Origin of the sequence: Pseudobacillus sp. 179-B 2D1 NHS (genome assembly GCF_045370945.1) — a bacterium.
Taxonomy (GTDB): domain Bacteria; phylum Bacillota; class Bacilli; order Bacillales; family Domibacillaceae; genus Pseudobacillus.
In genome coordinates, this window is record NZ_JBIQDP010000002.1 from 115,344 (window position 1) to 172,688 (window position 57,345).

The following is a 57,345-nucleotide window of genomic DNA, read 5'->3' on the forward strand; positions in this document are numbered from 1 at the left end:
GCAAGCCCCTTACTCTCTCTGCAGGAGTAGCCCTCTTTCCGGACGATGCGGTTGTCCCTAATGAACTGATCCATTTAGCTGATCAATGCCTCTATGAAGCCAAGCAAGCCGGAAGAAATAAAGTCATCGCTTCACATGGTAAACGTTAACTGTCACAAAAGAAGCAACGCTGGTCTATATTGTTTCATCCTTCATTATCCGGGTATACACAAAGCAACGATTTATTTAGGAGGTGCTTGTATGCCACACACAGGAGAAACACCCGGAAAAGGTGAGTATAAATGCGAAAAATGCGGACAGGTCCTGACGCTCGACGAGGATAAAGACCGCCTTCCTCCTTGTCCGGAATGCCATGACACCGAATTTGAAGCAGTGTAATCGGTAAAGCCTCACTCCTTATTTTTTAGCGGGTGAGGCTTTATCTTTGTCAAGCTGTCCTTTTACTTTTCTTATGCTGCCGTTCTCTTCCCGTCCTCAACCTCTCCTCGTTTCTTAAAGCCTGGTCATATTCAGGAAGACTGAGCCATTTCTGCTGCTTCTTTGAGCTGGTCAAGTGCTTTCTGTAAATCTTCCCAAATGTCTTGCTTCGCTTCCAAACCAACAGACAGGCGGATGAGCTGGTCAGAAATCCCCATTTCCCTTCTCGTTTGTTCCGGGATACCCGAATGTGTCATAGTTGCTGGATGCTGAATCAATGTTTCTGCGTCACCTAGACTTACTGCGATTTTAATAAATGACAGATGATTAAGTAACTGCTGAGCCTGTTGTTTGCTGCCGTTAATTTCAAAGGAAATTAACCCTCCGCCCTTTCTCATCTGTTTTTGCATAATGTGATAGTCTCCGCCTGCTTGATCACCTGGATAAAATACTTTTTTCACGATAGGATGTTCTTTTAACTGTTCGACAATATACTCCGCATTCTCACAGTGACGATCCATGCGAACCGGAAGCGTTTTCATTCCTCGCAATAACAACCAGGCATCGAAAGGTGAAATCACTCCTCCTACGTCTTTCAATGTCGTTCTGGCAATCGTTTGGATCAACTCTTTTTTTCCGGCTGCAAGCCCAGCAATGACATCTCCATGCCCACCAATATATTTTGTGGCACTATGCAGAACAATGTCACACCCCGCTTGTAAAGGCTGCTGCAGATACGGAGAGGAAAAGGTATTATCGACCACTACCGGAATGCCATACTTTTTGGCAACCTTTGAAACGAGCTCTAGGTCAATTAATTTCATGGTTGGGTTAATGGGGGTTTCTACGTAAATACAAGCCGTTTCTTCACGAATCAGCTGCTCCATTTGTTCTTCCGTTTCCATCCCGCAAAAGTCATGAGTGATTTGATATTTTTCCTTCATCAACTCAAGAAAACCGAATGTACATCCATAAACGCCCTGTGAGCATAAGATGTGATCGCCACTCTTAGTCAAAGCCATTAGTACAGCAGATACTGCTGCCATTCCCGAACCAAAGGCAAGCCCTGCTTCCGCTTCTTCAAGTTCTGCTATTCTTTCCTCCAAAGCCCTTACTGTGGGATTGCCAAGTCTGGAATAAATAAATCCCTCTTCTTCTCCCGCAAAGCGCTGCTCCCCCTGTTCGGCGCTGTCAAATGTAAAAGTAGAGGTTTGAAAAATAGGGGGAGTGAGACTGCCTAAATGTTCTTTCGCATCATAGCCTGCATGGATGATCGCTGTTTCCATATTTTTAAACTTTTCTGCCATCTTATTACGCTCCCTTAATTAATCATACGTTTCTATCATCTCTTTCTCTTCCATTTTATAATAAAATGAGAATTTTGACAGTGTTTTCCACTTAGTAAAAATGACAACTAGTCAATTTAACAGAAAAAGCAGCACTGTATAAGTGCTGCGTCTAATTTTTCGGAACTCTTCGTTTGCTCCATTTCTTCACTAAACAGGCTACCAAGGCCCTGTCATTATTTAAACAGTTCTATGATTCATCGCTTTTACTTTTTCTCGTACTTCAGCAATATTTTTCATTTTATTATCCCAACAAGCTTGGCTTAAATCGACAGGATATTCTTCAGGGTTAAGGGATCGTTTATGCTCTTTCCATAACAATTGGAGATTTTCTCTGGCGAACTCCCGTATTTCTTGGACATCCGGCTGAACGTAAACTAATTGGCCCTTTTGAAAAATGCATTCATGTAGTTCCCGAGCTTCAAAATTAGTAACAAATTTACTGATAAATGTATGCACCGGATGAAACATTTTTAAATGGTCTTCCTCTGATGGATTTTCATACTCCATAGCTAAATAATCGCCTTCTGACTTGCCGTTTTGCTTATTGATAATTCGATACAGGCGTTTTAAGCCAGGCGTCGTTACCTTTTCAGGATTGCCTGAAATCTTAATTGTGTCCTCCATTACGCCTTCCTCGTTTTCGATGGATACCAGCTTATATACAGCCCCTAAAGCTGCTTGATCAAACGCAGTAATTAGTTTTGTACCGACTCCCCAGCTGTCAATTTTTGCGCCTTGTGCTTTTAAATTCATGATCGTATACTCATCTAAATCATTTGAGGCAATAATTTTTGTATCGTAAAACCCAGCATCATCCAGCATCTTTCTCGCTTTTTTAGACAAATAAGCTAAATCCCCGCTATCCAGTCGAATGCCGGCAAAATTAATTTGGTCCCCCAGTTCTTGCGCTACCTTAATTGCCGTCGGAACCCCTGATCTAAGCGTGTCATAAGTATCAACTAGAAAAACACAGTCTTTATGACGCTCTGCATATTTATGAAAAGCTGTATATTCATCTTTATATGTCTGAACGAGTGAATGCGCGTGCGTACCGGAAACAGGAATGCCGAATAGCTTGCCAGCTCTTACGTTACTAGTTCCGTCGAATCCACCAATGTAAGCCGCTCTCGTTCCCCAAATAGCAGCGTCTAGTTCATGAGCTCTCCGGCTTCCAAATTCCATCGCTAATTCCTCGCCAACCACTTGTTTAATACGGGAAGCTTTCGTGGCGATTAACGTTTGATAGTTAACAATATTCAATAAAGCCGTTTCGATAATTTGCGCTTCTGCGAGTGGAGCTTCCAATCTTAAGATCGGCTCGTTGCCAAAAACCATCTCTCCTTCACGCATCGCTTTTAATGTGCCCGTAAAAGTCATTTCTTTTAAGTAGGCAAGAAAGTCTTCTGCATACCCCAACTCATCCCGCAAGTAGGCAATGTCACTTTCCGAAAAGCTAAAGTTCTTCAAATACTCTATAATTCTTTCCAAACCTGCAAAAATGGCATATCCATTACCAAAAGGAAGCTTTCTAAAGTATAATTCAAACACGGCTTTTTTATTGTGAATGCCATCATGCCAATAGGTTTCTACCATATTAATTTGATACAAATCTGTATGCAAGGCCATGCTGTCATCTTCAAAATGTTTGTTCATGTCTGCTCGTTCCCTCCACAATTAAATCACTTTTGCCGCTAAACAATCTTGAAAATGACGCAATGCCCATTCGTGGCCCGTCTGATTGAAGCTTGCAACTGCATTTTGGTGAACAACAATAGAATAACCTTTATTGTAGGCATCAACTGCTGTATGCAACACACAAATATCTGTACATACACCTACTAAGTGAATCTCAGTAATTCCTCGTTCCCGGAGTTTAATATCCAAGTCGGTTCCTGCAAAAGCCGAATAGCGGGTTTTGTCCATATAATAAAGCTGTTCCGTATTCTTATTTTCCTGATAGACAGCTTCCAGTCGTCCATATAGCTCTCGCCCTTCTGTTCCTTCGATGTTGTGGGGCGGAAACAGTTTCGTTTCTGGATGATAGGGGTCATCCTTTTTATGTACATCAATTGCCAGCACAACAAAATCTTCATTTGCCAAAAATTGTTCTGTCAGCGAGACAATTGCCTCTTCAATATCCATCCCCGGCTGGCCAACTGGCAGTGCTCCGTTCACAAAATCAATCGTATAATCCACATTGATTAGTGCTTTTTTGCCCATCCTTCCTCATTCCTCCTTATGTGATGTTTTTCACTTATAAATGCTCTTAATTGGATTATATTCATTAAAACGATAAAGTGTAGTTTTAAATTTAGAATTTCTCTGTGTCGTTTTTGGACTGCCATCTTCGTTCAGCACTTTCTCGATAAATGGAAACTTGGGTGCTTTTCGCCAAAAAAATGGTTCTGATTTAACTACTTCTTCGACGAGATCTCCCGATACACATAGAATGATGTGCCGAAGCTCAGATAAGGTAAATTCCGCTGGAAGAAATTCTTTCGCCAATGTCGTTTGCAACATCTCTAATTGAATTTTCTCCAAGGCGTCTTTAATAATGAGTTTATGGTCAAAAGCAAGCGGTAAATTAAGCGCTTCTTGGACATTAAATAACTGGACGTCCATCGCATCATCACCGGCTTTTCTCCCCTCTAACAAATATTCCGGAACGGCAGCATAATAAGCATTAGAAATCATCCAACCCCTCGGATCACGACCTTCCTTGTCATACACGGCATAATGTTTCAAATAGATGCCGTTCAGACCTGTTTCTTCTTCCAGTTCTCGCATCGCTGCGTCAAGGGCTGTTTCATTCGGCGCTACGAAGCCTCCAGGCAGCGCCCACTTTCCGCCTTCAATATTAGGCCGTCCTTCACTATTTTGCAAAGCTCTCTTAATAAGGAGAAGATGAAGGGAACCGGAAAATTCTGCTTTCTCATCTTGTTTAATCGTAAAAATAACAATATCGCTCGTATAACCATCTGGAGTACGATACTGTCTACTATCATACTCCTTTAGCGCCTCTCTGTGGGAGATAAATTTGTCCACTTTCTTTTTTCACCTCAATAATTACTTTCAATTTATTAATGATTAACCAATCGTTAATCAAAATATACACGAAATACGCAGCTAATACAACATTTCTTATAAAAAGACAAAAAAAATGAGGCTCTTATGCCCCTGATACTGCCTGTAATTTATGCTCCTTTTTTAACCCTTGGCCGTTGGCTAATAGCTTTTAATATTGACATCTTATCTTGAGCGGTTAACATTCTCCAACTTTTTACTTTGATTTTCATGTTGAATCCCACCTTTATATGATGTTGAAATATTTTATAATCCATTATTCATGTGATGGCTGTTTGCTCCTCTTATTCTATAATTACCGTTTTTCAGTAAAAATAAAACAAAATTCGTTCCTCAAAAAATGACTAAAATCCGCAAAAAATTTATTTTTCAAAAAAATAGGTTTATTAAGAAACAGGACGGGTAAATAAAAACCACAAGGCGGAACTACCGAAAGAAGGGACTGGTAAACATGCGTTTACAAGCGACTTCACAGGATGAATTGCACAGCCTTGGCGGAAAATTTGCTTTGCTGACGAAAGGCACACTCGTCAGGAACCGATATATTTAGGTTCCACCGGTAAGCGTTCAATCAGTAAGTGTAGTTTTTTGCAAAAGTGCAAGTGGAATGCAGGTTAATGGGAATCCACCGAAGAGAATAGTAAACGATTGTTTACAAATACCTTCACCGGATGAACAAACTGCATCGGTAAATGTAAGTTGATCTGGCGATGAGTCTTCTCGTCGGGATGAACAAATTTTAAAGACTGTTCAACGGATAAAATTTTCCGCGTGCAACTCCCTGTCACAGGGACGAGAAAAGCATGCTCCGAATGGAGTGTGCTTTTTTCGTTTTGTTAAAGCTGTCAGGTCGAGCGAACAATTGCTTTATTCTATCGTCTATTTTTCCTGCTTGGCCTTCTTTATGAGGCGGCTGTTTATCATACTCTGTCTTGCTGATGCATAAGATAAGTAAAATTTAAAAATAGGAGGAGTTGTTATGCCCTCTATTATTAATATTTACAGCTTAAAAATTAATAACGTTTCCAACAACGGATCAATCAATATTGGAGATGCTCTTCATAACGCCCACACAGCCAATACAAAATCCCAAGGATCCAATGCATCCTTTGGTGATATTTCTCCTACAGAATCCACTATGGAAAATGTGTTTATCGATCCCGATGTAAACGATATGGGAGATATCGCAAACCCAGCTAACGTCAATTCCTCTCAAATGTAATAGATTTGGTTTATTGATTTTTCGAAGCGCGAAGTCTGTCGAGAATAAGAGAACGAGTAGCAACAAAAAGGGAGTGTTTGTCATATTTCGGTGTAAGTATTCTGTATTTTCTTTTCTGTTCCTCTTTTATTCCCTTCTCATATAGTGATTAGTAGACTCACAAAGGAGGAAAATTGATGCCCTTTGTAATCAATATTTTTAACATTAAAACAAACGGAGTGACACAGAACGGAAACATTGATGTCGGCGGTACTGTTCATAACAGCCACACAGCGAATACTAAATTTGTTGGCGGTAATATTTCACTAGGTGATTTTTCACCTTCTTCTTCCTGTATGGGCAATGGAGTGCTCGATAGCGACCTAAGCGATCAAGACCAAATTGCTAATCCATCTATGCCAGTGGCTAATCAGTTTTAACCAAAAGAAAGGAGCGCTGTTATGTTTCCTTTTCAATCCCCCTTTCCTGCAATGAATGAATGGCAAAAATGGCTCAATCATTTAAATGAGAAAGACGTTGAAAAGTATGTGCAAAACGTTTTATCATCTTCTTTACCGTCATCATGGCAAACGAATGAAAAAATGCAGGACTTTAGAAAAGATGAGGATAACTATTCGTATCGCTCTTCTTCAAGTGCAGAAGCACCTTCACTTCGGGAGGCTGTTTTTGAAACTCATGAGGCGGTCTATGTGAAGATCTCTATTCCTGATCCTTCTATTTTTGATCATTTAAAAATTTTCCATACATCTAATCAGACAATTCTGGAGGGCTTGCCTGCACCCCATAACAAAAAAGTAATTATCCTCCCAGCTATCGTAAAGAAAAAAGGTGCAGCCGCTAATTACAAAGACGGGATTTTACAAATTATGCTTCCTAAAGAAGTTGACTTTCAATATACAGAGATAGATGTCCGTCATTTGGATTGACCAATCCTACTGATCATTTACTATTCCTCAATAAGAAACAAGGAGGAAGGATACTTTGGACTTCGAAAAATTTAAACAATGGATGGAGTTTGCCCAGAATTATCAAACCGGAGAGTTTTGGAATTCTGTCTTGGATCCCTCTAAGGCAGAAATAATGAGTAGAGAACCTGTTGACCCTACGCAAAAATTTCCGCCTGTCGATATGTTTATTGATGAATCGAGGGTCATATTAGTCATTGAACTGCCGGGCTTCACACAAGAAGAAGTACGTCTGCTCGTTTCAGGGAACACTTTAACCATTGAAGGAACCTCCTCCCCTGCCTTTGATATGAAGCCGGCTATAACCGAACGTTACCAGGGTGAGTTTAAGAGAACCCTTCAGCTCCCCGAACCAGTTGAAGGCAAAAATATTTCTGCCAGATTTCACAACGGCCTGCTGTTTTTAAGCTACTTTCGTACTCGGATCAAACAAGAAAGAATTTTTATCGAATAGCTCTTTTTAACAATTGCTCCTTTATGAGATAATTTACTACAAAAAAAGCGTGGGGATTTTATGTGACAAATATATCTGATGAACTCTTAAATATGATCCAAAAACTTGATCAGAAAATACAACATGTCACAAGCCAAGTGCAAAAAATCAAACAGCGCACAAACGACCCTATTATCATATCCCACTCTCTACCTAATAGCTGGGAAAAGCTTATTGCTGCAAAGGTGAAAGAGAAACAGTTGGAGAATAACCTTTTATTAACCGAGCAGCTAAAACAGACACAACAGCGATTGGTTGAACTAGAAAACATAACAATCCCCCACCTGCAAAGTAAAATACAGGCGTTGGAAGATCAATTATCCCTCTTTCAAAAATATTATTCATCAATGTCCGCTGTACAGCCTATTGTTTTTCAGGAATTTTCTATTGATCGAGTTTTTTTGGATAAGTATGAACAAACAAACAACTTAGGTCAGTTAGGCATTAGAGAGTTAAATGGAAAGCTACATATTGGCGCTGTTTATCCTCCTCATTTCGAGACTGAAAAAAATGCTGAAGATAGCGAACAGGCGAAAACAACGAAAGAGGAGGACCGGTCTGAGGGATAACTTGACCGCTTTGCTAAGCTATTAGGCAAACAAAAAAATTGTCCCTCTACCTAAAGAACAGTCTCGTCAATTGGCTTTAGGAAAAATACTGTTTTATTTACATGAAAAAGGGTAATTTAATGAGGACGAGAGTACACTTTAATTGCCGATTAGGCGGTTTAGCATTGATTATTAATAGGTAAGGAGCTTACACTTATGTCCCTCACACCCGAGCAGCGCGTTGAATTACACGGCTTTAACAACTTAACAAAAACACTAAGCTTTAATATGTATGATATTTGCTATACGACTACCCAGGAAGAACGGGATGCTTACATTGAATATATCGATGAGCAATATAACGCGGAACGCTTGACAAATATTTTAAAAACAGTAGCTAATATGATTGGGGCTCATGTTCTCAATATTGCCAAACAGGATTATGTCCCGCAAGGAGCGAGCGTCACTTTACTTGTTTCTGAAGGACCAGTCGTTGAAGTGCCGGCTGAATCCCTGGATGAATCCCCCGGCCCGCTGCCCGATTCGGTTGCAATGCATCTTGATAAAAGCCATATTACTGTTCACACTTATCCTGAGTTTCATCCATATGAAGGGATTAGCACGTTCCGTGCAGATATTGATGTGTCCACCTGTGGAGAAATCTCACCGCTTAAAGCGCTCAATTATTTAATTCATTCCTTTGATACCGATATCATGACTATTGATTATCGGGTACGCGGATTTACACGTGATAAAAATGGTCACAAGCTATTCATTGACCATGATATCAATTCCATTCAAAATTACATTCCAGAGGAAGTCAAACAGCAATACGATATGATCGATGTCAATGTCTATCAGCAAAACATTTTTCATACAAAATGCAAACTAAGAGATTTTGACTTAGACAACTATTTGTTTGGCCACTCACCTGACGAACTTTCCCCTCAGCAAGTGCAGGAAATTACGGAGAAATTAAAGATTGAGATGGATGAAATCTTTTACGGACAAAATATCCGGCAGCCAAACAATCCATAAATAAGCAGCCGCTCTTCTTAACAAAGCGGCTGCTTATTAGTTATTTAATCATTTTTTCCTACTCATGATACAAGCGAAAAATAACCTGTCCTTTAATCACTTCTTTTTGATTTTGATTAACAGCTACCGTATCAAAAAATCGCCTACTTTCAGACTTTTTCGCTACCTTTGCTCGCAATGTCAAGATATCGTCCAGCCTCACCATTTCTTTGAATCGAATAGAATACTCCTGAATAAATCCTTCCTCATAATAAGGGGTAAATATCTTTGACAGATTTCCCATTGTCCACATGCCGTGAGCGATAATGCCCGGCAGACCTGCTTTCTCTGCCTCTTTGTCGATAGTATGAATCGGATTAAAATCTCCTGAAGCACCGGAATATTGGATGAGGTCCATCCTTGTGACAGGTGAAAGCTGCACATCTGCCAGCAGTTCACCTACTGAGTAATCAGTTAATCTTTTCAAGGAAGCATCCCCTTTCTGACCGACTCATTAAGAATGATAATTTGCTTAGCGGTAAAAAGAGGATTCCCCACAGCATCTTCTCCATATTTAGTTAAAAATAAAAAGCCCAACCTTTGATTATTTCCTGCTTTTTCTACATAGTTTTTCACTTCCATCCAACAATACACCGTTTCTCCAACAAGAAGCGGCCGTTCATAGCAAAAGGTTTGTTCTCCATGAATAAGTCCCTTATCCGGCAATTGAAAATCAGCAATGGTCCCATAATTAAATGTAACAGGAAAGGTGGGAGGCGCCAGGTTTTCTTTGTATCTTGACTGTTTTCCCACTTCTTCATTTGTATAGAGAGGGTGAGGGTCGTTAATTGCTTCGGCAAACTTCCTGACTGCCCCTCTTTCCACATCGTTTTTTATTTTTCCTGATTTCTTGCCAATACTGTGACGCAGCACAGCTCCACCTCCTGTCAATTTTCAGGACCGCCCGCTACATAAAGAACTTGTCCATTAATAAAGGAGGAACGCTCGTCAGCAAAAAAGGCGACTGCCTGAGCAATGTCTTCTGGCCTTCCAATCCTCCCAACGGGAATTTCATTGGCCTTTGCTTTCGCTAATTCCGCAAATGGGACACCAATTCTTTCAGCTGTTGCTTTTGTCATATCTGTTTCAATAAATCCTGGAGCTACAGCATTCACTGTAACGCCGAATGGGCCAAGCTCAATAGCTAATGTTTTGGTTAAGCCCTGGATTCCAGCTTTAGCTGTTGCATAGTTTGCCTGTCCACGGTTGCCAAGAGCAGATGTTGAGGAAATGTTGATGACCCTTCCATATTGTTGCTTTACCATGTACTTTTGGGCGGCACGGCATGCGTAGAAAGCTCCTTTTAAATGGACATCCATAACGGTCAGCCAATCATCATCTGTCATTTTAAATAATAAATTATCCCGAAGGACCCCTGCATTATTAACTAGAATATCAATGGCGCCAAATGCCCCATAAACTTCCTTCATTGCCTGCTCTATTTGCTCCTGCTCTGTCACGCTCGCTATTTTTGTATAAATGGGAAATCCTTTTTCTGCAAGCTCTTTTTCCGTTTCTACGACGGCCTGTTCATTCACATCAATAATAGCTACGTTGGCTCCTTCCTCTGCAAATCGCTTAACGATTTCTTTACCAATTCCCCGGCTTCCGCCTGTTACAAAGGCTGTTCTTCCTTTAAACCTTCCCGTCATGCCCTCTCCCCCTTATCTAGACTTGCAGGCTGAATCAACTTAAATGTTCCCGTTCCCTTAGCTATCAGCTTTCCTTCCCTATCTTTCATGGTTCCTTCAACGAATGCCATTTTGTGTCCTTTGGAAATGACCTCCGCTTCAGCGAGAATCTCTCCGCCCGTTACTGGAGCAACAAAATGGACCGTTGAACTCGTGGTCACACACCGCGTCTTCGTTACCGAACGTAAATGCATGCTTTGGATAAAGTCAAGAATAGAGGCATATACACCGCCGTGCAAAGTATGGTTCGTATTCAGCAAATAGTCTTTCATACTCAGCTTAATTTGGACATTCCCTTCTTCAAATCGCACAATTTCTAAGCCTAAATGGTGAAGAAAGGGACATTCTTCAAATTCCTTCAAAATGTCTTCAAGCAGCAAACCATATCCTCCTTTCAATCAATCTGATTACATGAAAACTTTAAATCTCCTCTCTCTATAATAATTGGCTTGCTCTTACCCTTTTCCTCCTTATCTCATCTGATTTTTCTAGAAGCTAAAAACAAGGAGTAAAAAAGAGCATTCTGTATGCACAGAATGCTCTTTTTTACTCACAGTACTTTACTTAAAAATGCTTTTGTACGCTCATGCTGTGGATTAGAAAACAATTCCACCGGTTCATTCTCTTCAATGATATAGCCGTTATCCATAAAAATGACTCGATCGCCGACTTCTCTTGCAAATCCCATTTCGTGTGTAACTACAATCATCGTCATTCCGTCTTTGGCCAGCTGCTTCATTACTTCAAGCACTTCACCGACCATTTCGGGGTCAAGGGCAGACGTTGGTTCATCAAATAACATGACCTTCGGCTCCATTGCCAACGCACGGGCAATCGCCACCCGCTGCTTTTGGCCGCCGGATAGAGAATCGGGATAAGCATTGGCTTTGTCTGCAAGCCCCACCTTTTTCAGAAGAGCGATTGCTTTTTCTTCAGCCTCCTTCTTCTTCATTCCTCTTACGTTGATTGGAGCAAGTGTTATGTTTTCAAGAATGGTTTTATGAGGAAATAAGTTAAAGTGCTGGAACACCATGCCGACATCTTTGCGAATTTCATTAATATTTGTTTTCTTATCAGTTAAATCTTTTCCAGTTACATATACATGACCGCCAGTAACCGACTCAAGTAAATTCAAGCAGCGGATAAAGGTTGATTTTCCGGAACCGGACGGACCGATAACCACCACTACTTCCTGCGGCTTCACTTCGAGGGAGATATCTTTCAATACTTCATTGTCACCAAATGACTTTTTAAGGCTTTTGACGGAGATCATTGTGTATTCATTCTCCTTTCAATGTAGTTCATTAAATAGGTCAGCGACAAAGTTAATATAAGGTAAATGACTGCAACCGTGATATACGGCTCCCACACCCTAATGTATTGTCCTTGGGCTGCACGTCCCCAATACATTAACTCTGGGGCAGCAATAATTGCTGCCAGCGATGAATCCTTTAATAACACAATAAATTCATTGCCAAGCGGCGGGATCATCCGTTTGACAGCCTGTGGCAAGATAACGAGCTTCATCGCTTGGACATGACTCATGCCGAGCGACCGAGCAGCTTCCGTTTGTCCCTTATCAATAGACTGAATGCCTGCGCGGAAGATTTCTGCAATGTAAGCAGACGCATTCAGCGAAAGGGCAATAATAGCAGAAACGATCGGATTAGACGGAGACATGAACAGCGGCACGACCCCAAAGTGAATCAATAAGATTTGTACGAGTAACGGAGTCCCCCGAAAAAAGTTCACATACCAGACGAACGGAAATTTCACCAGTTTGTTTGTCGACATCTTCCCTAACCCGATAAGCAAACCAAGAATGAGGCCGATTAAAATTCCAGCGAATGATAGTCCTAAAGTTAACAGTGTGCCTTTAATGAAATATGGCATATAATCCACGATAATATCTGTGCGGAAATTCATTTTACTTCCCCCTTTCTGAGACAAAAACGACTGTCCTTAGGCCCAAGCCTACAGCGGACAGCCGCAATTCATTCCTTATTGTTTCGCTGCTTCTTTTAAGGAATCTACGTTTGGCTCTTTACCAAACCATTTTTTATAAATCTCAGCATATTTCCCATTGTCGTATATCTCATTCAGTGCTTTGTCAAAGTCTTTTTTGTATTCGCTGCCTTTAGGGAAGACGATACCGTAATATTCTGGCTTAAATTTCTTTTCATCTCCAACTGTTTCAACACCGCTGTCCGGATTGTTTTTCACATATTCCAGCGCGACTGCAATATCTGTAACAGCTGTTTCAACATCGCCGCTTTGCAAAGCCTGGAACATGAGCGCTGCTGTTTCATATTTAGAGATCGAAGAAGAATTCTTTCCAACTACTGCTTCGGCAGCAAATTGTCCAGTCGTTCCATTTTGAACACCAATTTTCTTTCCTTTTAAATCATCAGCATTTTTAATAGAGGTGCCTTTTTTGAAAGCAATCATGCTTGTTGACTCAAAATAAGGAACAGAGAAATCATAGGATTTCTTACGCTCATCATTAATCGTCACACCCGCCATACCAATATCAAGCTGTTTGCTTTGAAGGCCGGCAAACATGGCATCCCAACCAGTGTTTTCAATATTCACTTCATAACCGGCTTCCTCAGCCGCAGCATTTAAAAGGTCTACATCAAAGCCGCTTACCTTCCCTTTATCCATAAATTCAAATGGGGCAAAAGTTGCTTCTGTTCCCACTTGTAATACTTTTTTGTCTTCTGATTTTTCTTTTCCTGCAGAATCTTCCTGTCCCCCGCTACAGGCAGATAGTAAAAGTGCACATCCAGCTGCTACAGACAAAAGAGACTTTTTAATTGAAATATTCATGTTGCTGACCCCCTAAATATTTTTCTTTTTCTGTTTTTTGATAAACCAAGAATAATAATTTGCTCAGTTCTTGTTCTTGTTATCTAGTAAAATAATAGCGTTTACAACGACAATTTTCAATCTATTTTTACATTTTAACTCTTTCTGATAATTATATTAACACAATTTATCTTATTTTCATGCACATTATTTAAATAATAATAATATAGAAAATCTATCCTTTATGCTCTATTCTCGAAAAATTTAATGGAAATAAATCTATACATGCATAATAATTCACCATTTATAATATTCTATATATTTAAAATTTTCACTCCCGATAAAATGAGCGGCAGTCAGATGGAAAATAGGATTAGCACAAATAGAAACAACAGAGAAAACCCTCCAAACTAAAAAGGAGGTTGCCGGAAAGGGCAACCTCCTTTTTAGTTAACTTTCTTTTCTCATAAAAAATGGGTTCTTACAAACTGTTCTACTTCTTCGGCTGTATCCATTTGCAGCACTTCTTCCACTCTCTCACTAATGGATGCTTTTGATAAGCGAGAGATAATGCTTCTAGCTGGTAAAATAGATGACGCACTCATACTGAACTCATCAAGGCCAAGACCAAGCAAAATTGGGATAGCCGCTTCTGTTCCTGCCATTTCTCCGCACATGCCTACCCATTTTCCTTCTTTATGCGCAGCATCAATTACCATTTTAATCAAACGAAGGATAGCTGGATTATATGGCTGATATAGGTAAGCTACCCGCTCATTCATTCTATCTGCAGCCAAAGTATATTGAATTAAGTCATTGGTGCCTATGGAGAAGAAGTCAACTTCCTTCGCAAAAATATCTGCCATTACAGCAGATGAAGGAATCTCTACCATCATTCCGACTTCGATGCTATCAGAAACAGTGATTCCTTCTTGTTGCAGCTTTTCTTTCTCCTCTAACAAAACTGCCTTCGCCTGCCGAAATTCTTGAAGCGTGGCAATCATCGGAAACATGATTTTTAAATGGCCATAGGCGCTGGCACGAAGAAGTGCACGCAATTGTGTACGGAACATGTCCTGCATCTCTAGACACAAGCGAATAGCCCGAAAGCCTAAAAACGGATTCATTTCTTTCGGCAAATCTAAATACGGCAATTTTTTGTCCCCGCCAATATCAAGAGTCCGGACAACAACCGGTTTTCCCTCCATGCGTTCAAGGACTTTTTTGTAAGCTGTAAACTGTTCTTCTTCCGTTGGCAACTGGTCACGTCCCATATAGAGAAATTCAGTACGGTAGAGGCCAATCCCTTCTCCCCCATTTTGAAGAACACCGTCTACATCCTCAGGTGTGCCAATATTAGCAGCCAACTCCACTCGACAGCCATCTGCGGAAGCTGTTGGCACATTTACAAGCTCAGCAAGCTCTGCTTTATATGCTTCATATGCCGCCTTTTTCTCTTCATACTCTTTAATAACAGTCAACTCTGGATCAATAATTACCTTTCCCTCTTGACCGTCAATAATCAGCATCATGCCATTTTCAATATCATTCAGCGCTGTTTTTGTACCGACAACGGCTGGAATTTCGAGGGAACGTGCCATAATCGCTGAATGGGAAGTGCGCCCACCAATATTAGTTGTAAAGCCCTTGACAAACTGTCTGTTTAATTGAGCCGTATCTGACGGTGTCAAGTCCTCTGCTACAATAATGACTTCTTCAGAAATTAAACTCGGATTCGGTATCTCTACTCCAAGCAAATGCCCGATAACCCGCTTTGTTACATCACGGATATCTGCCGCGCGCTCTCTCATATATTCATTGTCCATGGATTCAAACATGGAGACGAACATATCCGATACTTCTTTCATGGCAAATTCAGCATTAATACCTTCTTGGTTTATTTTATCCTTTACTGGATTAAGCAGTTCAGGATCATTTAAAACAAGTGTATGCGCTTCAAAAATAGCAGCCTTATCTTCGCCGAGCGTTCCTGCCGCGTGTTCTTTAATTTTTTGCAGTTCACCTATTGATTTCTCAATTGCACGATCAAAACGTTGAACTTCTGATCCTTTGTCAAGTACTTCCTTCTTTTCTGCGACCAGATCAGGTTCTTCCAAACGAAAAGCCTTTGCAATCGCAATTCCTGCAGAGGCTCCGATTCCTGTTAACCATTGATTCATTTAGCTAATCCTTCTTTTTCCAATACTTCTGTGATTGTTTGCATAGCTTCTGCTTCATCCGCACCAGATGTAGTTATTTTCACTTCAGCACCAGAAGGGATACCGAGAGACATAATACCGAGAATAGACTTTAAATTTACACTTTTTCCGTTATATTCAAGACTGACATCCGCCGAGAATTTGCTCACAGCCTGTACCAAAATACTTGCCGGACGTGCATGAATTCCTGCTTCATCTATAATTGTAAATGTTTTTTCCATTATCTCATCAATCTCCTTTACACAGTTAATGTAAATTAAATCATACCATTTTTTTTATTTTGTCAAAACAATTAGCACTCGCATAAAAAATTTTCTAATTTTATAAATACTTTATATATGTACTCCCCCTGAGGCACAGACTCATACCGGATAACAGTAAAATCATCCAATACGAGCATCCTTCATCCTCCTTATAAAGCATCGCTTGTCAATCATCGCCTTCTTTCCCGGTGATTCAGGGGTACATTTATTTTTTATCGTGCCACGCACTTAGAGTTCTTCCACTAGTATGATCAAATCTGGCTTTACAAGTCCTATAAAAACAAACCTGGCGTATATTGGGCAGCTTTTTACTCATTTGATAGGCTCATTAACGATTATTTGTTCTATTTTCTCACACCGATTGGGTGAAGCTCCCCGTCCATTTACTTCTTCTTACTTAAAATGCAACTTCAACTGGCGAATAATATAAATAGACAGCAAAGCAAAGGCTGCTACTAACCCTTCAATAATCCAAATGCTTGTGATCGTATCTACCTGGTAAAGCGCAACGAAGAAATCAATGAAAAGGTGAAGGCCGATGGCATATAATACATACTTAAACTTGCCGCTCCGTACTCCAAGCAGTACCATCACCGAAAACATAATCTGCATAACAATGGCTCCTGCCCGCTCTATACCAGCCAGCAAATACGATCCAAAATTGGTTTCGATTATCTGCATTTTCAACTGGCTTATCTGCTGTGAAGGCAGTACACTAAGATTAGTTTCAAATGTGCCATTATTAATCATGATTGCATATACAAGTGCATTAACTGCTCCGACGGCACCAATTAGCACTGCTTCTATTCCTCCATGGCCGATGCCAAGTGACACGCCATCGCCAAATTCACGGCTGCGTTTTAATACCAATAAAAAAACAAAATAGCGTCCTAGTTCCTCAAACAATGCAGCTGCAAGTCCTCCATACAAAGCATAGGCAAAAGGATTATCCGTCATTTTCAAGGAAGGGCCCGAAGGATCAATCATCATCGCATGCAGTCCTCCTTCGAGTATTTGTGCAAATATGATAAATACTCCTACTCCCGCCCAAAACACTCTCCAAGAAAACTTTCCTTTTATCCGCCAATAAATAAGTAGAGCTGTCGGCAGTAAGATCGAAATGAGTAACTGAAAAATCATTCCCGCAAATGCATAGGATCCAACCATATATATCACTCCTTATTATTATCATTATTAATAATGATAATAAAATAATCTGATATAAAGATCAATCCTCTTTTAGAAAATTATTCATCATCTTGTAAGAAAAAAGCGAACATATGCTATTGATACACGATGAAACTCTTTGTAATTAAGAAGGCGGTTCTATAGGAACCGCCTTTCTTAGTTGCAGTGATCTCCTTTACATGGATAATCAGAAAAGTCAATTTGAATCGTTGTATGTTCAATATGAAAGTCATCATGTAGTTTCTTTTGGATTTCCTTGAGCAGCGGCTGTCCTTCTATATCTGGACTAGTGACTACGTGACAGCTTAATGCAGGAAAGTCAGAAGTGATCGCCCATACGTGCAAATCATGAACATCATTGACCCCAGGCAAACTAAGCAGGGCCTCCCTCACTTGCAAAACATTAATGTTTTCCGGTGCCCCTTCCATTAAAATGTGGAAAGAATCCTTTGTGACCCGGATGCCGCTTATAATAATCAATATAGCAACAATAACACTCGCAATTGGATCAGCCAAATTCCAGCCAAAAAACATAATCATTAAAGCAGCGGCTATCGCTCCTACCGAACCGAGCAGATCTCCAAGAACGTGTAAAAAAGCACTGCGAACATTTAAGTTTTCGTCTTTGTCGCCTCTCATTAGAATATAAGCCGCTCCAATATTCACTAACAGACCAATGACCGAAACAATCAGCATGCCAATGCTCATTATTTCTGGAGGAGTCATAATCCTCTTGTACGCCTCAATAAAAATATAAACCGAAATAGCAAGCAAGGTGAGGCCGTTAATAAAAGCAGCCAGGATTTCAAACCGCTTGTAGCCAAATGTCTTCGATAGTGTGGCTTCTTTTTCACCAAATTTTAAAGCCAAATAACTGAGGCCCAAGGCTGCCGCGTCGCTCAGCATGTGCCCCGCATCCGACAGCAATGCCAAGCTGTTTGTCAAAATTCCTCCCACCACTTCTACGACCATGTACGTCGCGATTAACATAAATGATAGTTTTAACGCTTGTTTGTTATTTGTTGAGTGATGGTGATGTCCGTGCCCATGGCTATGGCCATGATTGTGACCGTGACTGTGTGAGTGTCCCATTACATACGCTCCTTTATATGAATATATGATCATATACTTATATTATTTCAGACATACCTCTTTTGTTCAAGCTTTTTGTTAAAATATTCAAAAATTATTACAAGAACAGGTTATTTATTGTTTTAAAAAAGTATAGTACCCCTCCCCTTTTTGGATAAACAGGATTTAACACTCTTTTTGCGGGAAGAATAAACACTAAAAAGGAGGTTGGTCTGTTTGAAGGACGAAGATAAACAAATATCAGAAGGATTAAATCAAATTTTTGAGATTATTAATGCTAAAGGTGATGAAGGAGAGCTAAAGAGAATTGTCGGTAACGGCCATGAAGACAGCTTTGTATGCAGCGATGAGCTGTTTCATAAGGATTTAAGAGCCATTGTTGACGATACTATGCGTGAGAACGAATAGGCGAAAGGCCGGACACTTCAAGAGGTGTCTGGCCTTTCTGTTAGGTAATATAAAAGCTGGACCCATCCATGATTGTTATATCCGGCTCACCTCTGACCGCTTCTATTAACGTAAACAAAGCGTCATCTTTTCTCTTTGCTTCAATCATTATATCTATTTGAGAAATGCTTCCTTTTACTTTCCGCAAAAATTCAAGTAATTCCGTCTTGTTAATGAAATCCGCGTGGACTTTGAAGTCTTTCTCTGACCTCGGGCTAGAAATATGCATCTTCAGTGGAAGCTTGGCACTTGTCCAGGTGCTAACAACTCGCTGCCAATCCTCTTCCCAGGTTTCTCCTTCTTCATGGTTCGCCCGATGATGATGGTAATCAAAAACAAAAGGAATGCCTATTTTTTCACAAAGATATAACGCATCCTTTACGGTAAAAGTAGTATCATCATTCTCCAGCATAATCATCTTTTGCAAAGACGGAGGGATGAGTGCCCAATTATGGATAAATTGTTCAAGTGCTTTTTCTTTATCTTTATATCCTCCGCCAACATGAAGAACACAGCGATGTTCAGGATCGATTCCCATTCCTTCTAATAACTTTTTATGCATAATAAGCGTTTTTAAAGCCATTTGAAAAACTTCCGTATTCTGTGTGTTCAAGACGACGAAATGTTCGGGATGAAAGTCAATCCGCATAGTCGGATGTTCATCTAAATAATCACGAATAGCTGCTAGATTTTCTTTTAAAGGCTTTATAAAATTCCAATCCGGCAAATCCGGATGATTAGCGAGTGGGATTAATTTGGAGCTAAGTCGAAAAAAGTGGATATCATTTGCCGCATTGTGCCTCAGAAGCCGCAAGCAGTTCATTATATTCGAAGCCGCAATTCTTTCGAGCTTTCTAATAGCCGCTTCCCTGTCCTTTATCTTGATAAATTGTGTATGAGTCATCGTTTGAGAAGGAGAGCTGTTTTTTACATTCATGCTCATCGCTGCATAACCAAGACGGATTAATGTCATCTTTTACACCCCTTATTCAATAGTTTTACCCTACTTTTTCGTAAACTGAGCTGCAATGAGTGTTTTTATACTTCAATTTTCTCTCTTTGGGTAACATACTAAATACAGTGAGGTGAAGGTAATGTACAAATTGTTAACACACAATGATTTAGACGGCGTCGGCTGTGGCATTCTAGCCAAGCTTGCCTTCGGAAAGGAGGTACAGGTCCGCTACAATTCCGTATCGGGTCTTGACTATGAAGTAGCATGGTTTTTAGAACATCAGGATAAGAAAACTTCTTTACTTATTACTGATTTATCTGTTAATGATGAAAACAAAGAAAAACTGAATGAATTTTATCTGGCCGGCGGGAAAGTGCAGTTGATTGACCATCATAAAACGGCTCTTCACTTTAACGAGCATGAATGGGGACACGTTGTCGTTGAAGATAAAGAAGGAAAACTAACTTCTGCTACTTCATTGCTTTATGAGTATTTGCTGGAACAGGAGCTAATGGAGCCCTCTAGTGCAATTGCTGAATTCGTAGAGCTCGTCAGGCAGTATGATACATGGGAATGGGAAAAAAATGATAACCAGGAAGCACGCAGACTGAATGCTCTTTTCTTTTTAGTATCAATAGAGGAGTTTGAAGAAAGAATGATGAGCCGGCTTCGTTATCATGATCATTTCTTTTTCGATGAATTAGAAGAAAAAATATTAGATATGGAAGATGACAAAATCGCTCGTTACATCCGCCGGAAAAGACGGGAACTTGTGCAAGCTAAAGTTGGAGAGCATCTGGCAGGAGTCGTTTATGCGGAATCATATCATTCCGAGCTCGGGAATGAGCTCGGGAAGGACAACCCCCACCTTGATTATATTGCGATCTTAAATATCGGCGGAAAGCGGCTCGGCTTTCGCACAATCCATGATCATATCGATGTCTCAGAAATAGCCGCCCACTATGGGGGCGGCGGTCATGCGAAAGCAGCCGGTGCTTCTATGACAGAGGACGCCTACAGACAGTTCGTCACGGAAACGTTTCACTTGATGCCGCTGCGGGAAGATGCCAGAAGAAACCGCTACAATGTAAAAGAGTCGTCATTCGGTTCCCTTTATGAAAGCCGGTCTGGAGAGACTTTTCTTTTATATGAGGCGGCTGAAAATAAATGGACGATTAATCGCGAAGGCACCATTTTACCAGAAGCTTTTCCGGACTTTCAAGCAGGGGAAAACTTCTTAAAGAGAACCTTTGAGGCTTCGCTTGCCAGAGATGATGTTTTTGTCCGTTATCTGCAGAAGCTGGTGAATAAAGAAAAGTAGCCTTAAACGGCGAAAATTTGTGAAATTATCAAAGGAATGGTAGCTTTTCTTGGCATTTATGGTACGCTTTATAGAGGAATAGGAGCGATTGCAAATGATAAAAATTGAAGTACCTCAACCAGATCTAACCATTATAAAAAAGAATTCTGAAGGAGACACGAGCGAAGCGGCAATAGCCAGAGAGTATGGCTTTATTGACTATCACAAAATCGCCCGTGATAAAGGGGGCATCTATATATACTATGATGCTCGCGACGAGTTAATGTTCGTTGGAAAAGCAAGAAAGTTAAGGATGCGCATCCGTAAAAGCTTTGAAGACACAGCTTCTCCGATTAAACTGCATAGAGATGACGTCTATAAAATTGAAGTCTGCTATGTGGATGATCCAATGGAACGGGAAATTTATGAAACGTATATTATTAATCAGTTTCAATCGAAATATAATATCGAGAAAGTATTTTTCAAATAATACTCTCACGAAAAAGACAGCCAGAGGAAGACTCCTCTGGCTGTTTCTTTTATCCCAATTACTCCCACAAACCTTCTCTATTGGGCAGAATTGGTACTTTTGATTTTACATTTTGTAATAAGCGGCCTAACGATCAGCAGAAAAGCTCTCTATTAATAGCCAGCAGGGATAATCCCAGTGTCTGTCTGATAACCGGCAAGCGGATACGCTGGAATGTCTTCCCAGCGGTTAGGGTTCGCGTTATTTACCTTTCCAGAAGCAATTCCTTCAAGAAGCGCTTTTAACCCTAAATAATTTTGCTTGGTTAAATAACCATTTGATTTTTGTCCAAGGCCACCCTCCCTTGTATTCCCTTTTGTCTCAAAGAAAATCGCTGGATTGCTATGCCTTGTCGGGTTAAGATTGTTATAGTTCAAGCCGAGCATCATAGCCGAAACTACTCCGCCCTTGATATCAATTTCGTATCTCTGATCGCCGCTTCCCACTTGATAGCGATCAATGTGTGTATATCCATAGTCTTTTAGCGCATCATAGACGTATACTTGCATTTGACGGGTAACCTCATTGTAATTTTTCACGCTAGGCAGTGTTGGACCGTTTGGAGCAAGCGATACACCAAGCGACATCGAAGTTGACTCGTTTGTACCGTATACCGTCTTAAAGCCTTGGTGATGCAGATCGACCGCATAATCAGGCTTTACATCCGCCCAATACTTATAAAATGCTAACGATTCTTTTGCTTTAAATCCATTCTCTGACCAATCACGGTTTAAATCGGTCGTTAATGGCTTGCCCTCTCCGCTTAGCTTTGGCTCCCCCTTTTCATACAGCGTTGTTGTCCGCGTATTCATGATGCTGCCGTCCGGGTTGTACATTGGAATGGCATAAATGGTTACATTGTTCAGGATTTCTTTTACATCCTTTGCCCCGCTGCTGCCAAATGTTTTTAGCAAGTCCAAAACAGCCCGTGTTGTCAGCTTTTCATCTCCATGAATTTGAGCCTGTATCCAAACCTTAATTGGGCCTGTCCCAACTTTTGCTGCATAAAAGCTTCGATTCTGCTCACTTTTCCCATACTTATCTAGAGTAAGTACTTCTACCTTTCCTTTGCTGGTCTGCTCAATGTCCTTCAACACCTTAATCATATCCTCATATGTAACAAGGCTGTTCAAATTCATTTCTCCGTTAGTAGAAGGTCCACCAGGCACTGTTTCTGCTGCCATTGCAGCAGATGAAAACCCTGTGGAAAATAGCAAAGAAATTCCTAAAAAGAATACCATAAATTTTCTCAAAACATTCCCCCCCATCACTTTTATAATACGTCCCCATTATACTTAATTAAATATTCTGATAAATCAGCCGAATAGACGATTTACCCTTGACTTTCCACTTTAAAATATAGGAATAAAGTCTGAAAAAGGCAGTTTTCGACAGTTTTTACTCACTAAAAGCCTTCACTTGGCGAATATTGCCGAGAAATCACTTTCTCCTTTTCTTGCCTTCTTTAGCAGTGTCTGTTATGTTTAAAGAGAATTATTTTTGTTCGAAGAAAAAGGAAAGTTAAGTACTTTTCGTCTAATGAATTTGAGCAAGGATAGTACCATTGATGTGCTTTTCGCACAAGAGGAGGATACAAAATGGAACACGGTAAAGTAAAATGGTTCAATGCAGAAAAAGGATTTGGATTCATCGAGCGCGAAGGCGGAGACGATGTATTTGTTCACTTCTCAGCGATCCAAGGTGAAGGCTACAAATCTTTAGACGAAGGTCAAGCAGTTACTTTCGAAACAGAACAAGGCCAACGCGGCTTACAAGCGTCTAACGTTCAAAAAGCATAATTATTGCCTAGATGCTCATTTAACTAAATAGAACAGTAAAATTCTGCTCTAAACAAACAAGCAACTCACCTTCAATCTTCTATTTGAAAGTGTAGTTGCTTTTTTGATGTTCATATGAAACGGTGATCTTTTGTTTTTATTTATTTTAACAGTCCATATCGTTACCGGCTTTATTTGTTTATTTACAGGGCTATTTGCTGGCTTTTCTAAAAAGAAAAAAGGGAAGCATACGATCTCCGGTGAAATTTATTTTTGGTCCTATGCACTTGTTTTTCTTTCAGCTCTCATTATGGCCATTATTCATTGGGAAGAGAGTGCCTACCTCTTCTATATCGCCCTCTTCTCCTTTTCATTTGCTTTAATTGGTTATTTTTCTGTGAAGAAAAAGAAAAGAAATTGGCTAAACCGGCATATCGCTGGAATGCTCGGCTCCTATATTGGAATAGTTACAGCCACACTTGTTGTTAACAGCCCACACATTCCTTTTTTAAATGACATTCCCATACTCGCTATTTGGCTGTTGCCAACGATGATTGGCACACCCATTATTATTAAAATTGGAAATAAGTATACGCCAAATCGAAAAAAGATAGCGAGCTAACTAACAGCATAACAAAGGCCTTCCCAAATCCACAAAAGATTGGGAAGGCCTTTATGTTTATCATTGAGTGCTTATAACCCCACAAGCTATGCGGGTGCCTGCATCACCAGCTGGTTGAGATTCGCCATCATCCGCCTTTTCATGAACAACAAGAGCTGATCCGTCTTCATCTATTAAAGAATGATCTTCTCCACTGTTAAGTGTTACCTCTTTTGCAATCATTTCTGCTTTTACTGTTCCGTCTTCCCCTACGTTAAGATTTGGCAAGTCGCCGGCATGTGGTCCCTTTTCGTGATTCATTCCGTGGCTGGCATTCGTTGGGTTAAAATGACCACCGGCTGATTCAAAGTCCGGTTTTTCACATTTTCCTGTTTCATGAATGTGAAATCCATGCTCACCTGGTGGCAAATCCGAAGCCTCCACCTTAATAGATACCCCTTCATTCGTTTGTTTCAGTTCAGCTATCCCTACCTTTTTCCCCTCACTATTTTTTAAATCAATCACTTGGGAGTCATTATCTTCTCCATCCTCAGAAATGGGCTCATCCGGAGATGTAGGGGCCTGTTTTTCAGTAGAGGTTTCTTCACTTGGCTGTTCTTCTGTGGCTGTGGAATTGTTTTCAGATGTCGTTTCGTCATTTTTTTGTTTGTCTGCTGCCTTATCCTCTCCACCGCCGCATGCACTGACAATTAACATGACCGCTAAGATGGAGAAGAAAAAGAATATTTTCTTCATACTCATCCTCCCTTTCTAAAAATTATGTACACATACACTCACTTTACACAGGTAAGAACTTATTTAAACTTCTTTACTCCATTTTCATTCATTCGACCTAAGTCTTCAATTTTCAAACACAGGATCTGGACGAGATCATGAACCTCGTTCGGTCTCAACAAGAAAAAGAAAAAATCTTCATTTCTCAGCAGGAAAAGAATCTTTCCGATATGTCACTTGGAGATGAAGACACGGGAGGAGCAGCTATTGAAATCGAGGTAAAAATATTAATGCCTGAAGAAGCTGTCTATTTCGACAAGGTGTATACTCACTCTATTGAATATGAGGAGGCCGTGTCACAAATCAAAGAACTTGAACAATTGTCCGCTCTGCAGAAAATCAGCCCGGAGGATATGGAAAAGAAATACAGCACTCCATCATAGAACCAAATACAAAAGGAGCGCTCTTTAACAAGAGACGCTCCTGTACGGATGGTAATTATTTACGTTTGCCATTATTTACTATCCAGCCGTTCTACTTCTCATTCAATATCTTCATTTAAAAAATAAAATGTTTCTCTTCAACCCGAAGCAGCTCTTCATGATATTTTTAGCCAGCAGCAATCAATCAATCTCTTAAACAAACAAGTTAGCAATGAGCAGGGACACCAGAGCAGTTAACCATGCTAATGTTGTCGGAACAGACCAAACGAGTATTTGCTCTTTTACATTTTTAATGCCAAGCATCCGGTTAACCACCCAAAATAAACTGTCATTAAAGTAAGAGAAAATCATCGCACCAAGTGCAGCTGCCTGGGCTGCGAGCGCCATATTGATATCTAGATTCGCCACAATAGGCGCGGAAATGGAGGCTGCTGTGATCATCGCTACTGTTCCGCTTCCTTGAACAAGGCGGACAAGTGTCGCAATGAAAAATGGAATTAAAATAGCTGGTAATGGCAAAGAAGCAATTTGCTGGGCAATATAATCTCCGGCTCCACTTTCACGAAGCACTTGCCCTAACGCACCACCGGCTCCTGTCACAAGTAAAATAATACCGGCTGTGACCATTCCTTCCTCCATGCGTTCAAGTGCCTCCTCACGCTTCATATGTCCTGCCAATGCATAAATCGCTGCCACCAATGACAGTCCTACAGCAATGATTGGCTGACCTAGGAATAACAAATAGTCAATCCATCCTCCCTTGATCTCCATCGCACTTAATGTTGTATTAATAAAAATTAAAACAATCGGCAATAAAATAGGCAGGATTGAACGAAATAAAGAAGGTAACTCTTTGCTTCTTTCAGCTGATAATTCCAAAAACTCCTGATAGGCCTGTGGAGCATCTGGACGGACAAAGTCTGCCCCTTCTTCAGCAGGAAGCTGGTAAATTTTCTTGCCAATCCACTTGGCATAAGTGACACCAACAATAATGATTGGAACGGCAAACACTAACCCCCAAGCAATCATTAAGCCAATATCCACTCCGAAAATACCGGCTACACCCAGTGGTCCTGGCGTAGGTGGCACAGCATGATGCGTAGCAGCCAGCCCGATGGCCAATGCGACTCCAAGCGTGACAACAGACTTTCCTGTTTTGCGGGAAAGCGCCTTAACTAATGGATTTAAAATAACAAATGCTGAATCGACAAAAATAGGAATAGACACAATATATCCGGCAATGGCCATCGCCCATTCTTCTTTTTTCTTTCCGACAAGTTTAATTAAACTGTAGGCGAGTCTCTCTGCTGCACCCGATACTTCCAAAATCCGGCCGATCATTACGCCAAAACCAATAACAATCCCAATCGATCCTAACGTACTTCCAAACCCTGCAGAGATTGTTTCCGCTACTTTAACCGGGTCCATCCCACCAATAATTCCAGTTAAAGAAGCTCCGATAATCAAAGCTAAAAATGCATGAATTTTTGTTTTTAACACAAGTATGATCAATGCGGCTACACCAATAATCAATCCGACGATCATTTGCGTTTCTGGTGTCATCCTCTGCAACCCCTTTCAATATAGGTAAAAAGAAAGGGAGAATCCCCTCTCTTTTGGTTCTCTCTATTAAAGCGACTCTCGTGTGAATTTTGGTGCGTACTGTGCTGCCAATTTAATGCATTCTTCCATACTGACACTGGAAGCAATATTTTTCCAAGCGATATCAAATGCCGTTCCATGATCAACTGATGTACGCAAGAAAGGCAAGCCGTTTGTAATAGAAATCGTACGATGAAAATCTGTCATTTTAGCAGCGATATGTCCCTGATCGTGATACAAGGATAGAACGGCATCATATTTGCCATTTAACGCCTGGAAGAAAACAGAATCTGCCGGCACTGGTCCGTAAGCGTTAATTCCGTCTCTTTTGGCCGCTTCGATTCCCGGTCCAATTTCTTTTACTTCTTCATCGCCAAACAAGCCGCCTTCTCCGCTATGTGGATTTAATCCAGCCACTGCGATCGAGCGATTCTCAATTCCAAGACGCTTCAACGCTTGATCACATCGGATTAAATAGTCATGAACGCGTTCTTTTGTCATCTGAGTAATCGCCTCTTTTAAAGACACATGACGGGTTAAGAAAAAGATACGCAGACTGCGCACTTCAAACATCGTTAACGGATCTTTGGAATTCGTCAGGGATTCTAGCATTTCCGTATGACCGATAAATGGTACATTCGCAGCTTTCAACGATTCTTTATTAATCGGTGTAGTAGCAAGAGCGGCTACTTTCCCATCCATCGCCAGCTGAACGGATTTTTTAATATATTCAAAAGCTGCTTGTCCACATTGAGCCTGGACCTTCCCAGGTTGAAGGGCCTTTGCATCAATGTTTGCCAAATTCAATACATCAATTGTGCCGAATTCATATTTCCCCTCTGCTGGCGAAGACACTTCATTTACTTTCAAATTAGTTTCTGTTACTACAATCGCTTCGCGTATGGTTGCTGCATCACCAACAACGAGGGGACGGCACATAGAATAGATTTCCTCTTTGGCTAATGATTTTACGGTAATTTCCGGTCCAATCCCGGCTGCATCTCCCATAGGGATAGCGATAATTGCACGTTCTATTGTCATATTAAACACGTCCTTCATGATTTTTTGTTCTTAGATAATTGACGCACTGATAAATTGATTGTTTGTCGCCGACCATTCCGCCTTTTGTCACAACCGGAATGCCGTTAAGGGCCCCACCGATAAATTTTCCATAAGCAGCGAGCGGCAGTACTTCATCCTCCAGTTGAATGGCCTCCGCTTTGCTCACTGCACAAAGAGCAGCCGTTACATCTCCTCCACTTGAAAAAGTGCCATTAATGGCCGTGCCCCGCTCTTTAAACACTCCATAGGTAATTTTAGCCAACCCGTCCGTGATTCTTTTAGCCAGTGTTTCCTCTGTTGTTCCTTCTTCTTTTGCTATTTCTGAAAGCGGCAACACTATGGACGCGGGTGACTGTGTTGTAATAATTAAAATTTCTTCCTCTTTTAGCTTTTCTAACGCTTCCTTTGTCGCCCGCTGCACTTCTTCTTCCCATGAACCTGTTAAAGATGCGAGATTCGCCGCATTAACATACACAGGATGTGAGTTGGTTTTATCGATTAAATAGCGAATTTGCCGTCCTGTTAACGGAGTCACGCTTCCTACTGTGACAATCCATTTATTCAGATGTATGCTTTGTCTTGATTTGACACGGCCGTAGGCAGCTGATAATGGACCAGGGTCTACAGGGATGATCGTATACTCATCAATAGCGGCCATCGATTCTGCAATATGGTCAATCTCTTCATTCGTTACTGCATCCACGACAATAATTCGTTTGTTTGCAGCCATTAACGCCTTCATTGCAGGTAAAATGGCTTCCGCTCCTTTTAAAACCGTCCCTAGCCCAATATGGCCGACTTCATAGCGGCTTTGCTCCTTTATAACATCTGGGACATAAGAGCTTGCAATGGGGTTCATCGGATCTTTTGCTACATCTGTTGCTTGAACAGGCATCCCTTCTACAAGCAAATATCCGCCGGAGGTGACACGTCCTGAATCCGGATAGGAAGCCACTACAACAGCAATACTGCCAGGACCAATCGCATCTAACAGAGCGTCTGTTTCTGCACCTAAGTTTCCGCGAACCGTGCTATCAATCCGCTTGGCTACTACATCCGCTCCCCAATCTTTTAACTGTCGATAAGCCTTTTGAACACGATACTTAGCAGTGTCTGGCTTTATATAGCGACTATCTGTATCTATACTAATAGCAGTAAAGTTTCCTGATGTGGGGACTCCTCCTCCGAAAACAACAGCGGCACTTACAAAGCCAGCTTTCGCAAGCCGAACACCAGTCGCATTCGCACCCGTTAAATCATCTGCAATAATTCCTATTTTCATCCTGCCCACCTACTTTGCTATTACTATATCTACGTATTCCTCATAGGATTTTCGAATTTCTTCAGATATATATCTGTCTGTAATAACGGTCGTGACAAAGTCTAAATCGCATACTTTAGAAAACGCCTTCTGATGGAATTTAGATGAATCCGCCACAAGCACAACTTTTTCTGCAGTTTTTATCATCTCTTGCTTAACAGCCGCTTTTTCGAGTGTGGGGGCTGTAATACCGAATGCTGAATGAATCGCATGGGCTCCCATAAAAAAGAGATCAACATGCATATTTCTTAATGTATTTTCTGCAAGAGAGCCGAACAAGGCACCGACGTCATTTTGGAGCCGCCCACCAATTACAATTACTTCCAAATGGCTATCCATTAACTCAGCAGCAATTTGTATATCGTTTGTTATTACGGTGGCTGGCACATTGCTTTTCAACAGCCGGGCAATTTCCAGTGTGGTGGTTCCTGAATCAAGCAAAACGGTCATATTTGGCTTAACAAGAGAGACAGCTTCTAACGCAATTTGCTTTTTTTCTTCAACGGCCGATCCTGCTTTGGAAGCAAAAGATTGTTCATTAATTAAAGCCTGTGGAAGAACGGCTCCTCCATGTGTGCGGATTAATTTTTTTTGCTTTTCTAATAGATCGAGATCTCGACGAATCGTCATTGGAGAGACAGATAAAGCTTCTGAAAGCTCTGTAATCTCGACCTTTCCGTAAATGTGTAACTGTTCAAGAATGCTCTTTTTTCGCTCATAAGACGACATTGCCAAGCACCGCCTTCATATCAAATAATCTTTTGTTACTTTCAAACATAATTATGTTACTTTAAAACAAAATAGTCAAGTCATATTGTTCGTTTTGAACATATAATGGTTCTAAAAAGAAAAATTGTTAGACTATGACTGTTCTAGTATGCTGATTTTTTTTATAGTTTCATTCATGATAACCATTGAACGTTTTATGCGACTTAAAAGAGGATAAAATAGAAGTAATGAATTTATATTTTAAGAAATAGAGGAGGACAAAAAATGAACCCGATTATTTTATTTGATGGTGAATGTAATTTTTGTGATTCAAGTGTCCAGTTCATTATAAAGAATGACCCTAAAGGCATCTTTCACTTTGCCTCTTTGCAAAGTGACACCGGGCAATCGTTATTGAAAAAACACCGCGTGCCATCTGATATTGATAGTATGATTTTGATTGAAGGAGACAAAGTTTATTACAAATCAGCCGCTGCCCTTCGTATTTGCAAACATTTAAAGGGAGCATGGAAACTGTTATATGCGCTGATTATCGTGCCTCGTCCAATCCGAAATATAGCTTATGACTTTATCGCCAAAAACCGTTATAAATGGTTTGGCAAAAAAGAAAGCTGCATGCTTCCGTCACCGAGTGTGCGGGCTCGCTTTATATAAAAAAGGAAAAGCGTTTTTCGCTTTTCCTTTTTTTATATAAAGTTAGAAACTCTCCAAAATTGATCGGCCATCGTTGTCGACATCCATTCTAAGCCTTTGCTCTCTGCTTGATGAAGAGGCTGCCAATAAGGATGACTGCTATTCTTAATGTATATTTCATGATGAGGAGATTGGTCATGTATCCCGCTAATATCAAAAAAACCATTGCTGAACAGCAAAGCCCGTACTTTATAATCAATTGCTGGGGAAGTAACCAATGGATTTCCGACTGAGTGAGTAAGATGAACAATGACTTTTTCGCTTGTTGTGTTTACAGTTTCTATCTTAATACCGTCCTCTGAAGCTGTTTCTTCTTTTTTCAGCCTTCTCATCCACCCATAAGCTTTTGTTTTGCCAACATCTCTTGATAAATGAACTTGAGGACTTTGTCCATTATAGTTGACTCGAATGTCCGCTCTTGTTCGATAATCTTGAGAATCAGGGTCAAACCCGCGGTTATCTCCTTTAAAATAACGAAGCGGGGAAAAGAAGTTGGGGTTTTTCAACCATTTATTCTCTAAAAACGTTGTGTAACGAACCATCCATTCTGTCTCTTCAGACAGCTGTTCTACTGGCTTTAATACATTTTCAATTGTGCCAATTCGTTTAGTTAGATTAAATCTTTCCAGGACTGCTTCCTTTTCCGATGCTCCCTTTTTGAAAAAGCCGATAATCCCTGCTATGGCGAATTTTTCCTCACTCATCTTCTTTTCTGACAACACTAGGGGACGGGCCGCTTGAATAGAATACGTATAATCCTTGTTGGCTTGAACATCATTATCAATAAAACGACAATCCTTTACCTTTGCTATTCTTTCTCCGTTCCGGTAAACTGAATACTCTTCAATCCCTTCAATCGGCTCCCATTCCATACTAACAAGCGAGTCTGTTACAATAGTTGTAACGATTAAATCTTGTAAGACATTGACAGAGCTCTTATCTTTTGCCGCAGTAGCAGTAGCGGTCTGTATTTTTATTATCTTTAAAGGACGGTTTCCTGCCCTTTTCTTTTCGATTGTATATGAATATGGCTGACCTGGAAGAAGTCCTGTATCCGTCACTTCTGTATCTGATCCTGAATAGACGAGCTCCCCCTCCCTGTACAGGTTATAGGACGCCAATTCTCCTTTCCAATGAAAGGTAATTTCATTTTCCTTCTGTTCAATGGATTTGATCATCAGACTATTGATGCGAGCCAACCGCTGTTGACGTCGGGTTTTTAAAGACAAGAAGGCTCCTCCAGCCAAACATAATAAAGCTATAGAATAACGATAAAACACTCTTTTCACCCCATTTTTTAGCATTCCACTGCTGCACTGGATACTACCTTTTGTTATACCCCAAATAGCTTTTCCCCACACCTTCCACGAAATCGTTGACATCACATTCAATCGTCCTCGTTGTGTATAGCAGCTATTGCTAAAACAGCATGGAATTTGTATTTGCATAGTTGGCGATTAGGCATAGTGACAAGTAATGGCCTAATATTTTCATCATGCCAGCAGTAAGACAGCTTGGCTTTTCATTTATTTTGCTGTTCCCCCTCTGCTGAATATAAGCGGGACGATGATTGTCAGAAATATAGAGATAATCCTGCTCATTCAGCAATCAATTTGTTGTGTACGCCTTTCACCACACCTAATATATAAGCTTGTTCTTGCCAATAAAAAAAGACCGCCTTCTTTGGCAGCCATTAATGGGACGCATGATGGATTCCACCGTGCTTATTTAACAGTTTAGCTGTATCAGAAATTCTTTCTACCATTGAATGGAACTCTTGCGTACTAGCCGATTGTTCTTCTGTTTGGGCGGCAATTTCATGGATAGATTCATTAATTTTTAAAATTTCTTTCTGAGTTAATTCCAACTGCTTTTGTATATCTTCAGCCGCCGAATTGCTGTTAGCGGCCATTTTACGTATTTCATCAGCCACAACTGAAAATCCTCTTCCATACTCTCCAGAACGAGCAGCTTCAATTGATGCATTTAACCCTAAAATATTTGACCTGGAGGAAATCTCCTTTACTTGCTGAATAATTCTTTCCACACTCTTCATATTATTTTTCATCGTTTCTGATTGCTGAGACAATTCCTGGAGTTTATCTGCCGAAGAATTAGTGATGGAGGCTATTTCTTCTGAAAACGTTGTCATTTGGCTAATAACCGCGCTGAGTTTTTCCGCTCCTTTGCGAAGATCCTCCATCTTTTGATTTGAAACGACTGCCGCAAAGGCGCCAATCACTTGTCCATCTTGCTTGATTGGTGTACAAGTTGATACGTAAGGAATGCCAAGCATGTCTGCAGGTATTTCTTCACGAATTTTTTCACCTGTCTGCAACACTTTATAAGTAGCAGATTTTTTATATTTGGACATGCTCTCGCCGACTTTTAACTTTAAATCAATTTCCTTTCCTGGAAGATAGCCAATGATTGTTTCCCTGTCACTTAAGATCAAGCAAGTATCCTCTGGATAAGTCTGTTGAATAGTTGATAAATGCTCCACTATTTCTCTTAATGGATGTAACATTATTCTCCCCCCTCATTAACTATCTCAATATTAACACTACTCTGTTAACAAATCTATGTAATTTGTTGCGAATAAATAGACCTATATTCATCATAAAAAAAACCTGCGTCTTTAGAGGATAATGGGCAATCGGGCACTTGAACTGTAATGGATTCTCTGTGATTCCCCTACCTCTATGTGCGCATGTTTACATCGAATCTGGAATAAGACGTCGTTAAAGTCTTTCTGTCATGGCCACACTCATTCTGCTGCCAAACATTCATTTGCTTAAACCACTTCGTTTGGAATCGCCCTCCCGCCGTTATAGCGGGAGAGCAAATGTTAACGCTTCGTATTGCTATGTTTAGCTCTATCTTCGAGCTCTGACTTTGGGCTCGTATCTCCTTTTCCTCCTCCGGCATACCCTTGAGGATTTACACCGCTGAAAGCTTTATTGCCCCGATTTCTATTTTTGCTCATATTAACACCCCCTGTATTTACTATTTGCTTAAAACACCAGCTGTAGTATGGAAAAATGTCACATGCAAACTTCTCGTCCTTTCAATCTTTGGCTTTAATAATCAGAAATAAAAAAGGCAAAACTAAAGGCAACGGCAAGCTTTTATTACTTGTCGCAAGGAGAGGATCTGCATGGCAACAAGACAATCTGTCGATGAATGTTTGGAGCAATGTCAAGGGGCAATTAATTATGCTGAAGAACAATATAAGCAGGCAGCTCGGCAAGAGCATAATAATGATGGAAACTTTTCTCAGTCTCAATTGATGTTGGAGGATGCTTACAATCAATTGGATAAATTGTTACTTAGTGCAAACGAGCAGCAAAGAGAACAGCTTCACCGAATGAGACTGCAGCTTCAGCAAATGCAAAACAGCATGATTTTATTGGATCATTAACAAATAGCTGACCCATTTGCATGATGGGTCAGCTCTTGAGGTGATAACCCTATGAACGTGAATCAGATGGTGAATCAGGCAAAGGAAACAATCGGACGGACTACCGCCTATATAAAAGAAAAAACATTTGAATTAACAGGCATACCTTCTGCCTCTGTTACAGAACTGGCAGCCTTCATTCCCACCCATCATGATACAAAGAAAGTGACTAAAACTTTTTTAGGGAAAACCTTCACGTTCTACGACCTTGAAACAATGGGCATCCATTATTATTTGGAGATGAAAGGGCCACAGATTTTACAATTAGACGCCCGGACAACCGACCGGAGCATTGTCGCTTATCGTTCCTATAAGGACCAGCATAAATCAAACATTCCTATCCGATTTCCTTAATAACTGTTCTTTTATAAAAAGCCATCATCCCTCTTAAGAAGGATGATGGCTTTTTCACAAATCACTATAAACTGCTTACTTCCTTTTCTGCTTTTCTTTTTTCTTCCGGAATGGCCAGATTTAGAAGAACAGTTGCCAGTGCACCAACTGTAATACCAGAAGATAAAATATAGTTAGCCCAGTCAGGAACACTATTGAGTACTTCTTTCGGTAAAATGGTAACAGCAATGGTTAATAAAATTGGAAGGCCAATCACGATCATATTGCGGTCATCAATGATGATGGGTTGAATAACTTTCATGCCATTCGTAACAATAGCTACACAAACGATGCCAAAGATCCCATTGATTACAGGCTCAGGGATACACGTAATCGCTGTGGACAATTTAGGAATAAGGCCAAGAAAGACAAGAATCAGTCCACTTGCCATGATGACCATCCGGCTTGCCACACCGGTAATAGCTAGGAGGCCCGCATTTGATGAATAACCCGTCATCGGCGTGCTGCCAAATAGAGACCCGACCAAACAGCCAAGCCCTTCTCCAACAGAAGCTCGATTCAAGCGTTTTTCGTCCAGTTCTTTTCCAGTAACAGTAGAGACAACGAACCAAGTACCTGTTGTTTCCATTAAAATAATGAAATAGACAAACACCATTGTAATAATAGCACCGGCATCAAATATCGGCTTTCCAAACGGAAATAAGGTCGGCAGGGCAAACCAGCTCGCTTCTTTTACTGGGGAAAAATCAACTGTGCCAAAAAAGCTGGCTGTGATTGTACCGGCGACAATGGCAATAATAACAGAGACCAAGCGTAAAAACGTGCTGAAACCATTCTTTTTACGGCCAAGCAGCATACAAATAACGAGCACGATCGCCGAAACAGCTGCGATCAAAATATTGTCCCCGATGTTTCCTTCTGAGATAAACACATTATTAAGCCCGACAGGCATTAAAGCGATACCTACAATAATGATAACCGTACCACCGACAAGTGGTGGAATAATTCTTCTAACTGCTTTAGCAAACCACTTTAACGGATACCCAAGGATAGCAATAATGATGGCACCAGGAATGAGGCTCCCTGCAATTGCGCCAAGACCGAGCTTACCGCCAATTGCAGCGATCGCACCAATCGGCACATAAGACGGCCCTTGTACGACTGGAAGCTTGATTCCTGCACCTGTTTGAATTAATGTAGCTAGTCCTGTGGCCAAGAAGCACATTTGGATAAAGAAAGATGTATTCTCTGTACTTAACGCAAGTAGGCCTGCAATGACAATTGGGGCAATATATAAATCCATAGCCAGCACATGCTGTAATCCAAGGACAAATGCTTTACCGGGGCTAACTTTATCATCTACTCCGATAATAATGTTGTTTCCTGACTTGTTTTCCACTGCAACCCTTCCTTTTATTCGTTTTTTATTTATTTTCAAGTGGATTATATAAAAAAAATTCTTTTTTGTATATAAAAAACGAACATTTTTTCAAAAAAATATAATTTAATTCGTATTTTTGTTGACCTACTACTCTCCTATTATTAAAATAAAGGCATGATATTGATTCGGAGGGATAAGAGATATGTTGCAAGACGATGTATTACGGCAGGACTGGCTAGTAGCTTGTCGTTCAGAGGATGTAAAAGAAAAGCCTGTTCAAGTCATTCTTATGGGAGAACGTTTGGCTATTTTCAGAAACCATAACGGCGTGCACGCTTTTAAAGATTTGTGTATCCACAGAGGAGCTGCTTTATCACTCGGAGAAGTCAAGAATGACTGTCTCGTCTGTCCTTATCATGCTTGGGAATATAATGATCAAGGCGATTGCGTGAAGATCCCGCAGCTGCCGGAAGGAAGGGCTATCCCTAAAAAAGCGAAAGCGGTCTCCTACGCTTGTGTGGAGAAATACGGCTTCATTTGGGTCAACTTAGCGAACAACCAACCAGAATTTTTTCGATATGAGGAAATGGAAGGCACAGACTTTCACAATGTCATTTGGGGACCGCAAGAAGTGCAAGCAAAGCCACCGCGCATCATTGAGAATTTTCTTGATGTCGGCCATCTTGCTGTTGTTCATCAAGGGTACTTAGGGGCAGAAACGCATCGGGAGATCGGGGACTATTCCGTCCATTGGGAAGGCAGCCGGATATTCTCTGACGAAATTGCTATTTTCCAGCCTGACCCAGACGGATCTGGCATACCGAAATATGTTTACTACACGTATGAAATCATTCGTCCATTAACGGTAAAATTCACGAAGAAAGACCGTGAAAATGATACATTAATGACGATTCTCTTAACAGTCCGCCCTGTTGATGAAATAACTTCCATCGCTTACGGTATTCTTTCTTTCAATTACGATACCGGGCTAACAGACCAGCAGCTGGTCGAATTCCAGGATGAAATTTTCTCTCAGGACAAACCGATCGTCGAAAACCAAAAACCAGAGGAGCTGCCGCTTGACTTGCAAGTTGAGCTTTCATTGATCTCTGACCGCGTGAGCATCGCTTACAGACAATATTTGAAGAAGCTCGGCGTCACCCTAGGGATATCTTAATAGCCAACAAAAAATCGGGCAATTTGCCCGATTTTTGTTATCCATTAACTGATAACCTCTTTTGATTGTTCACTTAACATAGCTATAAAACTCAGCCGGAATTGGACCGAAACAACGGCGATGATAAAGCATTGGATCTTTAGTTTTATCAAGATGGATATTGGTCACATTCCCAATCAATATCGTGTGATCTCCTGCTTCAACAGCTTGAGATGTTTCACATTCAAAGACACCAAACGCCCCTTCAATGATTGGCAGTCCATTTTCAGACATCTCCCACTTACACTGACCGAAGCGATCTACTCCTTTTGTGGCAAAGGTTTTACATAGTTCTTGCTGTTCACCAGCGAGAACGTGGATAGCAAACTTTCCTCCTTCTGTAAATGCTTTAATTGTTGACACTCCATGGTCAATAGACCAAAGCACCATCAAGGGGTCAAGCGAGACGGACGCAAATGAATTCACGGTTAAGCCAACCGGTGTTCCATCCTCAGTAACTCCAGTTACAATCGTTACTCCCGTCGGATAGTTTCCCATCACTTCTTTAAATAAATTCTGCTTTTCTGCTTTGTCCATTTATTCTCGCTCCTTTTATATTGTTACATGAAATTTGTTTATCTTTATTTCTATAATTCTTGCTTATCAAATTACTGCGCAACTGTACGCTCCACTTTCTTGGAAAGACGTAAAAACTGGAATAAACAAAATTTTAAATATTCAATCAAATAGGATTATTAAAAGATAAAGAGGAAACGCTCTACTATATCTTTTCGGTGATTTGCTCCTTATTTTCTCGCTTCCAAACTGTCTTTATACCGCTGATGCGCCACCTTTAACGCTACGATTACCGCCTGCTGGGACGGCGCCAGAAAATCTTCCGTGATCTCTTCGATCAGCGGTTTAAGATCTTTGCTAAAGTCATAACCAACAATCATTCTCTTAAAGTAATCCTGAGCAAGGTTCGTTAAGAAGGTAAATTCGGCATTGAGGACAATATGACTTTCTTTATGAATTTCAAGCACGATTCCCGCGTATTTATAATTTTCATACATGCTTGTATTTTGCGGTGCTTTTGCATAAGCGGTAATCAGTACACTTGTCATTCTCATACAACTACATCCTTTCAAGATCCCATGTCTATGTGGCATTCACCATGTAAGGGAATTATTTTTTCCCTTATAAGTTTATACCATATACACTTCTCTTGAATAATGTTTTACTTTTTCTTTATCGATTGTCATCCCAAACCCTGGCCCGTTCGGCACTTTTACTTCAAAGTTTTCATATTCAATTTCGTTAACCGTCACATTATCTTTAAATAGCAGCGGACCAAATAGTTCTGTGCCAAACGTCATTTCTGAAATAGTGGAATAGAGCTGCGCGCAAATGGCCGTTCCGAGCGAGGATTCGATCATCGTTCCGCCATATAACGGTATTCCAGACGCTTCCGCAATAGCGGCCACCTTTTTCACCGCTGTTAAACCGCCGGCTTTGGCAACTTTCAAAGCAAATACGTTCGCTGCCCTGCACTTAGCCATTTGATATGCTTCTTGAATCGTGCCAACCGATTCATCGGCCATAATCGGCACTTTGAAACGAGCCGAAAGCTTCGCCATGCCTTCATTGTTCCAACGGACGAGTGGCTGTTCGATGAGGTCCACGCCGCCATCTTCCAGTGCTTCAATACAATACAAAGAGGTCACTTCATCCCACGCCTGGTTCACATCAACCCGGACACTACCGGACTCCCCAATCGCTTCTTTGATCTTAATCACATGAGCCACATTCGTTTTTGGATCCCCCTTTCCAATTTTTAATTTAAAAATATTATGCTTTCTTTCTGCCAGACAACGCTGCGCCTCTTCAATGTCTCTTGCTGTATCACCACTGGCCAGTGTCCAGGCGACAGGTAATGAAGCGTGGCATTGCCCGCCAAATAATTCGTAGGCAGGAACGTTTCTTGTTTTAGCAGTTAAATCAACCATTGCTGCTTCAATGAGCGCCTTTGCATAGTAATTTCCTTTCACATACGTACCGATTTTATAAGACAATGCCTCAAAGTTTCCCGCACTCTCCCCAATAATGAGCGGCTTAATATATTTTTCAATGTTAAACTTAATGGCTTCCGGACTTTCCTCCGAATAAGACGTGCCACCAATCGTCGCTACTTCCGCCCATCCTTCTATGCCATCCTCACTCTTCATACACGCCAATACAATGGTTTGTGTGACAATCGTATGCATCGCTAAATGATGAGGACGAATGGTCGGCAGGTCAACTACGTATATATTTAGCGAATGAATCTTCATTATCATCAATCCTCTGCTCTATAAATTCTGCTTCTGTTTTTTCTCGTACCATCTCTATTGTCGCTCCCGGCATTAACTCGATTAACTTTAGTTTGCCGTCAGCTACTTCAAAAACAGCCAGCTCGGTAATGATCATATCTACACTTCTTGTTGAAGTAATTGGGAACGTACACGCCTTTAACAGTTTGCTTTTTCCGTCTTTTGTTGTATGTGTCGTTGTGACAATTACTTTCTTTGCTCCTACAAGTAAATCCATCGCGCCGCCTACTCCCATAATGTTCTTCCCCGGCACAGCCCAGTTAGCAATAATACCTTTTTGATCCACTTGCAATACACCAAGGATGGCGACATCAACATGACCCCCGCGAATCATAGCAAAAGAATCTGCACTGTTGAAAAATGAGGCACCGATCGTTTCACCAACTGGCAATTTACCTGCATTCACCCGGTTCGGATCGATCTCATCTTCTTCTACATCCGTTACACCAAGCAGGCCGTTCTCCGTATGAAAATAAACATCTTTATCATCAATATACTTGGCTACTAATGTTGGAATTCCGATCCCCAGATTAACAATACAAGGACCTGTTAATTCTCTGGCGGCTCGTTCAGCGATCACTTCCTGAATAGTATGTTTTTCAGCCACAACTGACCACCCCGGCTTTCGTCAATATTTTCTGTGCCTTCACGATTCCATCGACGAATAAATGAGGCGTTACAATTTCTTCCGGTGACAGTTCGCCTGGTTCAACAATTTCATCTACTTCGGCGATAACGATATCGGCTGCTGTGGCCATTAACGGATTGAAATTACGAGCTGTCTTGTAGTAAACAAGATTTCCAAGCGTGTCTGCTTTATGTGCTCTGATTAATGCCACATCTGCCCGAATGGCCGGTTCAAAAATATACTTCACTCCGTTAATCTCCCGTTCTTCCTTTCCTTTAGCTAATTCGGTTCCAACACCAGTTTTCGTATAGTACCCGCCAATTCCTGCTCCGCCCGCTCGCATGGACTCGGATAACGTCCCCTGTGGCAACAGCTGCAACTCTATTTCTCCTTTTTGATAATAGTCGCCCACTTCCCGGTTGCTTGTAAAATAAGAGCCGATCGCTTTCCTGATTTTGTTTTGTCTAAGGAGAATCCCCAACCCCCGGCCGACTTCCCCTAAGTTGTTGCTAATGATCGTCAAATTGGATACGTCTCTTTCAGCCAGTCCGTCAATTAATGTTAGAGGCGCTCCGATTAAACCAAATCCGCCGACCATAAGCGTGTGGCCAGACTGTACACAAGACAAAGCTTGCTTGATGTCCTCATGGATTTTCGCCATGCTTTTCACCACCTCTTCCCCTTTATTTTTCAATTAATGAATCACTGGCTTCAAACCAGGCCGGAATGCCTGCTGTTAATAAACAAATCAATCCAACATCGGCTAATTCCGCTTCGGAAGCTCCCTGTTTTCTGGCCGCTTCCATCCACTCCCCTGCTTCCTTTCCTTTTAGTTCGGTAATATAAATACCTGATATTAAAAGATGCTTCATTCTCCGGGAAACTACTGCATCGCTTACTATTTTTTCTTTTAACTGCTCTTCTTCTCCCGAACGAATCAAGGCCAACACTTCTTCCGCGAACTGTGTGTCTTCATCCTCCATTAATTGAATCATCCGATTCAGCAGTTCTTCCGCTGTTTGTGCATTGTTTTTGAAATCAGGAACCTCTTTTCCTTTTAATGACAAGGCATACTCTAACGATTTGGTAGCTGTTTTTAATGCTTTCTCTCCGTTATATAAATAGGAAACCAACAAGTATTCTACTAATTCCGGTATAGTCGCTCCGCCATCTAACGCTCCTTTCGTGTGGTAGACCATACTCCGCTCATACAGCCGTGCTGCATTCATGCCGACTAGCAGAATATCTTTTTCTTTTCTTGTTAGGGCGCTATCATTCATAATGCCGCCGCGCAAACTTGTGTAATGCTCAAGCGCTTCAGGGCTATAATCATGCATTTTTTGTACCCAGCCTGGCACTTTATCGTATACTTCTTTGAAATATGCTAATCCTTTGCTCATTTTCAACATCCTATTCCATTAAATTGTGAAGGTAAGATCGATTGAAAGCTTTACACCATTGCCACAAAAAAATGGCTGCCTTAAACATTGCTATCTCATGAGATAACAGTTGTTTAAGACAGCCATTTGTTCATTAGGTAGTATTAAAAAGGGTAATTTTTAATAGCTAATGAATAGGCAATCGCTCATTTAATTCATATTTATATTTTACACTAAATTCTAAATATTACAACTAATTTAACGAATATTCTGCAAAAATTCTTTTACTATCTGATTGATTTCTTCTCTGTTTTCAAATACCATCGTGTAATGATTGCTGTCTGAAATCACTGTCTTCATATTCTTTGTATATTTTTTTGTTTCATCGTAGTCTGCCTCGTAAAACAGAGGAGGAAATGGTCCGATTTCCCCTTTGGCATATACCAATAAAACTGGGCATTGAATTGCTTCACATATCTCTTTAGGAGAATAGGAATAAAAACTTTCAAAGTCAGATAAAATTTTTGCTTCGCACGATTTATGTTCCCAATGGCCCTCCGCTTCCCGAATTTCATACCGGACCGCCTCTTCTAATACCGGGGACCACTCTACACCTAAACGCTCATAAATTCCTTTTGTTTCTTGCACATACCTTTCCGCTGACTCATACTGCTTACTTAACCTTCCAAGTGACGGCTTCACAATATCGCGCTGATGATCAGACATTAAAGCGGCGCCATCTAACAAAATAATCCCTTTCACAGAATTTAATTTGCTGGCCACAATAGTCGAGATAAAAGCACCCATCGAATGGCCGATTAAAATGGGATTTTCAATTTTAAGCTCCTTTATTAAATCTATAATATCTTCTGCATGCTTGAAGATCGAAGGCTCCTCATCCATCTCTGAACTATTGCCTCTCCCTCTTAAATCAAGTGAAATAAACCGGTAATCTCCTTTTAACGACTCAGCGTAATAATGCATATTTTTGTGCGTGCCTGTTAAGCCGTGAATCGCAATGATCGTCCCTTTTTTTCCAGGGTAGTCAGCCAATTGGAACCTGCGGTTATTAATCTCTTTCATATACATCTTCATGATTTTCACTCCTTATAATAAAAATTGGCTGCCTTAAATAGTGCTATCAAATTTTGACAGCAGTTATTTAAGACAGCCAGTTCTTTCACTAGTTTCAATTAAAAAAGGGCATCTTTTAATCGCTAATGAATAGGCAGTTTCTTATTTGTTAATTTATTCTATCATATAGCGCTCAACGTTTCGAGTATAACTTAAATCGTCTATAGAGTATCAGATACTTAGCAAACACTTTTCTGGCTCTCTTTTATTCTTTTTTATAAGGTTTTTTCGTCAGCTTTGCGCTATTCAATAAATAAGAAGAACGGATTTACTCCCTCAAAAAATGGTTGAATTTTTTTGAAATAGCTTTTTTGTGAGCAAAGAAAGAGAAGAGGCAGTTATCCCCCTTCCCTCTTCAGTAACTTCTTTCTCATTCCGTCCGCATAACGAAGTCCAGTGAAGCTTCTTTATGATCATCTTTGTCTACAAGCTTCGTTAATAAAGAAGAACGGACGCCGTTGGCTACATCTGTATCGAGCCACTCATCACCCTCAAAGAATACTTGCGTAATCAATGTTTCATGGCCCTCTTTTTCAAATTTCATGTGAATATGAGCTGGACGGTAGGAATGATAACCAGCCGCTCTTACAAATTCTCCGGTTGGCCCGTTCGTTGGAATTTGATAAGGAACCGGTACGATGGAGTGTACTTCAAACTGGCCATTATCATCTGTATAGAAATGTCCTCTTAAATTGTAGTGGGGAGCATCAGAATCAAAGTTAGAATAATAGCCGTCCGCATCATCCTGCCACCATTCTACTCTCGTATTAGATAAAATCGTTCCATTTACGGAGCGGACACTGCCACGGAATACAAGCTTATCCCCTTTTTCATCCGGTCTTTGCGGGACGGCGAAAGGTTTCTCTTTCAGTAATGGAGTTCCTTCTACAAAATAAGGGCCAAGAAGCGACGGCTCTGTTCCAGGAAGGCCCTTATATTTTGCTTCTAATACATATGTTTCTACGAATACATCTAAAAACAGAGGAATTTCCCCGCTCGTGCCTAAACGGTTTGCCCACTTCACAAAGTTTGTATATTCTTCATGATTGATTTGCTGCTCATCCAAAAAATTCTTCATATGCTTAACGAAGCTCTCATAGATTTCCACCACTCGTTTACTTTGGGCAACAGATTCTATCATTTTAATTCCTCCCTATTTCAATTTATTTTTTTATAAGACTCTTTCGCTCAAGAATCACTATATTTAAGCGCCGGCAAACAAATCTCTTCCGAGAAGCTCATTTGCCAGCTTTTCTTCCTGCTCATCAAGTAAGTTTCTTATTCGTGTAGAAGAAACCGGTTGTCCGTTTGCACACTTAACCAGCGGATGAATAAATGTATGAAAACGGGCAGCCAATTCTTTCGTTGTTCCTTGTTTGCCTTTTCCAAATTGAAAATTTGGCCCTATCCATACCTCTTGTGGAGACAAGGCTTCCAATTCTTTTAGAAAGTCTTCAGCACTTCTTGCCACGTAATCTTCATCAAATCTTGCAATAATGGCATAATCGATACCAAGCTTTTTTAAAAATCCGACTTTTTCCTCCACAGTCGTTAAAATCATTTGATTTTGAAAATAGGGTCTAGGAGGAGGATCAAACGTATAGACTACCGCAGGAACATTTAACTGGCGTGCCCGATTGACCGTCTTCTTGATAAGCGACTGGTGCCCAATATGAATGCCGTCAAAAGCGCCGATCGTCACGACAGATTGCTTCAGCTTTAAATTATGGTTTTTGATTACTTCCATAGAAGTTCCCTCCATATCCTATGATTGATGCAGCGTCTCCTTAACGGCCTGTTCACTTCTCCTCCAATAGAGCTTTTTTTGAAAACAGCCAGTGAAACTCTTCCGGACTCTCTTACTGGTCACTTTGAAAAATAGCTGACATCGTCGGGGTTTATCCATGTGTCATTTTTCCAGCCGTCTAAGTCGTAATCATTCATACACGCTTCAACGAATTTCTCCATCCTCTCTGCCTCTCCGCTGCTAGTAGCGACAACGAGGTTTTCAAGCCGGATATTTTCGTGATTTCCAGAATAATTTCTTTCATACAATTCGTGTCTGCCGCCGTATTCTGTTCCTACTACGTCCCAAAGCAATTTAATGAGCTTGATCTTATTTAAGGCATCTACATCATTGGAGCCTCTGTACAGCTTATCGATGATAGAACGGAGCTCAGGATTTTTAAAGTCTCGTACGCTGGAAGGTTGAACGATTAAGCTGCCTGCCACGACGTTTTCAATAATCTCTTTAATTTTCGGCCAGCCTTCTGACATAAAGACCCGATAGGCGAGCCCATAATTTAAGTTTGGCAGCACCGTGCCATTCTTTCCTTCATTTGGATTCATCGCCATGGCGTCACTTAAAGCCCAGAACATATTTTTCCAAGCAATAACCTCTCCGACATTCGCCTGCACACCGCGGAATTGGTCGGTTCCATTCACCTTAACCGCTTTGATCAATAAGCCGGCGATAAAGTCTAGCTTTACTGCTAGTCTTGTAAGGCCATGGAAAGTAAAACGATGTAAGAATCCGCTCTCTGCAAAGAAGTTATTAATCTTCTTCACATCTTTATAAATTAAAATATTCTCCCAAGGGATTAAGGCATTCTCAAACACCAGCACGGCATCATTTTCATCAAAGCGGCTGCTCAACGGATAATCAAATGGGCTGCCCATAACAGCCGCGTTCATTTCGTACGAAGTCCGGCACACTAGTTTGACACCTGGCGTATCCATCGAAGCTACAAAGCAAAGGGCCATGTTTTCATCCTTAATAGGAGCTGCCCCGTAATGAGCCACAAAGTTATAGTTGGTTAGAGCGGAGCCGGTGGCGACCATCTTGGCACCGCTAACGATGACCCCTTCCTCTGTTTCTCCCACTGCTTTAATAAAAATATCTTGCACCGCTTCTAATGGTTTGTTACGGTCCACTGGTGGATTAATAATCGCATGGTTGAAAAATAAGTTCTTTTCCTGTGCTTCCTTGTACCACCTTCTTGCGTTATCTGCATAAGGAGCATAATAATCAGGATCAGCACCAAGCGTTGCCAAAAAAGACGCTTTGTAATCGGGAGACCTTCCCATTTGCCCATAAGAGAGCTTTGCCCATTCAGCAATGGCATTGCGGGAAGCTAAGAGATCCTCTGCTGTTTTATCAAATTGGAAAAATTTTTGAGTGTATCCACCGTTGCCGGTATCCGTTTCGGCCGTTAAAACATTTTTTGTTTTTTCATCATGCAAGGCATCATAAAGCCGGGCGATTGAACGGGCCGAGTTACGAAAAGCGGGGTGAGTGGTGACATCTTCTACTTTCTCGCCATAAATCCATATTTCACGCCCATCTTTTAGACTTTCCAAATATTCTTTTCCTGTTAAAGGCCGGTTGGTGGTTGCCGTTTGTTGTGCATTCATTATTATTCCTCCTTATTTTGCCTCCTTGTTATAAAGCGCTTTCATGTTGTAAATATATTATCCTGAATAATTAGAATAGTTTGAACTGTAAAAAAACGTGGTATATCTCTAGTTTTGTTTCATATTTTGTGGTTTCGCTTTTAAATGAGAGTAAAGTATAAATTTTGTCCTATTCTTGATCCAATGAAAGCACATAAAGGCCGCCGATCGGCTCCAAAAGGAACGGACAGGCGGCCTTCTCTATTTATATTTTTAACGCAGCAAAAGGGGAATCTCCCTCAATGATTCTCAAGGCAAAATACACTTGGACAGCCAATTGACAATTAAAACGACCAATGCCAGTCTTTAAGTCAGATCGGCAAAGCGATTCGATCTTTTCTATCCGATAACGCAATCCTGCAATTGATAAATGTAAGTCATCTGCTGTTTGCTGGAGATTGCCATTATGCTCTAAATAAGATTTTAATGTAATCACTAAATTCCCCTGATTTAATTCATCGTACTCAATGATATCTCCGATCGTCCTCTTGCAAAATTCGATCAGCTCTTGTTGATTACTGCCTTTAAAAAACATAATAACCGGCTCTAATTCTTCAAAGCAGGAGATCCTGCTATCAGTCGGATAGGCGGCCTCGATAAAATCACAAATATGGCAGGCATCTTCATAGCTTCTTGGTAAGTCTTTTAGATGATTTACCTTACGCCCGGCCCCTATGTATATCCTTATAGGCTTGAATTCTTTTTGAATAGCGGATTGCAGCTTGATTGAAAACCTTTCGATTTCCGAGTAGTCTTCTTCTGACAATATAAAAGTGATATATTGATCCTTTAAAAACACATCCGTGTCTGGATACAACAAACAAATATAATGAAGAATTTCTTTTCGTTTTAAATCGGTATCGACTTTCAGTGTAAGAATGCGGCTTGAATTTTTGGGGTTAAAATTGAAAATATGTGTGTACCTTTGAAGAGTATGTTCATCGTAATTATTATTTAATATTTCTTGAAAAAAATCTTCCTTTTTGCTCCAAAGCGCTTGTGTCAACTTGCGCTGATGAAACATTTGTATCGAGAAAACGGTAAGCGCCCGTTCAGTAATCATTCGTTCTTTTTGACATAGCTCTTTGTCGCCAATAACGACCAGACTTCCGAGATTTTCATTGTGAGCCCGAATGGAAAACGCATCAATCTGCTTTTGTCCTTCCTTATAAACGCCTTTATTCTCTCGCCAGTTTTGATAGGTCTTTTCATCAGCTAAGCAGACAAATGCACACTCTAACTTCTCAAAGTAATAATCAATCACTATGCTTTTTTGCAAAGTATTGGCAAGAAATCGAATCGTATCTGTTATACTCTTATCTTCGAGCAGCATATCTGTTAATTGCTTTTGAATTTGTTCTGATCGGGTGATATTTTCGTTTAACTGCTGCACTTCTTTGTAAGCATGATCTAGTTCAGACAGCAGCGATTCCGCCTTATAATAGCGCAAGTCCTGTTGATGGCGCTCATCCTTTTCATCAACGGTTTTTGCAACAAAGCGGCAATGTGCGTCCCCTTTCCCCTGGCACTCTTCCTCAATGACTAATACTTCCTTGCCAAACGTTTTAGTTAAATAACCGCTTGCATAACCAATCAATGTCCAGCAGACTGGGTCCTCGCTGCAGCCATAGTGATCAATATGCTCCACAGCTTCAAAAGAATTTTTCCAGAATCCCGTAAAATAAAGAACTTCCTCTGTTAGTTCAATTACATCCTGCTCGACGGTGGCGATCCCTTCTAAGGTGTGCAAATAAGGTCCTGCCAGTATAAGCTCTTGCTTTGAGTCCCAATCAAACATTTTTTCAATGGTTTCTCCGTCTCGATATCCCCATGCCCACCCGTACCTCATTAAAAATCCCTTTGCCCGCTCCATGCCTAACGTATTAACTAAATCTCTGCGCAGAATTCCTAATGCTTCTACAGGCACGAGAGCCATTCTTCTGTCGCTAAATTTAATTTCTCCAGTACGGGGATTTACATCAATTAAGTTCTCAAATAGCAGCTGATACGACTTCATTTCTCCCCACCCTTTGCTGAACAAAATATTTGCGCTTATAAATGTTCGTATCACAAATATTAGCAATATTCTTTCTATCTATAAACCACAAAAAAGTATAGCTCCAAGCTACTTTCATATACTTTTTTACAGTTGATAAAAACTTATTAAGCCTCCTGTCTTTGACTTGCCTGTTTGATTTCTACTGCCCTTTTCTTTTGAGCCCAATAATAAACAAAAAGTCCGAGCAAAATGTAGATAGAACTGCCTGCATATAAAATACCAATATCAAGCTTTTCTGTAAATATCCCAGCAGCGAATGAACCGCCGCCAATACCAATATCAAAAATAGATAGGAAAGTAGCGGTTGCTACGGATCGCCGATGTGGTTCAACCTCTTGAACAGCAATGGTCTGGAAGCTTGGAAAAAGCGTACCCCAGCCCATACCAATAAGTCCTGCTGCAACAAAAAATAAAACAGCTTCTTTTGCCATTCCGAGACAAAACATTCCTGATGCGAATAAGAGAATCGATGGAAAAACAATAACATTTTTTCCATGCGCATCAAACCATCTGCCCGTAAAAGGTCTGCTTATCATTAAAACAGTGGCATACACAGCAAAAAAATAACCCGCTTCTCTCGCTAGTCCCCGCTCATCAGCGAATACCGGCATGAAAGATAGAACAGAAGAATAAGCGAAAGAAAAAAAGGCTCCTGTAATGGCAATCGGAATCGTCGTTTTTTCGAAGGCAAAAAATTTTTTTGAGCCTGGCAATGGTGTAACTTGCTGTTCTTTAGGCAGTCGTACTGTACAGCCTAAAAGAAAGGCAGACAAAGAAAAAAATGCCGACACAAAAAACAAACTATGAATACTAAACCCATCCAATATCCTTAAACCGATGAAAGGCCCTATCACCATCGCTAAATTGGATGACATAATAAAATAACCGATCCCTTCCCCCTTCCGAGAATCAGGTACAATATCAGCGACAATAGCAATGGTGACAGTAGTGGCAATCCCAAATCCAAGTCCATGGATAAATCGAATAAAGAGCAAAGGTATAATGGAAGAAAAAAAACTATAAGCAATCGAAGAACAAACGAAAATCAACAATGAAATAAGGAAGATAGCCTGCTTTCCATGTTGTTCAATCCAGCGGCTGGTAAACGGCCTTACGACGATAGCGGCTCCCAGTAAAACCGTTGTAAACAGTCCGGCTGTTGCCCCTGATACATTATAGTGTTGGATGGCGGCTGAGGGGAGCGTAACGAGCAAAGCATAATAAGCTAAAAATAAAAAAAAGTTGGCGAGTGATAGAAATAAAAAATCTTTTGTCCACAGTGCATTTCTCCCCATATCTCCATCCCTTTCAAAAAATTAGTGATTCTATTATCTAGGAAGAAAAAGAAGGAAGAGCTTCTCTTCCTTCTTTTCCCTTCCTTATTCAGTTCGCATAACAAAATCTAACGAAGCTTCTTTATATTCTCCTTTATCTATCAGCTTAGTAAGCAAAGAAGAACGAACCCCTTTAGCTACATCTGTTTCGAGCCACTCATCCCCTTCAAAGAATACTTGCGTAATCAGAGCTTCATGACCTTCTTTCTCGAATTTTAAATGCAGGTGGGCCGGCCGATAAGCGTGATAGCCGGCAGCCCTTACAAATTCTCCTGTTGGACCGTTTGTTGGGATTTGATAAGGAACCGGTACGATCGAATGCACTTCAAAATGACCATTTTCATCTGTATAGAAATGACCTCGTAAATTAAAATCAGGCGCATCGGAGTCAAAATTAGAATAGAATCCGTCCGCATCATCCTGCCACCATTCTACTCTTGTATTAGGCAGCGGCTGGCCATTCACAGAGCTGACATTTCCACGAAATACTAGTTTTTCCCCTTTTTCATCTGGTCTTTGCGGGATAACAAAAGGCTGTTCCGTTAACAACTGCGTTCCTTCTACAAAATATGGACCAAGAAGAGAAGGCTCTGTTCCTGGAAGAGTTTTATATTTTGATTCAAGTACATGTGTTTCAACGAACACATCTAGAAACAAAGGAATTTCACCGCTTGTACCTAGGCGATTTGCCCAATTTACGAAGTTTGTATATTCTTCATGATTGATTTGCTGTTCATCCAGAAAGTTCTTCATATGCTTAACAAAGCTTTCATAGATTTCCACAACACGCTTATTCTTAGCAACAGACTCGATCATTTGAATTCCTCCTCTAGTGAATCTCTTATTTTAATTTATTGATTTATATCAACCAGGCTAAAAGCACAATCCCTGCATTAAAAAAGATAAATCCCTTTCAGATTGCTTCTTCATACTTCAGTGGATTTCCGTGAAAAGGGACATCTGCTACTTTTATTGACTCTGTTGGACATCCTTCGTATGCTTCTTCCAGATCATCGATCAATTCTTCAGGCACGTCCATCGTTCCTTCATTTTGATCAAGAATTACATAGGAAATTCCTTCATCGTCATAATCAAAAATTTCAGGGGCGGCCGCTCCACAGGCCCCACAGGCGATACACGTCTCTTGATCGACGATGGTATACTTCGCCATTAGTCTCCCCTCCTTTACTCTAAAGTGCCGTATTAAACGAGCCATCATGTTAACGCTTTCAACATTGTCTTAAACTTTACTTATGATTTCATTCTAAATTCTCAAAACAGTTTTCACAATATACTAACAGGTTTGATAATTCAGATAATTTAGTATGAAACAGTTGGATTTTCTGTCTGGTTCGATACATCGCCGGATGCTTTAGTGTAAAGATGCAGCAGACGAAATTTCCCTCTCATGTTCTTCCTGTGCTTCCTCCGCTCCAGCATAGCTTTTAAGTAGAAGTGAGGCGATGAACGTAACGATGGCAGCGAAAACAATATAACCGCTAACAGCATAAGCAGTGCCGAATTCATGTAAAAGGAATGTACAAATAAGCGGTGCTACCCCTCCGGCGATAATTGATCCAAATTGGGAGCCTAGTGACAATCCGCTATAGCGTAATCTAGCAGGAAAGCTTTGGGCAACTAACGCTCCTTGAGGCCCAACTTGCATACTATGAGGAATCATGGATAAAGCAGTAGCTAAGAAAATGACCATAGGAACACCTGTATTAATCAGTCCAATATACGGGAATGCCCAAAGGAAAGTAACCGCTACGCCGATTAAATACATCTTCTTAATCCCAAACCGATCAGCCAGGTAACCGAATAAAGGAATACAAAAAACCATTACACAGCTTGCTGCTGTGTTAGCGTTCACTAAAAACTGCTTATCGACCGCAAATGTTTCGATTCCATAATTGATCATCAATACAGTATAGACATAAAAAGGGCCGTTTTCAGATAGCCGGACTAAAGCAGCTAAAATGATCTCCTTTGGATGTTGTTTGATTACATCTACTACAGGCATACGAGACACTTTTTGTTTTTCTTGTACATTTCTGAAAGAAGGAGTTTCGGGTATTTTTGCTCTAATAATCAACCCCATGACAAGCAGAACGACGCTAAAGAGAAAAGGTATGCGCCACCCCCACGTATAAAAACCGTCACCCGATATATACATGATCAATGAAATAACGAGAGAAGATAATAAAAGGCCCGCGGACACTCCCATTTGCGGCCAACTGGCCATTAAAGCCTGCCTCTTCTTTTGTCCCCATTCCATCGAAAGCAAAACTGCTCCTCCCCATTCTCCTCCTACTCCGATTCCTTGAATTAAACGTAACAGAACGAGCAAGGTAGGTGCCCACATGCCGATGCTGTGATAAGTAGGCAAAAGTCCCATAGCCAAACTGCTGAATCCCATTAAAAACATCGTCAGCACGAGTGCATTTTTACGTCCGACCCGATCGCCGAAATGACCAAAAATTGCGGCACCAACCGGACGAGCAAAAAAGCCGATCGCAAATGCTCCAAAAGACTGCAAGGTTGCTAGATAAGGATCGGCATCAGGAAAAAACACCTTTGGAAAAATCAATGCCGAAGCCGTAGCATATAAGAAAAAGTCATACCATTCAATAACGGACCCGAATGTCGCAGCAACAGCAGCACGTCTTCCCATTTTCTTATTCGTCTCGCTTTTCATAGAATTACTCACCTCTCAAAAATTATAGTGTTCTGAATTGAACCACTGACGAATGTTCACTAGCATATCTCCCATATTTTAGTGTTTTTTTATTCCCTCCTCCCTAACCGTAAGAGAAGCTTCTTTAGGGGAAGCAATGAATCCTAGATGCTGCAGCAAATCAATAAATTTTCGCAAAGTCTCTATTTGATATTCATCGACATTCTGATCATCAAATGAATAAAATCCTCGCTGTGCTTTCATCCCAATATCTCCTGTTTCCATTTTGTTCTCAATTATTTTCGGTGGCGCAAATCTGTCTTGCTTCAATGAATTTCTTAAATAATGACTCGCATGGAAAAGGGTATCGGCACCGCCCCAATCAATGAATTCTAATAGCCCAAGCACGGCAAATCTCAAGCCGAAGCCAATCCGGGAAGCTTTATCAATGTCTCCAATGGAAGCGACGCCCTCCTCTGCAAGACGGGCAGCTTCATTCATGGCCAACGCTTGAATTCTTGGAACAATAAAGCCTGGAGAAGGAGCACACATAACAGGCACTTTTCCCACGCCTTCAAGAAGCTGGAACATCGCTTGCAACGCTTCTTCACTCGTTTCATCGCCTGGACTTACTTCAACCAGCGGAATTAAGTAGGCGGGATTGAGCCAATGTGTATTCATAAATCGACCTCTCTCAGTAACAAACCCCGCTAAATGATTTACCGAAAAAGAAGAGGTTGTTGAAGCGATAAGCATATTCTCTGGAAAGAGGGGGCATAAACGAGCAAAGACTTTTTCTTTCACCTCCAATATTTCAGGCACTGCCTCAAAGAGCACATCAGCCCCCTGCAAGATATCCATTTGGTCTTGTATAGAACCAATCGAAATCTGATCTAATAAAGAAGAAACAGATTCCTTTGGGAACACATTTGCTGCTGCTAGAAGGTGAAGCTGGCTCTCCATTTCAGTAAATGCCGCTAATTTTAATTGCTGGAATTCATTCTCTCCTCTTTCTTTAACATCGATAAGACCCACCCGATACCCTTGATAAGCAAAAGTTAAGGCAATCCCTCTCCCCATTCGTCCAGCTCCGGCAATGGCAATGATTCCCCTAGTTGACTTCATATTGAACCATTCCTTTTCGCAACAGCTCTTGTACTTCGTCTTTCGTTTTATTGGCAAGTCCTAAGCTTTCAATTGTTCTTCCAGTCCCTCGCAGATTTTCTCCGATTACACTTGAAGCAATGGCCAAAAGCCCAGCCGCTGTTGGAACGGGGATATTCAGCCACTCACCAAGCGACACAAGAAAAGCAAGACCACAAGCAACGTCCTCTCTCATATAGCGATGGGTCTTTAACTCGAGCGGTTCGAACCAATCTTCTCCATCTACAAGCTTTTCATGGGCACCGTTTCCATACATCCATTCTTCACCGTCTGGATTATAATGATCGTCGAGTGGAAAATGAGGCGCTTTGTATCCTAGCGCTTCACGAATTTTAATTCTTTCGGCATCGAGGGCCTTATGAACATTTCGAATCGCTGGCTGTGTGCCTTCATCATGTATATCCCACTTGTCAAAATGCTCAATGGGACCGGCGTTCATTAATATTAAGGGTGGGTGAATAATAGGACCGGCATTCATCAGCGCCCCATCAAGTGCATCCTCGATAAGCTCCACCGCTGGATAAGCTTCTTGTAATATTTCAAAGGCTTTGCTGAATTGATCACTTGGAAATACACCGGTTGGAAGCCGTGTTGCCCGGCCGGAAACGGAGACTGTTCGTTCATCATACTTTCTTGCCAGATAAGGCAGCGTGCCTGTTTCTGCAAATAGAACATTTACTTTGCAGCCGGCTTCTATTAGAGTTTTTGACATGACATAGCTGCCGAATGTTCCAGGTGGCAGGAAAATCACTTGCCCCTCTTCAAGAACGGGAGCAAGCTGCTTGGCGAGTGACTGCTGGGTAGTAGCCGGCAAAGGAATGACAATAAGCTTTGCCCCTTCAATAGCTGACTTTAAGTCAGGTGTAGCCAATTTTAATGAAACATCTCGTATTCCTTTTGCATCCTTTAACTGAATAGATTGTGTATTTAATACCTCTTGGAATGCCTGCTTGTCTCGTCTCCATAACCGAACCTCATGGCCTTGCTCTGTTAAATCGACCGCGGCTGCATAGGCGCCATTTCCACCGCCAAGTACGGCAATCTTCATCTCATTCTCCTCCTCATTTTCTTTTTTTGAAAAGTTAACTATCTTCCAATGAGGCTTAGCCCTTATTAGCTGCTCGCTTCTTTAGAAAAATAATGCGTATTTCCTCTCAATGCCTTCGCCCATTGTTCCGATTTTTCATAGCAATCTCCTATTTGGAGAACTTTTTGATCAGAAAAAGGTTTCCCAATTAACTGAAGGCCAACAGGAAGATTCGCTTCTATGAACCCACAAGCAACAGATAAAGCAGGAAAACCTAATATATTGGCAAGCGGCGTTTTTCCAAGTGTGAACATATTGCTGATTGCCTGCTCTGGAACCATCGTGCCGATTTCAAAAGGAGGCTTTACGTTTGTTGGGCCGACAAGCGCGTCTATTCCTTGCATTTGTTCCAATGTTTTTCTGACAAATTGCTTCCTTATCCGCTGAGCATTAATGTAGGCAGTTGCAGAAATATCACGGCCGAATTGGAAGCGGTATTTTAAGTCCTCTCCATAAAGATCTCCGTATTTTTTTAGCAGCGGCTCATGGAAAGAGACCACTTCTGATTGGGCAATCACTTTTAGTGCCTCAAGAGCCCGCTCTATTCCCGGCAGTTCAATCGGAACAATTTCTGCTCCCAGCGCTCTTAAATGTTCGAAAGCCCGGTCTATCACCCTTCTGATGCTCTCATCTATTCCCGCAAACATATAAGCTTCATGAAAACCGAGTTTGATTCCTTGTAGATCTGTCAATGAGTGACGGAACAGCACTTCTTGATCTTTTTTGACAGAGGAAAAATCTTTTGGATCATATCCTTTCATTGCCTCAAGCATAATGGCAGCGTCTTTTACAGTTCTCGTCATCGGCCCAATATGGTCGAGTGACCAGCTAAATGGAAAACATCCTTCTCGGCTGACAAGGCCATATGTTGGTTTGAATCCAACCGTCCCGCACATAGCTGCCGGCAATCGAATCGACCCCGCTGTATCTGTTCCGACTGCTGCAAATGCCATCCCTGTTGCTGTTGCTACGGCCGATCCTCCGCTTGATCCTCCTGGTATCCTTGTAAGGTCCCAAGGGTTTTTTGCACTCCCATAATGGGGGTTTTCCGTTGTCGCTCCCATGGCAAATTCATGCAAATTTGCTTTTCCGACAATCACTGCTCCTGCTTCTTTTAACTTTTGCACAGCGAAAGCATCTTCACTAGGAATCCACTGTTCAAATATTTTTGATCCCCCTGTTGTTCTAACTCCTTTTGTTTGCAGCAAGTCTTTCACAGCAATTGGAACACCATGTAACGGACCTCGCCAATTTCCTTTTTGTATCTCTTTTTCCGCTTCCTTTGCTTGCACAAGAGCTTCTTCTTTCGTTATGGTGATGAAAGCGGAGAGTCCTGGTTCATGAAGATCAATTCTTTCAAGCGTTAGCTTCGTTAACTCTACTGGCGAAATTTTTTTATTCCTCACTAATTCCCCAACGGTTTCAATTGTGTCAAAAAGAATATCACTCATTCTTCATGCTCCTTTAACTCTTCCAACAAAAAAGCAAAAGCAGGCTCTTCCCCTACTAATTTCAGTTCTTCTTCCTCGAGGATGTCTTGTAAAAATTCCATTAACGTCACTTGCTCTTCCTCCTTTTTTATTGGCTTTGTTATACTTGTTTGTTGATTTTCACTGCAGGCGGACGCTTTCCGCGGTCGGTCCGGTCCGTGAGCCTCCTCGTCGCATGCACTCCTATGGGGTCTCACCAGGACACGCTTTTCCCGCTGGAGTCGCCGCCTTCCGTTACAATCAACGATTAAAAAACAGCATTTACCTTTAACAGAGCTTTTTATTAAAAACAGAAATAGATCCTGTCCCGCGAATGGAGAGTTGCCAGGTCAATCAAACAAAAAATAAGATGATTTGAGGAAAAAGAATCAGTAATCCAATAAACAGAATATACGTAACCAAAAAATAAGAAGCTCCTTTGAATACGGTCGTAACAGGAGTCTGAGGTGTTAACCCCTGCACGACAAAGACATTGACACCAACTGGTGGAGTAATGGCTCCCATACTCGTTACGACACAAAGTATGACGGCAAACCAAACCGGATCATATCCGAGTGCAACGACTGTTGGATAGAAAATAGGAATAGAAATAATTAAAAAGCCAAGTGCATCCATGATGGAACCGCCGATGACATAAATAAGCAAAATCGCAAGCAACACAACAATCGGCGGAACAGGAAGCTGATTAACCCATTCAGCCACAGTAAATGGCAGCCTTGTAATCGTTAAAAACCGGCCAAATACCATGGCTCCAACTACTAACATCAACACCATGGCAGAAGACTTAAGAGTACCGGACATTGCTGTTTGAAATTTTCTCCATGTTATTTTTTTCATGACGATAGACAAAACAATCGCTCCGAATGCACCAAATGCACCAGATTCAGTGGGAGTAAACCAGCCTTTGTACAGACCGCCGATTACGAATACGAACAGAAGAGCAATTGGGATAACATCCCTGAGCGAAGCCATTCTTTCCTTCATAGTAGAACGCTCACCAGCAGGCCCATATTCCGGATTTCTTCGACAGATAAACACGACTGTCATGATCAAGAGAATTGTAAGCAAGAGTCCCGGCACGATGCTTGCCACAAATAATTCCTTAACGGACTGTTCCATTTGCAGTGCCAAGACGATCAAGACCGTGCTGGGGGGAATAATAATGCCAAGCGTACCTCCTGTTGCAATACTCCCTGTACTAAGTGCCTTATCATACTTATACTTATCAAGTTCTGGAAGGGACATGGTCGCCATAGTGGCAGCCGTTGCTGAATTGGAACCGCAAATGGAAGCAAAACCAGCACTAGCTAGAATAGTCGTGCTCGCCATTCCCCCCTTCAAATGACCAATCCATTTATAGGCTGCCTGAAAAAGTTTTTCGGTAATACCTGTTCGAAAAACCACTTCACCCATTAAAATATAAAGCGGCACAACACTTAATGAATAACTGGAAAATTGATTCCATAAATCAGCGCTTAATACGTTGTAAGCAGCTTGTGGAGAAGCAACGAGCAAGATGCCCACAAACCCTACGATGAACATGGCAAAGCTGATCGGCATTCGCAGAAACATAAAGACGAACAAGACAGTAATCCCTATGAGGGCCAAT

General features: G+C 41.0%; 63 protein-coding genes (2 of these 63 running past the window's edge). 18 read left to right on the plus strand and 45 right to left on the minus strand.

Going from position 1 to position 57,345, the window contains the following annotated elements:
• Both ACH0BF_RS02905 and ACH0BF_RS02910 read left to right on the plus strand, forming a co-directional pair.
• Positions 1–149 carry the end of a sensor domain-containing diguanylate cyclase gene (locus tag ACH0BF_RS02905; RefSeq protein ID WP_406908819.1) on the plus strand. 1,411 nt of this gene lie to the left of the window's left edge, so the window shows 149 of its 1,560 coding nt (coding positions 1,412–1,560); the start codon falls outside the window, past its left edge; the stop codon is at positions 147–149.
• A gap of 91 nt (positions 150–240) precedes the next feature.
• On the plus strand, positions 241–378 hold the full coding sequence (locus ACH0BF_RS02910) for a zinc ribbon-containing protein (RefSeq protein ID WP_120036814.1): 138 nt from the start codon (positions 241–243) through the stop codon (positions 376–378).
• A 131-nt stretch (positions 379–509) separates the two neighbouring features.
• On the opposite strand, the gene megL is transcribed toward ACH0BF_RS02910, so the two are convergent.
• From megL to ACH0BF_RS02930, 4 genes are all read right to left on the minus strand, one after another.
• The gene (gene megL / locus ACH0BF_RS02915) at positions 510–1,724 is read right to left on the minus strand and encodes a methionine gamma-lyase (protein WP_120036812.1); all 1,215 of its coding nucleotides are present in this window, start codon (positions 1,722–1,724) and stop codon (positions 510–512) included.
• A gap of 219 nt (positions 1,725–1,943) precedes the next feature.
• Positions 1,944–3,419: a nicotinate phosphoribosyltransferase gene (locus ACH0BF_RS02920; RefSeq protein WP_340855029.1), complete on the minus strand. Its 1,476-nt coding sequence runs from the start codon at positions 3,417–3,419 to the stop codon at positions 1,944–1,946.
• A gap of 21 nt (positions 3,420–3,440) precedes the next feature.
• Positions 3,441–3,986 carry a cysteine hydrolase family protein gene (locus ACH0BF_RS02925; protein ID WP_340855032.1) on the minus strand — a complete coding sequence of 182 codons (546 nt, stop codon included), beginning with the start codon at positions 3,984–3,986 and terminating at the stop codon, positions 3,441–3,443.
• A gap of 30 nt (positions 3,987–4,016) precedes the next feature.
• Positions 4,017–4,811, minus strand: a complete 795-nt coding sequence (locus ACH0BF_RS02930) for an NUDIX domain-containing protein (protein WP_259455723.1) — start codon at positions 4,809–4,811, stop codon at positions 4,017–4,019.
• Positions 4,812–5,829: 1,018 nt separating this feature from the next.
• Between ACH0BF_RS02930 and ACH0BF_RS02935 the strand changes: the two genes are divergently transcribed.
• The 6 genes from ACH0BF_RS02935 to speD all read left to right on the plus strand — a co-directional run bounded on the left by ACH0BF_RS02935 (position 5,830) and on the right by speD (position 9,116).
• A complete protein-coding gene (locus tag ACH0BF_RS02935; RefSeq protein ID WP_340855036.1) occupies positions 5,830–6,072 on the plus strand; it encodes a spore germination protein in 243 nt (80 codons plus the stop codon).
• Positions 6,073–6,248: 176 nt separating this feature from the next.
• Positions 6,249–6,491, plus strand: a complete 243-nt coding sequence (locus ACH0BF_RS02940; RefSeq protein WP_340855038.1) for a spore germination protein — start codon at positions 6,249–6,251, stop codon at positions 6,489–6,491.
• Positions 6,492–6,512: 21 nt separating this feature from the next.
• On the plus strand, positions 6,513–6,998 hold the full coding sequence (locus ACH0BF_RS02945; RefSeq protein ID WP_340855042.1) for an Hsp20/alpha crystallin family protein: 486 nt from the start codon (positions 6,513–6,515) through the stop codon (positions 6,996–6,998).
• A gap of 55 nt (positions 6,999–7,053) precedes the next feature.
• Entirely contained in the window at positions 7,054–7,491 is a 438-nt protein-coding gene (locus ACH0BF_RS02950; RefSeq protein WP_406908821.1) for an Hsp20/alpha crystallin family protein, read from the plus strand.
• A gap of 62 nt (positions 7,492–7,553) precedes the next feature.
• The gene (locus ACH0BF_RS02955) at positions 7,554–8,099 is read left to right on the plus strand and encodes a hypothetical protein (protein ID WP_340855047.1); all 546 of its coding nucleotides are present in this window, start codon (positions 7,554–7,556) and stop codon (positions 8,097–8,099) included.
• Positions 8,100–8,294: 195 nt separating this feature from the next.
• Positions 8,295–9,116 (plus strand): adenosylmethionine decarboxylase, encoded by an 822-nt coding sequence (gene speD / locus ACH0BF_RS02960; RefSeq protein WP_120036802.1) that lies wholly within the window; start codon positions 8,295–8,297, stop codon positions 9,114–9,116.
• A gap of 58 nt (positions 9,117–9,174) precedes the next feature.
• Here speD and ACH0BF_RS02965 read toward each other — a convergent pair whose 3' ends face one another.
• The 11 genes from ACH0BF_RS02965 to ACH0BF_RS03015 form a co-directional block, all read right to left on the minus strand.
• The gene (locus ACH0BF_RS02965; protein WP_340855050.1) at positions 9,175–9,582 is read right to left on the minus strand and encodes a MaoC/PaaZ C-terminal domain-containing protein; all 408 of its coding nucleotides are present in this window, start codon (positions 9,580–9,582) and stop codon (positions 9,175–9,177) included.
• Positions 9,579–10,028 (minus strand): MaoC family dehydratase N-terminal domain-containing protein, encoded by a 450-nt coding sequence (locus ACH0BF_RS02970; RefSeq protein WP_340855053.1) that lies wholly within the window; start codon positions 10,026–10,028, stop codon positions 9,579–9,581. The genes ACH0BF_RS02965 and ACH0BF_RS02970 overlap by 4 nt, the downstream gene beginning before the upstream one ends.
• Positions 10,029–10,042: 14 nt before the next feature.
• On the minus strand, positions 10,043–10,807 hold the full coding sequence (gene fabG / locus ACH0BF_RS02975; RefSeq protein WP_340855057.1) for a 3-oxoacyl-ACP reductase FabG: 765 nt from the start codon (positions 10,805–10,807) through the stop codon (positions 10,043–10,045).
• On the minus strand, positions 10,804–11,226 hold the full coding sequence (locus ACH0BF_RS02980) for a PaaI family thioesterase (protein ID WP_340855059.1): 423 nt from the start codon (positions 11,224–11,226) through the stop codon (positions 10,804–10,806). Before ACH0BF_RS02980 ends, fabG begins: the two co-directional genes overlap by 4 nt.
• Before the next feature lie 170 nt (positions 11,227–11,396).
• On the minus strand, positions 11,397–12,119 hold the full coding sequence (locus ACH0BF_RS02985; protein ID WP_120036791.1) for an amino acid ABC transporter ATP-binding protein: 723 nt from the start codon (positions 12,117–12,119) through the stop codon (positions 11,397–11,399).
• Positions 12,116–12,772, minus strand: a complete 657-nt coding sequence (locus tag ACH0BF_RS02990) for an amino acid ABC transporter permease (RefSeq protein ID WP_406908823.1) — start codon at positions 12,770–12,772, stop codon at positions 12,116–12,118. The genes ACH0BF_RS02985 and ACH0BF_RS02990 overlap by 4 nt, the downstream gene beginning before the upstream one ends.
• A gap of 75 nt (positions 12,773–12,847) precedes the next feature.
• Positions 12,848–13,675: a basic amino acid ABC transporter substrate-binding protein gene (locus ACH0BF_RS02995; protein WP_120036787.1), complete on the minus strand. Its 828-nt coding sequence runs from the start codon at positions 13,673–13,675 to the stop codon at positions 12,848–12,850.
• 443 nt (positions 13,676–14,118) lie between these two features.
• Positions 14,119–15,834 carry a phosphoenolpyruvate--protein phosphotransferase gene (ptsP, locus tag ACH0BF_RS03000; protein ID WP_340855066.1) on the minus strand — a complete coding sequence of 572 codons (1,716 nt, stop codon included), beginning with the start codon at positions 15,832–15,834 and terminating at the stop codon, positions 14,119–14,121.
• Positions 15,831–16,097 carry a phosphocarrier protein HPr gene (locus tag ACH0BF_RS03005; RefSeq protein WP_120036783.1) on the minus strand — a complete coding sequence of 89 codons (267 nt, stop codon included), beginning with the start codon at positions 16,095–16,097 and terminating at the stop codon, positions 15,831–15,833. Before ACH0BF_RS03005 ends, ptsP begins: the two co-directional genes overlap by 4 nt.
• Before the next feature lie 432 nt (positions 16,098–16,529).
• A complete protein-coding gene (locus ACH0BF_RS03010) occupies positions 16,530–17,303 on the minus strand; it encodes a YhfC family intramembrane metalloprotease (protein ID WP_406908824.1) in 774 nt (257 codons plus the stop codon).
• Between the two features lie 177 nt (positions 17,304–17,480).
• Positions 17,481–18,416, minus strand: coding sequence for a cation diffusion facilitator family transporter (locus ACH0BF_RS03015; protein WP_340855068.1), 936 nt, complete (start codon positions 18,414–18,416; stop codon positions 17,481–17,483).
• 216 nt (positions 18,417–18,632) lie between these two features.
• Between ACH0BF_RS03015 and ACH0BF_RS03020 the strand changes: the two genes are divergently transcribed.
• Positions 18,633–18,824, plus strand: a complete 192-nt coding sequence (locus tag ACH0BF_RS03020; protein ID WP_120036777.1) for a hypothetical protein — start codon at positions 18,633–18,635, stop codon at positions 18,822–18,824.
• 40 nt (positions 18,825–18,864) lie between these two features.
• Here the strand turns inward: ACH0BF_RS03020 and uvsE are convergent, their stop codons facing one another.
• Positions 18,865–19,836, minus strand: coding sequence for a UV DNA damage repair endonuclease UvsE (uvsE, locus tag ACH0BF_RS03025; RefSeq protein WP_406908825.1), 972 nt, complete (start codon positions 19,834–19,836; stop codon positions 18,865–18,867).
• 121 nt (positions 19,837–19,957) lie between these two features.
• Here uvsE and ACH0BF_RS03030 point away from each other — a divergent pair, with 121 nt between their 5' ends.
• Both ACH0BF_RS03030 and ACH0BF_RS03035 read left to right on the plus strand, forming a co-directional pair.
• Positions 19,958–21,139 (plus strand): DHH family phosphoesterase, encoded by a 1,182-nt coding sequence (locus ACH0BF_RS03030; RefSeq protein WP_340855074.1) that lies wholly within the window; start codon positions 19,958–19,960, stop codon positions 21,137–21,139.
• A gap of 94 nt (positions 21,140–21,233) precedes the next feature.
• Positions 21,234–21,608, plus strand: coding sequence for a nucleotide excision repair endonuclease (locus ACH0BF_RS03035; protein ID WP_406908826.1), 375 nt, complete (start codon positions 21,234–21,236; stop codon positions 21,606–21,608).
• A 152-nt stretch (positions 21,609–21,760) separates the two neighbouring features.
• Here the strand turns inward: ACH0BF_RS03035 and ACH0BF_RS03040 are convergent, their stop codons facing one another.
• Entirely contained in the window at positions 21,761–22,900 is a 1,140-nt protein-coding gene (locus ACH0BF_RS03040) for a M14 family zinc carboxypeptidase (protein WP_340855078.1), read from the minus strand.
• A 345-nt stretch (positions 22,901–23,245) separates the two neighbouring features.
• Here ACH0BF_RS03040 and ACH0BF_RS03045 point away from each other — a divergent pair, with 345 nt between their 5' ends.
• Together ACH0BF_RS03045 and ACH0BF_RS03050 are read left to right on the plus strand one after the other, a co-directional pair.
• Positions 23,246–23,446 (plus strand): cold-shock protein, encoded by a 201-nt coding sequence (locus ACH0BF_RS03045; RefSeq protein ID WP_120036768.1) that lies wholly within the window; start codon positions 23,246–23,248, stop codon positions 23,444–23,446.
• Between the two features lie 130 nt (positions 23,447–23,576).
• Positions 23,577–24,047: a DUF2306 domain-containing protein gene (locus ACH0BF_RS03050; RefSeq protein ID WP_340855081.1), complete on the plus strand. Its 471-nt coding sequence runs from the start codon at positions 23,577–23,579 to the stop codon at positions 24,045–24,047.
• Between the two features lie 60 nt (positions 24,048–24,107).
• On the opposite strand, the gene ACH0BF_RS03055 is transcribed toward ACH0BF_RS03050, so the two are convergent.
• On the minus strand, positions 24,108–24,782 hold the full coding sequence (locus ACH0BF_RS03055; RefSeq protein WP_406908828.1) for a superoxide dismutase family protein: 675 nt from the start codon (positions 24,780–24,782) through the stop codon (positions 24,108–24,110).
• Positions 24,783–24,919: 137 nt separating this feature from the next.
• Here ACH0BF_RS03055 and ACH0BF_RS03060 point away from each other — a divergent pair, with 137 nt between their 5' ends.
• Positions 24,920–25,204 carry a hypothetical protein gene (locus ACH0BF_RS03060; RefSeq protein WP_406908829.1) on the plus strand — a complete coding sequence of 95 codons (285 nt, stop codon included), beginning with the start codon at positions 24,920–24,922 and terminating at the stop codon, positions 25,202–25,204.
• 192 nt (positions 25,205–25,396) lie between these two features.
• Here the strand turns inward: ACH0BF_RS03060 and ACH0BF_RS03065 are convergent, their stop codons facing one another.
• From ACH0BF_RS03065 to ACH0BF_RS03080, 4 genes are all read right to left on the minus strand, one after another.
• Positions 25,397–26,767: a GntP family permease gene (locus ACH0BF_RS03065; RefSeq protein WP_340855090.1), complete on the minus strand. Its 1,371-nt coding sequence runs from the start codon at positions 26,765–26,767 to the stop codon at positions 25,397–25,399.
• A 66-nt stretch (positions 26,768–26,833) separates the two neighbouring features.
• On the minus strand, positions 26,834–27,847 hold the full coding sequence (gene pdxA / locus ACH0BF_RS03070; protein ID WP_340855092.1) for a 4-hydroxythreonine-4-phosphate dehydrogenase PdxA: 1,014 nt from the start codon (positions 27,845–27,847) through the stop codon (positions 26,834–26,836).
• 1 nt (position 27,848) lies between these two features.
• Complete coding sequence (locus ACH0BF_RS03075) at positions 27,849–29,150, minus strand: four-carbon acid sugar kinase family protein (RefSeq protein WP_340855094.1); 1,302 nt, start codon at positions 29,148–29,150, stop codon at positions 27,849–27,851.
• Positions 29,151–29,159: 9 nt separating this feature from the next.
• Positions 29,160–29,918, minus strand: coding sequence for a DeoR/GlpR family DNA-binding transcription regulator (locus tag ACH0BF_RS03080; RefSeq protein ID WP_340855096.1), 759 nt, complete (start codon positions 29,916–29,918; stop codon positions 29,160–29,162).
• Positions 29,919–30,182: 264 nt separating this feature from the next.
• Here ACH0BF_RS03080 and ACH0BF_RS03085 point away from each other — a divergent pair, with 264 nt between their 5' ends.
• A complete protein-coding gene (locus ACH0BF_RS03085) occupies positions 30,183–30,572 on the plus strand; it encodes a thiol-disulfide oxidoreductase DCC family protein (protein ID WP_340855100.1) in 390 nt (129 codons plus the stop codon).
• Between the two features lie 32 nt (positions 30,573–30,604).
• Here ACH0BF_RS03085 and ACH0BF_RS03090 read toward each other — a convergent pair whose 3' ends face one another.
• The 3 genes from ACH0BF_RS03090 to ACH0BF_RS03100 form a co-directional block, all read right to left on the minus strand.
• Complete coding sequence (locus tag ACH0BF_RS03090) at positions 30,605–31,840, minus strand: DUF3238 domain-containing protein (protein ID WP_340855103.1); 1,236 nt, start codon at positions 31,838–31,840, stop codon at positions 30,605–30,607.
• Between the two features lie 464 nt (positions 31,841–32,304).
• Positions 32,305–33,138, minus strand: a complete 834-nt coding sequence (locus ACH0BF_RS03095) for a methyl-accepting chemotaxis protein (RefSeq protein ID WP_120036750.1) — start codon at positions 33,136–33,138, stop codon at positions 32,305–32,307.
• A gap of 321 nt (positions 33,139–33,459) precedes the next feature.
• Complete coding sequence (locus ACH0BF_RS03100) at positions 33,460–33,597, minus strand: small, acid-soluble spore protein L (protein WP_120036748.1); 138 nt, start codon at positions 33,595–33,597, stop codon at positions 33,460–33,462.
• 165 nt (positions 33,598–33,762) lie between these two features.
• Between ACH0BF_RS03100 and ACH0BF_RS03105 the strand changes: the two genes are divergently transcribed.
• The gene (locus ACH0BF_RS03105; protein WP_340856452.1) at positions 33,763–34,032 is read left to right on the plus strand and encodes a YtzC family protein; all 270 of its coding nucleotides are present in this window, start codon (positions 33,763–33,765) and stop codon (positions 34,030–34,032) included.
• Positions 34,033–34,083: 51 nt separating this feature from the next.
• Positions 34,084–34,425, plus strand: coding sequence for a hypothetical protein (locus tag ACH0BF_RS03110; RefSeq protein ID WP_340855111.1), 342 nt, complete (start codon positions 34,084–34,086; stop codon positions 34,423–34,425).
• A gap of 64 nt (positions 34,426–34,489) precedes the next feature.
• Here the strand turns inward: ACH0BF_RS03110 and ACH0BF_RS03115 are convergent, their stop codons facing one another.
• Positions 34,490–35,824, minus strand: coding sequence for a uracil-xanthine permease family protein (locus tag ACH0BF_RS03115; protein ID WP_340855114.1), 1,335 nt, complete (start codon positions 35,822–35,824; stop codon positions 34,490–34,492).
• 184 nt (positions 35,825–36,008) lie between these two features.
• On the opposite strand from ACH0BF_RS03115, the gene ACH0BF_RS03120 reads away from it, so the two are divergent.
• A complete protein-coding gene (locus tag ACH0BF_RS03120; RefSeq protein ID WP_120036740.1) occupies positions 36,009–36,983 on the plus strand; it encodes an aromatic ring-hydroxylating oxygenase subunit alpha in 975 nt (324 codons plus the stop codon).
• 69 nt (positions 36,984–37,052) lie between these two features.
• Here ACH0BF_RS03120 and ACH0BF_RS03125 read toward each other — a convergent pair whose 3' ends face one another.
• The 19 genes from ACH0BF_RS03125 to ACH0BF_RS03215 all read right to left on the minus strand — a co-directional run.
• Positions 37,053–37,559 carry a flavin reductase family protein gene (locus tag ACH0BF_RS03125; protein ID WP_120036738.1) on the minus strand — a complete coding sequence of 169 codons (507 nt, stop codon included), beginning with the start codon at positions 37,557–37,559 and terminating at the stop codon, positions 37,053–37,055.
• Positions 37,560–37,768: 209 nt separating this feature from the next.
• Entirely contained in the window at positions 37,769–38,092 is a 324-nt protein-coding gene (locus ACH0BF_RS03130; protein ID WP_120036736.1) for a DUF3870 domain-containing protein, read from the minus strand.
• 75 nt (positions 38,093–38,167) lie between these two features.
• Positions 38,168–39,292 carry a muconate cycloisomerase family protein gene (locus ACH0BF_RS03135; RefSeq protein WP_340855122.1) on the minus strand — a complete coding sequence of 375 codons (1,125 nt, stop codon included), beginning with the start codon at positions 39,290–39,292 and terminating at the stop codon, positions 38,168–38,170.
• On the minus strand, positions 39,258–39,938 hold the full coding sequence (locus ACH0BF_RS03140; protein ID WP_340855124.1) for a 3-oxoacid CoA-transferase subunit B: 681 nt from the start codon (positions 39,936–39,938) through the stop codon (positions 39,258–39,260). Before ACH0BF_RS03140 ends, ACH0BF_RS03135 begins: the two co-directional genes overlap by 35 nt.
• Complete coding sequence (locus tag ACH0BF_RS03145) at positions 39,931–40,620, minus strand: CoA transferase subunit A (protein WP_120036732.1); 690 nt, start codon at positions 40,618–40,620, stop codon at positions 39,931–39,933. The genes ACH0BF_RS03140 and ACH0BF_RS03145 overlap by 8 nt, the downstream gene beginning before the upstream one ends.
• Before the next feature lie 22 nt (positions 40,621–40,642).
• A complete protein-coding gene (locus ACH0BF_RS03150) occupies positions 40,643–41,359 on the minus strand; it encodes a carboxymuconolactone decarboxylase family protein (RefSeq protein ID WP_406908831.1) in 717 nt (238 codons plus the stop codon).
• A 237-nt stretch (positions 41,360–41,596) separates the two neighbouring features.
• Positions 41,597–42,433 carry an alpha/beta fold hydrolase gene (locus tag ACH0BF_RS03155; protein ID WP_340855132.1) on the minus strand — a complete coding sequence of 279 codons (837 nt, stop codon included), beginning with the start codon at positions 42,431–42,433 and terminating at the stop codon, positions 41,597–41,599.
• Positions 42,434–42,842: 409 nt separating this feature from the next.
• Positions 42,843–43,613, minus strand: coding sequence for a dioxygenase family protein (locus tag ACH0BF_RS03160; RefSeq protein WP_406908832.1), 771 nt, complete (start codon positions 43,611–43,613; stop codon positions 42,843–42,845).
• A gap of 63 nt (positions 43,614–43,676) precedes the next feature.
• A complete protein-coding gene (locus tag ACH0BF_RS03165) occupies positions 43,677–44,219 on the minus strand; it encodes an FAD synthetase (RefSeq protein ID WP_120036724.1) in 543 nt (180 codons plus the stop codon).
• 119 nt (positions 44,220–44,338) lie between these two features.
• Positions 44,339–45,886: a 4-hydroxyphenylacetate 3-hydroxylase N-terminal domain-containing protein gene (locus tag ACH0BF_RS03170; RefSeq protein ID WP_340855136.1), complete on the minus strand. Its 1,548-nt coding sequence runs from the start codon at positions 45,884–45,886 to the stop codon at positions 44,339–44,341.
• 244 nt (positions 45,887–46,130) lie between these two features.
• Positions 46,131–47,942 carry a XylR N-terminal domain-containing protein gene (locus tag ACH0BF_RS03175; RefSeq protein WP_406908833.1) on the minus strand — a complete coding sequence of 604 codons (1,812 nt, stop codon included), beginning with the start codon at positions 47,940–47,942 and terminating at the stop codon, positions 46,131–46,133.
• 146 nt (positions 47,943–48,088) lie between these two features.
• Positions 48,089–49,279: an MFS transporter gene (locus ACH0BF_RS03180; protein WP_340855142.1), complete on the minus strand. Its 1,191-nt coding sequence runs from the start codon at positions 49,277–49,279 to the stop codon at positions 48,089–48,091.
• Between the two features lie 84 nt (positions 49,280–49,363).
• A complete protein-coding gene (locus ACH0BF_RS03185) occupies positions 49,364–50,134 on the minus strand; it encodes a dioxygenase family protein (protein ID WP_406908835.1) in 771 nt (256 codons plus the stop codon).
• A gap of 97 nt (positions 50,135–50,231) precedes the next feature.
• Complete coding sequence (locus tag ACH0BF_RS03190; protein WP_120036716.1) at positions 50,232–50,489, minus strand: ferredoxin; 258 nt, start codon at positions 50,487–50,489, stop codon at positions 50,232–50,234.
• A 201-nt stretch (positions 50,490–50,690) separates the two neighbouring features.
• Entirely contained in the window at positions 50,691–52,016 is a 1,326-nt protein-coding gene (locus tag ACH0BF_RS03195) for an MFS transporter (protein WP_120036714.1), read from the minus strand.
• Between the two features lie 78 nt (positions 52,017–52,094).
• The gene (locus tag ACH0BF_RS03200; RefSeq protein WP_340855145.1) at positions 52,095–53,120 is read right to left on the minus strand and encodes a 3-hydroxybutyryl-CoA dehydrogenase; all 1,026 of its coding nucleotides are present in this window, start codon (positions 53,118–53,120) and stop codon (positions 52,095–52,097) included.
• Positions 53,107–54,207 (minus strand): NAD/NADP octopine/nopaline dehydrogenase family protein, encoded by a 1,101-nt coding sequence (locus tag ACH0BF_RS03205; protein ID WP_340855148.1) that lies wholly within the window; start codon positions 54,205–54,207, stop codon positions 53,107–53,109. The genes ACH0BF_RS03200 and ACH0BF_RS03205 overlap by 14 nt, the downstream gene beginning before the upstream one ends.
• A gap of 65 nt (positions 54,208–54,272) precedes the next feature.
• Positions 54,273–55,697 carry an amidase gene (locus ACH0BF_RS03210; RefSeq protein ID WP_340855151.1) on the minus strand — a complete coding sequence of 475 codons (1,425 nt, stop codon included), beginning with the start codon at positions 55,695–55,697 and terminating at the stop codon, positions 54,273–54,275.
• A gap of 372 nt (positions 55,698–56,069) precedes the next feature.
• Positions 56,070–57,345 carry the 3' portion of a TRAP transporter large permease gene (locus ACH0BF_RS03215; RefSeq protein ID WP_340855154.1) on the minus strand. The gene runs 14 nt beyond the window's last position, so 1,276 of the gene's 1,290 nt are visible here — the last part of the coding sequence; the start codon falls outside the window, past its right edge — the gene reads right to left on this strand; its stop codon occupies positions 56,070–56,072.

Excerpts from the sequence above, each read along its gene's own strand:
- ACH0BF_RS03055 (WP_406908828.1), bottom strand. The coding sequence starts at position 24,782 with ATGAAGAAAATATTCTTTTTCTTCTCCATCTTAGCGGTCATGTTAATT.
- ACH0BF_RS03095 (WP_120036750.1), bottom strand. The coding sequence starts at position 33,138 with ATGTTACATCCATTAAGAGAAATAGTGGAGCATTTATCAACTATTCAA.
- ACH0BF_RS03190 (WP_120036716.1), bottom strand. The coding sequence starts at position 50,489 with ATGGCGAAGTATACCATCGTCGATCAAGAGACGTGTATCGCCTGTGGG.
- ACH0BF_RS02940 (WP_340855038.1), top strand. The coding sequence starts at position 6,249 with ATGCCCTTTGTAATCAATATTTTTAACATTAAAACAAACGGAGTGACA.
- fabG (WP_340855057.1), bottom strand. The coding sequence starts at position 10,807 with ATGACGGGAAGGTTTAAAGGAAGAACAGCCTTTGTAACAGGCGGAAGC.
- ACH0BF_RS02935 (WP_340855036.1), top strand. The coding sequence starts at position 5,830 with ATGCCCTCTATTATTAATATTTACAGCTTAAAAATTAATAACGTTTCC.
- ACH0BF_RS02995 (WP_120036787.1), bottom strand. The coding sequence starts at position 13,675 with ATGAATATTTCAATTAAAAAGTCTCTTTTGTCTGTAGCAGCTGGATGT.
- uvsE (WP_406908825.1), bottom strand. The coding sequence starts at position 19,836 with ATGACATTAATCCGTCTTGGTTATGCAGCGATGAGCATGAATGTAAAA.
- ACH0BF_RS03175 (WP_406908833.1), bottom strand. The coding sequence starts at position 47,942 with ATGAAGTCGTATCAGCTGCTATTTGAGAACTTAATTGATGTAAATCCC.
- ACH0BF_RS03135 (WP_340855122.1), bottom strand. The coding sequence starts at position 39,292 with ATGAAGATTCATTCGCTAAATATATACGTAGTTGACCTGCCGACCATT.
- ACH0BF_RS03010 (WP_406908824.1), bottom strand. The coding sequence starts at position 17,303 with ATGGTTGGATCCTATGCATTTGCGGGAATGATTTTTCAGTTACTCATT.
- ACH0BF_RS03100 (WP_120036748.1), bottom strand. The coding sequence starts at position 33,597 with ATGAGCAAAAATAGAAATCGGGGCAATAAAGCTTTCAGCGGTGTAAAT.
- ACH0BF_RS02910 (WP_120036814.1), top strand. The coding sequence starts at position 241 with ATGCCACACACAGGAGAAACACCCGGAAAAGGTGAGTATAAATGCGAA.
- speD (WP_120036802.1), top strand. The coding sequence starts at position 8,295 with ATGTCCCTCACACCCGAGCAGCGCGTTGAATTACACGGCTTTAACAAC.
- ACH0BF_RS03170 (WP_340855136.1), bottom strand. The coding sequence starts at position 45,886 with ATGAATGCACAACAAACGGCAACCACCAACCGGCCTTTAACAGGAAAA.
- ACH0BF_RS03195 (WP_120036714.1), bottom strand. The coding sequence starts at position 52,016 with ATGAAAAGCGAGACGAATAAGAAAATGGGAAGACGTGCTGCTGTTGCT.
- ACH0BF_RS03150 (WP_406908831.1), bottom strand. The coding sequence starts at position 41,359 with ATGAGCAAAGGATTAGCATATTTCAAAGAAGTATACGATAAAGTGCCA.
- ACH0BF_RS02990 (WP_406908823.1), bottom strand. The coding sequence starts at position 12,772 with ATGAATTTCCGCACAGATATTATCGTGGATTATATGCCATATTTCATT.
- ptsP (WP_340855066.1), bottom strand. The coding sequence starts at position 15,834 with ATGAATCAATGGTTAACAGGAATCGGAGCCTCTGCAGGAATTGCGATT.
- ACH0BF_RS03155 (WP_340855132.1), bottom strand. The coding sequence starts at position 42,433 with ATGAAGATGTATATGAAAGAGATTAATAACCGCAGGTTCCAATTGGCT.
- ACH0BF_RS03145 (WP_120036732.1), bottom strand. The coding sequence starts at position 40,620 with ATGGCGAAAATCCATGAGGACATCAAGCAAGCTTTGTCTTGTGTACAG.
- ACH0BF_RS03130 (WP_120036736.1), bottom strand. The coding sequence starts at position 38,092 with ATGAGAATGACAAGTGTACTGATTACCGCTTATGCAAAAGCACCGCAA.
- ACH0BF_RS02945 (WP_340855042.1), top strand. The coding sequence starts at position 6,513 with ATGTTTCCTTTTCAATCCCCCTTTCCTGCAATGAATGAATGGCAAAAA.
- ACH0BF_RS02985 (WP_120036791.1), bottom strand. The coding sequence starts at position 12,119 with ATGATCTCCGTCAAAAGCCTTAAAAAGTCATTTGGTGACAATGAAGTA.
- ACH0BF_RS03110 (WP_340855111.1), top strand. The coding sequence starts at position 34,084 with ATGAACGTGAATCAGATGGTGAATCAGGCAAAGGAAACAATCGGACGG.
- ACH0BF_RS03065 (WP_340855090.1), bottom strand. The coding sequence starts at position 26,767 with ATGACACCAGAAACGCAAATGATCGTCGGATTGATTATTGGTGTAGCC.
- ACH0BF_RS02920 (WP_340855029.1), bottom strand. The coding sequence starts at position 3,419 with ATGAACAAACATTTTGAAGATGACAGCATGGCCTTGCATACAGATTTG.
- ACH0BF_RS02925 (WP_340855032.1), bottom strand. The coding sequence starts at position 3,986 with ATGGGCAAAAAAGCACTAATCAATGTGGATTATACGATTGATTTTGTG.
- ACH0BF_RS03035 (WP_406908826.1), top strand. The coding sequence starts at position 21,234 with ATGATAAAAATTGAAGTACCTCAACCAGATCTAACCATTATAAAAAAG.
- ACH0BF_RS03030 (WP_340855074.1), top strand. The coding sequence starts at position 19,958 with ATGTACAAATTGTTAACACACAATGATTTAGACGGCGTCGGCTGTGGC.
- ACH0BF_RS03125 (WP_120036738.1), bottom strand. The coding sequence starts at position 37,559 with ATGGACAAAGCAGAAAAGCAGAATTTATTTAAAGAAGTGATGGGAAAC.
- ACH0BF_RS03045 (WP_120036768.1), top strand. The coding sequence starts at position 23,246 with ATGGAACACGGTAAAGTAAAATGGTTCAATGCAGAAAAAGGATTTGGA.
- ACH0BF_RS03185 (WP_406908835.1), bottom strand. The coding sequence starts at position 50,134 with ATGATCGAGTCTGTTGCTAAGAATAAGCGTGTTGTGGAAATCTATGAA.
- ACH0BF_RS03120 (WP_120036740.1), top strand. The coding sequence starts at position 36,009 with ATGTTGCAAGACGATGTATTACGGCAGGACTGGCTAGTAGCTTGTCGT.
- ACH0BF_RS03075 (WP_340855094.1), bottom strand. The coding sequence starts at position 29,150 with ATGAAAATAGGAATTATTGCAGATGATTTAACGGGTGCGAATGCGACT.
- ACH0BF_RS03060 (WP_406908829.1), top strand. The coding sequence starts at position 24,920 with ATGAACCTCGTTCGGTCTCAACAAGAAAAAGAAAAAATCTTCATTTCT.
- ACH0BF_RS03180 (WP_340855142.1), bottom strand. The coding sequence starts at position 49,279 with ATGGGGAGAAATGCACTGTGGACAAAAGATTTTTTATTTCTATCACTC.
- ACH0BF_RS03165 (WP_120036724.1), bottom strand. The coding sequence starts at position 44,219 with ATGGAAGTAATCAAAAACCATAATTTAAAGCTGAAGCAATCTGTCGTG.
- ACH0BF_RS03080 (WP_340855096.1), bottom strand. The coding sequence starts at position 29,918 with ATGTCGTCTTATGAGCGAAAAAAGAGCATTCTTGAACAGTTACACATT.
- ACH0BF_RS03205 (WP_340855148.1), bottom strand. The coding sequence starts at position 54,207 with ATGAAGATTGCCGTACTTGGCGGTGGAAATGGCGCCTATGCAGCCGCG.
- ACH0BF_RS03210 (WP_340855151.1), bottom strand. The coding sequence starts at position 55,697 with ATGAGTGATATTCTTTTTGACACAATTGAAACCGTTGGGGAATTAGTG.
- megL (WP_120036812.1), bottom strand. The coding sequence starts at position 1,724 with ATGGCAGAAAAGTTTAAAAATATGGAAACAGCGATCATCCATGCAGGC.
- pdxA (WP_340855092.1), bottom strand. The coding sequence starts at position 27,847 with ATGACAATAGAACGTGCAATTATCGCTATCCCTATGGGAGATGCAGCC.
- ACH0BF_RS03200 (WP_340855145.1), bottom strand. The coding sequence starts at position 53,120 with ATGAAGTCAACTAGGGGAATCATTGCCATTGCCGGAGCTGGACGAATG.
- ACH0BF_RS03085 (WP_340855100.1), top strand. The coding sequence starts at position 30,183 with ATGAACCCGATTATTTTATTTGATGGTGAATGTAATTTTTGTGATTCA.
- ACH0BF_RS03160 (WP_406908832.1), bottom strand. The coding sequence starts at position 43,613 with ATGATAGAATCTGTTGCCCAAAGTAAACGAGTGGTGGAAATCTATGAG.
- ACH0BF_RS03015 (WP_340855068.1), bottom strand. The coding sequence starts at position 18,416 with ATGGGACACTCACACAGTCACGGTCACAATCATGGCCATAGCCATGGG.